Genomic DNA, 57421 nt, shown 5'->3' on the forward strand with positions numbered 1-57421 from the left:
GTCCTCAAACGCCGGACGGGCTAGATGATGTGCGGGTGAAATTCAGCCCGTCCGGCGTTTGAGGACGAGCCGCGAAGCGGCGATTCGGCGGGGGCCCGGGGCAGAGCCCCGGTTTCGGGAAGGGGTGGGACTGGGGCGCCCCCGCGAGGCCTACGCCTCGTTCTCCGGCGGCGGCCCCGTGACCGGGCGCAGCCACAGCCAGGCCAGGAAGAACAGGCCGAGGGCAAGCATGCCGAGGCCGGTCCAGAGGTTGATGTTGATGCCCTCCGCCTTCTTGAGGTCGGCGTCGGACGCGGTGATCCCGGCGATGGTGACAATGACGCCGTAGACGACGAACAGGCCGCCGATGATGCGCCGGATGTCGAAGAGACGCGCGGCCGTCGCGGACTTCCGCTCCAGCTCGGAGACTTCCTTCTGCAGGTCGGACATGATTCCTCGGGATGTGAGTAGGAGGGGCCGGTTCAGAAGGGGCCGGTTCAGAACGAGTAGGGGATGTAGCACGCGGTGGCCAGCGCGAACGCACCCCACCCGAGCAACGCGGGCCGCCGGTACCAGGCGCCGTCACCCGGCTCGGCACCGTCGTCCTCCTTGCCGGGCGACGCCGTCCCGTACACGAGCCCGGCGAGCTCGGCCTCCGGCTTGGGCGCGGTGAAGAGGGTGACGAGGACCATGACGACCGCGCCGGCGACGAAGCCGACGATGGCGGAGACGAAGTTGGCGCCCTGGTCGGTGGGGATGTCGATGACGCCCTGCTTGTAGATCCAGAAGTAGTTGACCATCGCGGCGGTGGTGCCGGCGAGCAGCCCCCAGACGCCGGACTTCATGGAGGCCCGCTTCCAGAACATGCCGATGATGAAGACGACGAACATCGGGACGTTGAAGAAGGAGAAGAGAGTCTGGAGGTAGCCCATGATGTTCGAGAAGGACGAGGCGATGAAGGCGGTGCCGATGGAGGCGAAGACGCCGATCGCGGTGATGAGCCGCCCGAACTTCAGGTAGTAGCCGTCCTCGCGGCCCTTGACGACGTACTTGGCCCAGATGTCGTACGTGAAGACGGTGTTGAAGGACGACACGTTGGCCGCCATGCCCGCCATGAAGGCGGCGAGGAGACCGGTGACGGCGATGCCGAGCACGCCGTTGGGCAGCAACTCCTGCATCAGGTAGGGGATCGCGTCGTTGTAGGTGAGGTCCGATCCCGAGGTGCCGATCTTCGGCATGAGGACGGCGGCGACCAGGCCGGGGATCATCACCAGGAAGACGATGAAGATCTTGGGGAAGGCGGCGATGAGCGGCGTGCGCTGGGCGGCGGAGAGGTTCTTCGCGGAGAGGGCGCGCTGCACCTCGGCGAAGTTCGTCGTCCAGTAGCCGAAGGAGAGCACGAAGCCGAGGCCCAGGATGATGGTGAGCCAGTTGGCGCCGAGCGGGTTGGGGTCGCCGATGCCGGTGCCGCCCCAGGCGGTCATGAAGTTGTCGCCGTGCTGCTTCTCGATGGAGCCGGTGAGGCCGTCCCAGCCGCCGACCTTCTTCATGCCGATGACGCAGATCGGGATGAGCGCGGCGAGGATGACGAAGAACTGGAGCACTTCGTTGTAGATCGCCGAGGAGAGGCCGCCGATGGTGATGTAGGCGAGCACGAAGAACCCGGCGACGACGATGGCGACCCACTGCGGCCAGCCCAGCAGCGCCTCGACGACGATCGCGAGGGCGTAGAGGTTGACGCCCGCGATGAGCACGGCGGCGAAGGCGAAGAGCGCCGAGCTGAGCAGGTGGGCGGACTTGTCGAAGCGCTGGAGCAGGTACTCGGGGACCGAGCGGACCTTCGACCGGTAGTAGAACGGCATCATGACCAGGCCGAGGAAGACCATGGCCGGGATGGCGCCGATCCAGTACCAGTGGACGACCGCGACGCCGTACTGCGCGCCCGTGGCCGCCATGCCGAGGATCTCGGTGGCGCCGAGGTTGGCGGCGACGAAGGCGAGGCCGGTGACCCAGGCGGGCAGGGAGCGCCCGGAGAGGAAGAAGTCGAGGCTGGTCTTCACGGAGCGCCGGGCGGCGAATCCGATGCCGAGGACGACCACGAAGTAGATCGCCAGGATCGCGTAGTCCAGCCCGTTGGTGGGCAGCCGAAGCCCTTCGGCGAGGGTGATGTGCGCAGGGGACTGCATGTGAACTCGCTTCGTCGCGCGAACTGATCAGACCGGAACCTACGCCTCGCCCTTCAGTAAGTGAACAGTTCTGTTGATGTTCTTTGTTTGATTGTGATCGAGTCCATGATCGTTTTTCCTCGTGGATCATCGGGTGAGCTGGGCGAGGCAGGGCCGCCCGCGCAAGCGCCGTGGGCATTGACGAGCTTGTTGGCTTGTGGTTTGTTGTGTTCGGTTCTGTTGGCGGGCGGTGTAAGGAGCCCCGAACGTGAAGAAGACCTCGACTCGTCTCGCCGACGGTCGTGAGCTCATCTACTACGACGTGCGCGACGACGCCGTCCGCACGGCGGTCGACAGCAGGCCCCTGGACCCCGTCGCCACCACCTCCGAGGTCCGCCGCGACCCCCTCCTCGGCGACAGCGTCGCCATCGCCTCGCACCGCCAGGGCCGCACCTACCACCCCCCGGCCGACGAGTGCCCCCTGTGCCCCTCCACCGGCGGCCGCCGCACCGAGGTCCCCGACTCCTCGTACGACGTCGTGGTCTTCGAGAACCGCTTCCCCTCCCTCGCGGGCGACGCCGGCCGCTGCGAGGTGGTCTGCTTCACCCCCGACCACACCGCGTCCTTCGCCGACCTCACCGAGGAGCAGGCCGCCCTTGTCCTGGACGCCTGGACGGACCGCACCGCCGAGCTCTCGCACCTGCCGTCCGTCGCGCAGGTCTTCTGCTTCGAGAACCGGGGCGCGGAGATCGGCGTGACCCTCGGCCACCCGCACGGGCAGATCTACGCCTACCCCTTCGTCACCCCGCGCACGGCCCTGATGCTGCGCTCCCTGGCCGAGCACCACGCGGCCACCGAGGGCCGCAACCTCTTCGACGACGTCCTCGCCGAGGAGCGCGCCGGCGACCGCGTCGTCCTGGACGCCGAGCACTGGGTGGCCTTCGTGCCGCACGCCGCGCACTGGCCCTACGAGGTGCACCTCTACCCCAAGCGCCGCGTGCCCGACCTGCTCGGCCTCGACGACGCGGCTCGCACAGAGTTTCCCCAGGTCTATCTGGAACTGTTGCGGCGCTTCGACCGGATCTTCGGCGAGGGTGAGCGCGAGGGCGGCGCCGAGCCGCCGACGCCGTACATCGCGGCCTGGCACCAGGCCCCGTTCACGGCGCTGCCGGAGTACGAGGGCGTCAACCGCGACGACTTCGCGCTCCACCTCGAGCTTTTCACCATTCGCCGCACTTCGGGCAAGCTGAAGTTCCTCGCGGGTTCCGAATCCGGCATGAGTGTGTTCATCAACGATGTGCCGCCGGAGGCCGCGGCCCAGCGACTGCGAGAGGTAGCGAGTTGATGAGTGGGAAGTACCTGGTCACGGGTGGCGCCGGCTATGTCGGCAGTGTCGTCGCCCAGCATCTGATCGAGGCCGGGCACGAGGTGACGGTCCTCGACAACCTCTCCACCGGCTTCCGCGAGGGCGTGCCCGCGGGCGCGGCGTTCATCGAGGGCGACATCCGCGACGCCGCCAAGTGGCTGCACGTCGAGGGTGAGGCCCCGTACGACGCGGTGCTGCACTTCGCCGCCTTCTCGCAGGTCGGCGAGTCCGTCGTGAAGCCCGAGAAGTACTGGGACAACAACGTCGGCGGCACCATGGCGCTGCTCGCCGCGATGCGCGAGGCGGGCGTGCGCAAGCTGGTGTTCTCCTCGACGGCGGCGACGTACGGCGAGCCGGTGCACACCCCCATCACCGAGACCGACCCGACCGCCCCCACCTCCCCCTACGGCGCCTCCAAGCTGGCCGTCGACCACATGATCACCGGCGAGGCGGCGGCGCACGGACTCGGTGCCGTATCCCTTCGGTACTTCAACGTGGCGGGCGCGTACGGCAGTTGCGGCGAGCGGCACGACCCCGAGTCGCACCTCATCCCGCTCGTCCTCCAGGTCGCCCAGGGCAGGCGCGAGGCCATCTCCGTCTTCGGCGACGACTACCCGACGCCCGACGGCACCTGTGTGCGCGACTACATCCACGTCGCCGACCTCGCCGACGCCCACCTCCTCGCCCTGGACGCCGCGACGCCCGGCGAGCACCTGATCTGCAACCTGGGCAACGGCAACGGCTTCTCCGTGCGCGAGGTCATCGAGACCGTCCGCAAGGTCACCGGGCACCCGATCCCCGAGGTCGTGGCAGCGCGCCGCGGCGGCGACCCGGCGGTCCTCGTGGCCTCCGCCGCCACCGCCCGTGAGCGCCTCGGCTGGAACCCGTCCCGCGCGGACCTCGCGGGCATCGTCGCCGACGCCTGGGCCTTCGCCCAGCAGAGGGGGTAACCAGAAGATGTCCGCCGTCACGGAGCCGACCGCCGAACTCGTCGACACCTTCACCGCGTTGTACGGCCACGAGCCCGCCGGAGTCTGGGCGGCGCCGGGCCGCGTCAACCTCATCGGCGAGTACACGGACTTCAACGAGGGCTTCGTGATGCCCCTCGCGCTGCCCCACACCGCGGTCGCCGCGGTGGCCCGGCGCGACGACGGGATCCTGCGGCTGCACTCCGCGGACATCGAGGGCCCCGTCGTCGAGCTGGCGGTGGACTCCCTGACGCCGCTGTCCGACGGGGGCTGGGCCGCGTATCCGGCGGGCGTCGTCTGGGCGCTGCGGGACGCGGGCCACGCGGTCGGCGGCGCGGACCTGCACCTGGCGTCCACCGTCCCGACCGGCGCGGGCCTGTCCTCCTCCGCCGCCCTGGAGGTCGTCACCGCCCTGGCCCTGAACGACCTCTACGAACTGGGCCTCTCCCGCCGCGAGTTGGCCCTGCTCGCCCAGCGCGCCGAGAACGCCTTCGTCGGCGTGCCGTGCGGCGTCATGGACCAGATGGCGTCCGCGGCCTGCACGCCGGGGCACGTCCTGCACCTGGACTGCCGCGACCTGTCCGTGCGCCAGGTCCCCTTCGACCTGACCGCGGACGGCCTGACGCTCCTGGTCGTCGACACCCGCGTCAAGCACGCCCTCGGCGACGGGGCGTACGCGGAGCGGCGGGAGGGCTGCGAGGCGGGGGCGCGGGCACTGGGCGTCTCCCACCTCCGCGACGTGCCCTTCGTCGAACTCCCCGCCGCCCTCGACCGGTTGTCCGACGAGAAGGTGCGCCGCTACGTCCGGCACGTCGTCTCCGACGACCACCGCGTCGAGCGGGTCATCGCCCTCCTCGACGCCGGTGACGTGCGGGGCATCGGCCCCGTCCTCACCGAGGGCCACGCCTCGCTCCGGGACGACCTGCGCATCTCCTGCCCGGAGCTGGACCTCGTGGTGGAGTCGGCGTGCGCGGCCGGGGCGCTCGGGGCGCGGATGACCGGGGGCGGCTTCGGCGGCTCGGCGATCGTCCTGGCCGAGGCGGCGGACGCGGAGTCCCTCACGAAGTCGGTCGAGGAGGCGTTCGCGGCGGCCGGGTACGCGGCGCCGCGGGTGTTCCCGGCGGTGGCGTCGGCGGGAGCGCGCCGCGTATAGGCCTAGAGGCCTTGCTTGACGGGCTGCGACGCAGGTCACACCCGTCCGTGTCACATCCTCCGCCTTGCCTCCGTCATAGGTGTGTAGCCACGACAACGGCAGAGGAGCACGCCATGGAAGCCCGTCTGAACATGTTCGAGAACCCGACGGCGATGAAGTTCTGGAAGCACGTCATCGCGGCGAACAAGGTCCTCGCCGAGTCGACGGTCCCCGCCGCGACCCTCGAACTGGTGAAGATCCGCGCCAGCCAGATCAACGGCTGCGGCGGCTGCCTCGACATGCACACCAAGGACGCCGCGGCCGCCGGTGAGACCTCGCTGCGCCTCAACCTGATCGCCGCCTGGCGCGAGGCCAAGGTCTTCACCGACGCCGAGCGCGCCGCCCTGGAACTGACGGAACAGGGCACCCGCATCGCGGACGCGGCGGGCGGCGTCACCGACGAGGCCTGGGCGAACGCCGCCAAGCACTACGACGAGGAGCAACTCGCGGCGCTGGTGGGCCAGATCGCCCTCATCAACACCTTCAACCGCGGAAACGTCATCACCCAGCAGCCCGCGGGCGACTACGTACCGGGCCAGTACGCCTAGACCTTCAGTCCCGTCGGGGGCTCTCCGCCCCCGACGTGCTCCCCCTCCGCTCCCCCGCTCCGCTCGGCCCGGTCCAGCAACCCCGTCCGCGCGGCGAGCGCGGCGGCCTCGAGCCGGGACCCGACGCCGAGCTTCATCAGCACCCGCTGCACATGGGTCCGCGCCGTACTGGGCGCGATCCCCATCCCGGCGGCGATGAGCCGGGTGTCCTCCCCGTCGGCGACCCGTACGAGCACCTCCACCTCACGCGGAGTGAGCATCTGCAACAGCCGCTGCCCCTCGTCGTCCGGCTGGGCGGCGGGGTTCAGCAGCTCGCTGAAGGCGCCTTGGAGCAATTGGGGTGCGACGGCGGCTTCCCCGGCGCGCGCCTTCATGATGGCGCGCTCGACTCCTTCGATGCGCTCGTCATGACGTACGTATCCGGACGCGCCGGAGGCGAACGCCGCCGCGATCCCGCGGGGCGACGGCACGGGTCCGAGCACCACCACGGCGACCTGCGGCCGCTCCCGCTTGATCCGCACCACCGGGTCGAACATGCCCGGCTCGGCCGGGGTGGCCGTGCCCAGCAGGCACACCTCCGGCGCCCTGCTGATCACAAGCTCCGCCGCCCCGGCGGCGGGCGCCGCCGCGGCGAGCACCCGGTGCCCACGCAGCTTCAACGCCGAGGCGAGTGCCTCGGCGAGCAATCGGTGATCGTCGACCACCATGAGCCGCACACCCACAGCGCAACCCCCCAAAGTCCCCCACGGATTCCCCTAATGATCCCCCCACGGATCGGGGGCCCCGCCCCTTCATCCCCCGGAAGCTACACGCTTGTTCGACTTCGCGCTCCCCCTATCGTGCAGAAGCGGCCCGGAATGCCTCAATCACGGCCGTTCAGAAGCATGGACACGAGAGGGGCCCGGCATGCGCACCACGTGTCCAGCACGCGAGTACGGAGCGTGAACCGGAACAACGCGAACGGCCCCGCACTCGTTCGGGCGAGCGCGGGGCCGTGCGACCCTTCGGGGGCGGCTACTGGGTGGTGAAGCCCAGCGCGATGAACTCCTTGTCGTCCTTGGAGTACGGCTTGCTGATCAGCTTCTTGCCGAAGAACAGGTTGCCGCCGGTGTAGAGGAGTTCGTTGGACTTCGGGACCATGCCGCTGATGGCGCGGTTGACCGACTCGGTCGCGGGCGTCTGCAGGAGCGTGGTCTCCTTCATCGACTTGCCGTCGAGCGAGACGACCTTGGCGCCCTGCTTGTAGCTGCCGCCCTTGTACGCGAGGAGGTTGCCGCCGTCCATGCGGATCGGGAACATCTCGCCGTCGTCGCCCGCGTCGGCACGGTCACCGGTGGTCTTGCCGGTGGCCAGCGAGAACGCGATGATCTCGTTGGTGAAGCCGTAGTCGGAGCCGCCCGCGTCGTGCTGGCGCGTGGGCACGTACAGCTTGTCGTTGCCGACGACGATGGCGCTGCAGCTCGCCCACTTGTTGACCTCGCAGTCGTGCGAGTACTTGCCGTCCTCCAGCTTGATGCGGGCGCGCAGCTTGCCCGCGTTGCTCAGCGAGAAGACGTCCGTGGCGCCGCTGGCCGTGATCTCCTCGGTGTCCTGGCCGAAGACGATCGGGTTGGTCGAGATGATCTTGGCGTTGTCGACGCCGGCGGTCAGCGGATAGCTCCACTTGTCCTTGCCGGTCTTGGGGTCGAGGAGCTGGATCTTCAGCTTCTCGTCGCCGTAGCCGCCGCACTTGCGGACCGCGACGAGCTGGTCGCCGCCCGCGTAACCGGCGTCCTTGCACTCGTCGCCGATCTTCGGCTTCCACAGCAGCTTGCCGGACATGTCCCAGGCGGCACCGGTGCCGCCGGTGCCCGCGCCCGCGGCGACGGTGTCGCCGGAGATGGCGATCTCCTCGAACTCCACGGGGGAGCCGCTGCCGGTGACGCTCTCCGTCCACAGCTTCTTGCCGGACTTCAGGTCGACCGCGGAGACCTGGCTGCAGTCGGGGTACTTGTTCGCCTTGGTGGACTTGGCGTCCTTGTAGACGACCGCGGCGATGCCCTCGTCGGTGACCTCCTTGGAGACCGCGCAGGTCTCACCGGCCAGCGGGATCGTCCACTTCTGCTTGCCGGAGGCGGGGTCGTAGGCGATGAGGGCGTGGTCCTTGTCCTTGCCCGTGTAGCCGCTCTTGACGTACGTGTCGTCGGTGAGCCAGGAGCCCGCGACGCTCCAGACGGCGTCCTTGGGCACCGCGGGCGCCGGGACCTGGAAGCCGACCTTGGCGCTGGTGTTCGCCGGGACCTTCTCCTTGGCGGGGCCACCGGCGGCGGGCGGTCCGTCGGAGCCGCCCTTCTTGCCCTTGCCGCCCTTGCCGTCGCCGCCGTCGGCGCTGTTCTTCTTGTCGCCGTCCTTCTTCGAACCGGCGTAGATGACACCGCCGCCCACGATCAGGCCGATGGCCGCGACGGCCGCGACGATGATCAGCATCTGCTTGTTGGGCTTCTTGCCGCCACCGCCGCCGCCCGGCTGGGGCTGCATCGGCATGGTCGGCGGCTGCGGGAAGCCGTAGCCCTGCTGGCCGGGCTGCCCCGGGTAGCCGTAGCCGGGCTGCTGGCCCACGGCCGGGAAGGCCGCCTGCGTCGGCTGGGCGTAGGCGGGCGGCGGGGTGCCGGGCGCGGCGGGCGGCGGGGTCCCCGGGGCTCCGGGCGCCTGCGGGTAGCCCTGGTTCGGCTGGCCCTGCGGGGGCGGCGGAGGCGTCTGCGGGGCCGCGGGCGGGGCCGCCGGAGCCGCGGGCGGCGGGGTCTGCGGGGGCTGCGGCGCCTGCGGGTAGCCGTAGCCGGGCTGCGGGGGCGTCTGGGGAGCGCCGAACCCGCCCTGCGGGGGGTCCTGGGGGGCGCCGAACCCACCCTGCGGCGGCTGGTTGGGCGGCTGGGGCGGCTGTGTCATGACGTCTTTCCTTGGGGGGACGGTTGGGGTGACTGAGCGGTGGGGAGGGTCACTTGCCGTAGGCCAGCATCAGCTTCTCGCGGCCCTGGGCGGTGCCGGAGAGCCGGGTGGTGGAGAGGTAGAAGCGCCCGTCCACGTAGTCGACCGCCTTCGAGTAGAAGCCGTTCTCGATCTTCGACGTCCCCGCCGGGTTCTGCAGCAGCGTCTTCGGTGTGTGCGAGCCGCTGGTCCCGATGGACACGACGCGGCCGCCGGAGTCGTACGACGGCTCGACGTACGCCACCAGGTCGCCGCCCTGCGTCTTCATCGGCACCATCGAGGTGTCCAGCGGGGACTTCGCCCGCCAGGCCGCCTTGCCGCTCGCCAGGCTGATCGCGACGATCTGGTTGGCGCCGGAGGTCTTCTTGGTCGGCAGGTACAGGTACTTGTCGTCGGCGACGGCGCCGGAGCAGGCCTGCAGGTCACCGCCGAGGCCGCCCCAGCCGCACTCCGGCGCGAAGTCCTCGTTCACCTGGACCTCGGAGCGGGTCTTGCCGCTGCCGGACTTCAGCGTGGTGATGTTCCACTGCTTCTTGTCCTCGTTGGTGGCGTAGAGGACGGTGGGGCTGGTGGAGTAGACGTGCTCCAGGCGCCAGCCCTTGGGGAACTTCTTCGTCCACTGGATCTTGCCGGTCTTGGGGTCGAGCTCCACGACCTCGTCGTGCTCGGTGGGCGTGCTCGCCCCGCACGAGAACTTCATCAGCATGCGGTCGCCGCCGGTGAACCCGGCCGGGAAGCAGGTGCCCTCGTCCTTCTTCTCCGCGTCGAACAGCTTGTCGCCGTCGCTGAGGCTGTAGGCGGTGCCGGACTGGGAGCGGCCGACCATCAGCGTGTCGCCGGTGATGCTCAGCTCCAGGCCGATGGTGGAGTCGAAGAGACCTTTCTCCGTGGTCTGCTTCTGCCAGCCCTTCTTGCCCGTCTTCAGGTCGATGACCTGGAGCTGGTCGCACTTGGCGTTCTGCTTCAGACCGGCCTTGTACGCGACGACGATCTTGCCGTCGTCGCTGACCTGCGGCGTGGCCGCGCAGATCTCCTGCGGCAGCTCGATCGCGGTCCAGGCGGGCTTGCCGGAATCGACGTGGTAGGCGAGGAGTTCCTTGTACGCGGCCTTGACCGCGATGCCGTCCTCGACCCACATGCCGGGGGCCTCGGCGCCCTTGCCGGGGGCCTTGGGGGCCTCCTTGTACCAGAGGACCTTGGCCTCGCCGGCCTGGCGGCCCTCGTTGAGGTCCTCCTTGCCCGCGTGGCCGTCGCCGCTGCCGTCGCCCGGGTTGGCCGGGGCGGAGGCCTTGGGGTCCTTCTTCTTCGACTCGGACTTCTTCTTGCCGTCGTCACCGCCGGAGAACGCGAAGACGGCGCCGCCCGCGACCAGGAGGGCGGCCACGGCCGCCCCGATGATCACGGCGGTCTTGCCCTTGAAGGGCCCCTTGCCGCCGCTCGGGGGCGGGGTGTTGCCCGGGGCGCCGGTGGGCATCTGCTGCGGATAGCCGTAGCCCGGCTGCGTGGGCTGGCCGTAGGGGCCCGGCTGACCGGGCTGCGTGGGCTGACCGTAGGGTCCGGGCTGCTGGCCGTAGGGACCCGGCTGGCCCGGCTGCGTGGGCTGGCCGTACGGGCCGGGCTGCTGCGGCTGCGTGGGCTGACCGTAGGGTCCGGGCTGCTGCGGATAGCCGTACGGGCCTGACTGGCCGGGCTGCTGCTGCGGGTAGCCGTAGCCGGGCTGCGGGTTGGCGCCCTGCTGTGGATCCTGCGGAGCTCCGAAGCCGCCATGGGGCGGCTGGTTGGGCGGCTGAGTCATCAGCGCTTCCCCCTTCACTGATTTTTCGGCACGCCAAGCGGTGCTCAGGCTGCCCTTTCTATCACTCCGATCCAGCCATCACGGGTGCCGGTCCTGCCCCTGTTCCCAAGGGAGGACCGGCCTGTAATGCGTCCGTTACGGGAAACTCACGCATCCTCCGCGAGTTCCAGCCAACGCATCTCCAACTCCTCGCGCTCGCCGACAAGTTCGCGTAGCTCGGCGTCCCATTTCGCCACCTTTTCAAAGTCTGTGGCGTTATCGGCGATCTGCGCGTGCAGCTTGGTCTCCTTCTCGGAAATCTTGTCCAGCTGCCGTTCGATCTTCTGCAATTCCTTCTTCGCGGCGCGCGCGTCGGCGGCCGACACGCCCTTCGTCCCGTCCGGGACGGCGGCGGGCGCCGGGGCCGCCGGGGCCGCGGCCTCCGCCATCCGGTTCCTGCGCTCCAGGTACTCGTCGATGCCGCGCGGCAGCATCCGCATCGTCGCGTCACCCATGAGAGCGAACACCCGGTCCGTGGTGCGCTCGACGAAGAACCGGTCGTGGGAGATCACCACCATCGAGCCGGGCCACCCGTCGAGCACGTCCTCCAGCTGCGTCAGCGTCTCGATGTCGAGGTCGTTGGTGGGCTCGTCGAGGAAGAGGACGTTCGGCTCGTCCATGAGCAGGCGCAGGAGCTGCAGCCGCCGCCGCTCACCGCCGGACAGGTCCCCGACGGGCGTCCACTGCTTCTCCTTGCCGAACCCGAAGGTCTCGCACAGCTGCCCCGCGGTCATCTCCCGGCCCTTGCCGAGGTCGACCCGCTCCCGCACCTGCTGCACGGCCTCGAGGACCCGCAGCGTCGGCTTCAGCTCGGCGACCTCCTGCGAGAGGTAGGCCAGCTTGACGGTCTTGCCGACCACCACGCGACCCGCGGCGGGCTGCGTGTCACCGGCCGACCGGGCCGCGTCCGCCATGGCGCGCAGGAGCGAGGTCTTGCCCGCGCCGTTCACGCCCACCAGGCCGATGCGGTCGCCGGGGCCGAGCTGCCAGGTCAGATGCTTGAGCAGCAGCTTCGGCCCGGCCTGGACGCTCACGTCCTCCAGGTCGAAGACCGTCTTGCCGAGCCGGGTGGTGGCGAACTTCATCAGCTCGCTGGTGTCCCGGGGCGGCGGCACGTCCTTGATCAGCTCGTTGGCCGCCTCCACCCGGAACCGGGGCTTGGACGTCCGCGCCGGGGCGCCGCGCCGCAGCCACGCCAGCTCCTTGCGGACCAGGTTCTGCCGCTTGGCCTCCTCGGTGGCGGCGATGCGCTCGCGCTCGGCACGCGCGAACACGTAGTCGGAGTACCCGCCCTCGTACTCGTAGACCGTGCCCTTCTGCACGTCCCACATGCGGGTGCAGACCTGGTCCAGGAACCAGCGGTCGTGCGTCACGCACACGAGGGCCGAGCGGCGCTCGCGCAGGTGCCGCGCGAGCCACGCGATGCCCTCCACGTCGAGGTGGTTGGTCGGCTCGTCGAGGACGATCAGGTCCTGCTCGGCGATCAGGAGCTGCGCGAGCGCGATGCGCCGCCGCTCACCGCCGGAGAGCGGGCCGATGACGGTGTCGAGGCCCTGCGGGAACCCCGGCAGGTCGAGCCCGCCGAAAAGACCCGTGAGCACGTCCCTGATCTTGGCGTTGCCCGCCCACTCGTGGTCGGCGAGGTCACCGATGACCTCGTGCCGCACGGTGGCCTTCGGGTCGAGGGAGTCGTGCTGCGTGAGCACCCCGATCCGCAGCCCGCCGCTGTGCGTGACGCGCCCGGTGTCGGCCTCCTCCAGCTTGGCCAGCATCCGGATGAGGGTGGTCTTGCCGTCGCCGTTCCGCCCGACGACGCCGATCCGGTCCCCCTCGGAGACGCCGAGCGAGACGCCGTCGAGCAGGGCGCGGGTGCCGTACACCTTGCTGACGTTTTCGACATTGACCAGGTTGACGGCCATTTCACTCCTGACGAGGGGGTGGATCAGCCTTCAAGGGTAGGGCGTGGCCCCGGGAAGGCGGCGCGGGGTCGAACGGTCACTCGATGTGATGACGTGATCGGAAGCGGGTCGCTACCGTGGAAGGGCAGGCCGCAGAATCCCGCGCATGGGAGGAACCACCGTGACCGCCGAGCCGATCTCCGAGGCCGCCGAGCCCGCGTCCGAGCCGAAGCACCAGTGGGTGATGCCACCGGTCGACGGCTGGACCGTGGACGACCTGCGCACCTTGCCCGGCCTCCCGCCGCACACCGAGATGATCGACGGGAGCTTGGTCTTCGTGACCCCGCAGCGCGCCTTCCACAACCTCATGATCCGTCGGCTCACCGACGGCCTGCTCGCCAGCGTGCCCCCGGAGTACGACGTCTTCAACGAGATGACCGTCGTCATCGATCGCAAGAACGGGCCCGAACCGGACGTGCTCGTCGTCCGCGGGGAGGCGTTCCAGGGCCTCAGGCAGACCTCCTTCGACGTCGCCGACGTGCTGCTCGCTGTCGAAGTCGTCTCGCCCGACTCCGAGTCCCGGGACCGCGACACCAAGCCGCACAAGTACGCGGCGGCCGGGATCAAGCACTACTGGCTTGCCGAGATGGAAGGCGAAGACGATCACTCGGTCGTCCGTGTCTACGAACTCGACCCGGTCACCCGCAAGTACGTCGGAGGCGACAGCTACCGCGACCGGCTCAAGCTCGTCGCCCCGTTCAGCATCGACATCGACCTGACCGCCCTCCACAAGCGGTAGAGGACGGATCAGACGACGGTCGCCCCCACCGCCGGCCCCACGGCCACCCGCGCCCCCCGGCACGTCCCCGACCCCCGCAGCGCCGCCGCCACCCGCTCCGCCGACTCCGCGTCCTTCACCAGGAACGCCGTCGTCGGCCCCGAGCCGGACACGATGCCCGCGAGGGCGCCCGCCTCCGTGCCCGCCTTCAGGGTGTCGGTGAGGGCGGGGAAGAGGGAGAGCGCGGCGGGCTGGAGGTCGTTGGTCAGGGCCTCGGCGAGGGCGGTCGCGTCACCCGTGCGCAAGGCGTCGAGCAGCGCGGGGGACGCCGCGGGCGCCGGGGCGTCCGGCGTGAGGCGGTCGAACTCGCGGTAGACGGCGGGCGTGGAGAGGCCGCCGTCGGCGGCGGCGAACACCCAGTGGAAGGTGCCGCCGACGGCCAGCTCGGCCAGCTTCTCGCCGCGCCCGGTGCCGAGGGCCGCGCCGCCGACCAGGCTGAACGGCACGTCGCTGCCCAACTCGGCGCAGATGTCGAGAAGTTCGTCCCGCGAGGCTCCCGTCCCCCACAGCGCGTCGCACGCCACCAGGGCACCCGCCGCGTCGGCGCTGCCGCCCGCCATGCCGCCCGCGACGGGGATGTCCTTGGCGATGTGGATGTGCACGTCGGCCCGGCGGCCGTACCGCGCGGCCAGCGCCTCGGCCGCGCGCGCCGCCAGGTTCGTCCGGTCCAGGGGCACCTGGTCCGCGCCCGGCCCCTCGCAGGTCACCCGCAGCTCGTCCGCCGGGGTCACCGTGACCTCGTCGTACAGGCCGACGGCGAGGAAGACGTTGGCGAGGTCGTGGAAGCCGTCGGGGCGGGCCGGGCCCACCGCCAGTTGCACGTTGACCTTCGCGGGCACCCGTACGGTGACGCTCACTGCGCCGCCCCCTCCTTGTGTGCGTCGCCCTTGTCCGCGTCGCTCTCGTCCGTGTCCTTGTACGCGTCCTTGTGCTCGGCGATCCGCGCGAACTCCTCGACCGTCAGGGACTCGCCCCGCGCCTGCGGCGAGACGCCCGCCGCGACCAGCGCCGCCTCGGCCGCCGCGGCGGAGCCCGCCCAGCCCGCGAGGGCCGCGCGCAGCGTCTTCCTGCGCTGGGCGAAGGCCGCGTCGACGACGGCGAACACCTCCCGCTTGGACGCGGTGGTCTTCAGCGGCTCGGCGCGGCGCACCAGCGACACCAGGCCCGAGTCGACGTTCGGGGCGGGCCAGAACACATTGCGGCCGATGGCGCCCGCGCGCTTGACCTCGGCGTACCAGTTGGCCTTCACCGACGGGACGCCGTAGACCTTCGAGCCGGGGTCGGCGGCGAGGCGGTCGGCGACCTCCGCCTGCACCATCACCAGCGTGCGCTCGATGGTGGGGAAGGTGTCCAGCATGTGCAGCAGGACCGGTACGGCGACGTTGTACGGGAGGTTCGCGACCAGGGCCGTCGGGGCCGGGCCCGGGAGTTCCCGGACGAGCATGGCGTCGCTGTGGACCAGGTCGAAGGAGGGCGCCTTCCGCGGGATGCGGGCCTGAACCGTCGCCGGGAGGGCCGCGGCGAGCACGTCGTCGATCTCCACAGCGGTCACGTGGGACGCGGTCTCCAGGAGGGCCAGGGTCAGCGAGCCGAGGCCCGGGCCGACCTCGACGACGACGTCGTCCGGGCCGACGTCCGCGGTGCGGACGATGCGGCGGACCGTGTTCGCGTCGATGACGAAGTTCTGGCCGCGCTGCTTGGTCGGGCGTACGCCGAGGGTCGCGGCGAGGTCGCGGATGTCGGCGGGGCCGAGGAGGGGGCCTTGGTCGGTGGTGCTCACCGCCCCAGGGTAGCCCTGGGTCCGCCGCTCACCTGTCCGTGCGGTTGCCCCGGGGGCTCGCTGCCCCCGCCCCCGCCGGGCCGGTCGGCCTGCGCCCGCCCCCGCTCATGGGGCTCCGCCCCTGTCCCCCGCCATCGGCGCTCCGCGCCTCGTCCTCAAACTCCCCCAAGCTCTTAAGGAGCAGGGGGGGACCCCCACGACGGGCTGACATGCCCACCGTCGGCCTCGGCTCGCCCCGAGCAGCTGAAGTGCCCAGCGTCAACCTTGGCCCACCCCGACCAGCCGAAATACCCACCGTCGACCTTGACCCACCCCAAGCAGCCGAAATGCCCACCGGCGGCCTTGGCTCGCCCCGAGCGCCGGGCGGGACCCGCTCTCCCCGGGTGTCGGGCGGGCCGCGATCCCGCCCGCCGGCCTCGCCCGCAGCCCCCGCTCTCATCCCCCACCCACTCACCCCAGCGACGCCGAACAACCGGACGCGGCACCGGAAGCCCGGACCGGCCGCAGGGGCGGTGCGGGATGGCCCTGGTTCCGGCCCGAAGCCTGCCGGTTCCAGTAAACGGGCGGGCGGGTGGGAGAGATCCGCCGCGGAGCGGCGGGGCAGGGTGCTGGTTGCTCCAGTAGCACGTCAGAGGCGGCGGCCGCAGTGGGGCCAGGGGCTGGCGCCGCGTTGGACGTAGAGCTTCTTCGCGCGGTGGGTCTGTTCGGCGGCGGGGGCGTCCTGGGGACGGCCCGCGCCGCCGAGGGACTGCCAGGTCTGGGTGTCGAACTGGTAGAGCCCGCCGTACGTGCCGGAGGGGTCGACGGCCCCGGGCCGCCCGCCGGACTCACAGGCGGCGAGGGCCCCCCAGTCGAGGCCCTCGGCCCCGGCGACGGCGGTCGGCACGACCTTCGTGCCGACCTTCACGATCCGCGTCTGCGGCTCCCGCACCACCTCGCTCCGCAACCGCTTCGGCTTCTGCTTCACGCCGTTGACGGTGCGTACCGAGTAGGTGATCCGCCGCGCGCCCTCCCGCCCGGCCTGCGCCACGACCTCCGTGCCGCGCGGCAGCGACGCGTCCTCGGTCTTGCGGACGTCGAACGGGATCGGCTCCTCGCGGACCTCCTTGCGGCCGGAGATCCGCATGACGGTGACGGTCTGCCCGTCGCGCGGGAAGCTGCCGGGCGGCACGGAGGTGGTGTCGGAGCCGCGCAGGGTCACCCCGGACTCCTCGACGGCCTCGCCGACGGTCGCGGCGTTCGTACGGATGGTCCTGGACCGCCCGTCGGCCATGATCGTCACGGTGCGTTCGGTACGGACGTCCAGGTCGAGCCCTTCGCGGGCGATGCGCTTGCTGCGCGAGGCCGACAGATAGGCCCCCTCGGCGCGCACCCCGAGCTGTTGGAGCGCCCCGTCGACGGTGCGGGCGGTCGTCCAGACCTCCCGGCGGTGGCCGTCGAGGGTGAGCTGGACGGGCCGGCCGTAGCGGACGGCGATCTCGTCGCCGCTGGCGAGGGCGGTGGCGGTGGTGGGGGCGACGATGTCGTGCGCGCCGACGTCCACGCCCTCGTCGGCGAGGAGTTCGCCCACGTCGTCGGCGAAGGTGTGCAGGGTGCGCGCCTTGCCGTCGACGGTGAGCTGGACGGCCTTGTCGTTGGCGACGAAGGCGGAGGTGCCGCCCGCGAGGAACGCGACGACCAGCGCCTGCGGCACGAGCCTGCGCAGGCCGTCGGGCCGCTCGGCGGTCCGCTTGCGCCGGGCCCCGCGCCGCGCCCCGGCCCGCCCGTCACCGGCCGCCTCACCGTCGGCGATCTCGCCGTCGAGCACCTCGCCGCCGCCCGCCTCGCCGCCGACGGCCTGGCCCCCCTCGCCCCCGGCCGCCCCGTCGGCAAACACCTCGTCGTCGAACGCCACGTCCCCGGCCACCCCTTCGCCGGCCCCCCGGCTCTCCCACCCGTCCGCCACCCCCGCGTACCCCCGCGCACCCGAGTGCGGATACCCGTACGCGCCCCCGTCCGGGGCCACCGGCGGATCGACCGCGAAGCCGCCCCCGGCGAACGCGTCCGGCGTGAACGCCCGCGTCGGCAGCTCGTCCACGACGGTGCCGCCCGCCCCGAAGACCTGCGTGGGCACCCCGTTCCCCGCGAACCCCTCGGCCCGGTCGAACGCGTCCGCCGCGCTGAACTCCGCGGCGGTGAACACCTGCGTCGCGGGCCGGAACGGGTCGTACACGTCGTAGGCGTCGTACGAACCGTGCGGCCCGTGCGGCGCGTACTGCTGCGGCTGCTCATACGTCTCGTACTGCGGTTTGCTCACGACGACGCTCCAGCTGACAAGTGACGACTGACAAGCCAAGTGCAGATCGGCTTGCAGAACCTAGCGGAGGCGCCGTCACTCTCCAAAGCAGGGTGACTACTCTGTGTCGCTGTGTTGACCCGAGCTGTCAGGCCCGGGAAACCTTCGGTCGTTATCGATCAGTAATCAAAGGCGCGGGCCGTGTTCGAGGAGATCGCCGCGGCCATGGCGTCCTCGTCGATGCCCCGGACCTCCGCCATGGCGCGGAGCGTGACCGGAATGAGATAGGGGGCGTTGGGCCGTCCGCGGTACGGGGCGGGGGTCAGGAAGGGAGCGTCGGTCTCGACGAGGACGAGCTCCAGCGGGGCGACGGCGAGCGCGTCGCGCAAGGGCTGGGCGTTCTTGAAGGTGACGTTGCCCGCGAAGGACATGAAGTAGCCGTGTTCCGCGCAGACCCGGGCCATGGCGGCGTCGCCGGAGTAGCAGTGGAAGACGGTGCGCTCGGGGGCGCCCTCCTCCTTCAGGACCCGCAACACGTCCTCGTGGGCCTCGCGGTCGTGGATGACCAGGGCCTTGCCGTGCCGCTTGGCGATCTCGATGTGGGCGCGGAAGGAGCGCTCCTGGGCGGCCTTGCCCTCGGGGCCCGTGCGGAAGTAGTCGAGGCCGGTCTCGCCGACGCCCTTCACGTGCGCGAGGGCGGCGAGCCGGTCGATCTCGGCGAGGGCCTCGTCGAGGGCGCCCTCGCCCCCGGCGGGGCGGGCGCCCTGGCGCGACCAGCCGTCGGGGTCGCCGTGCACGATCCGCGGCGCCTCGTTCGGGTGCAGGGCCACGGCCGCGTGCACCGCCGGGTGCGCGGCCGCGGTGTCGGCGGCCCAGCGCGAGCCCGCCACGTCGCAGCCGACCTGCACGACCGTCGTCACGCCCACCTCGGCCGCCTTGGCGAGGGCGCCCTCGACGGTGCCGTCCTGCATGTCGAGGTGGGTGTGGGAGTCGGCGACCGGCACTCGCAGCGGCTCGGGCTGCGGCGGTGCGGCGTTCTTGTCGGCAGGCATGCGCCGATCGTACGAAGCCCTGCGGGGCTTCCCCAATCCCGCCCCTTCCCGAACCGGGGGCTGCGCCCCCGGACCCCCGCTATCGGCGCTTCGCGCCTCGTCCTCAAACGCCGGACGGGCTGAATCTCTCAGCCCCGGGGCGCCCCGCGAAGGTCAGCCCGCCTTGCGGTGGTGGAAGGGGTGCAGCAGGTCCGACAGGTGCCAGTGGTGATGCTTGGGCTCGGCGGCCGACTCGTCGGCGGACGCGGCACCCTCGGCGGCGGCAGCCTTCCCGCCCCGGGCCACGCCCTGGGCGGCCTGCCGGTGATGCAGGGACTCGAGTGCCGACCGCACCGAGGACACCTGACCCGCCCGCATGATGCGCACCACGTGCCCGCCGCAGTTCAGGCAGGTCGGCCGGGTCAGCGGCGACGGCACCCGCTGGCCGTCGGCCACGTACATCACGAATTCCTGGCCCTTGCCGTCGACGTGGTGCTCTATCTCGTACGACTGCTCCCAGCCGTGCCCGCAGCGCATGCAGGCGAAGGCGTAGGACTCATGGACGACATTGACAGCCGCGGTGGTGCGGTGACCGGTGTCTGCGATCTCACTCATGCCAGCTCCTCTTGTCCGCTGGACAAGCACCGCCGACCGGGATCTTTCCGGACCCGGTCCGACAGTGTGGGACGGGTGCGCCCCTGGAACCAGTGGACGCCTTTCCCGAAGCGAGCGCATCAGACCTGTCGACTGTTGGGCGCGATTTGGCCTTTCCATAGAAAACCGGCCTGGTGCGCGGCCCGCGCTTTAACATTCACGATAGTCCTTTGCCCGCCGATGGGCTCTTCCGAGCGCCCCCCGCGCCGGAACTGTGACCCGCGCGCCGGGCCCGTGCGCCGGTTCCCCCAGCCGGGACTCAGCCCCCGAGCCCCGCGTTCTTCGCCGCCACCACCGCGTCGAACACCTCCCGCTTGGGCAGCCCCGCCTCGGCCGCGACCGCCGCGATGGCCTCCTTGCGCCGCTCCCCCGCCTCCTCGCGCACCCGGACCCTGCGCACCAGCTCGTCCGGGCCCAGCTCGGCGGGGCCCTTCTCGGGGGCGCCCTCGACGACGACGGTGATCTCGCCGCGCACGTCGCCGGGCGCGGCCCACTCGGCGAGTTCCTTCAGGGAACCGCGGCGGACCTCCTCGTACGTCTTGGTCAGCTCCCGGCACACCGCGGCCCTGCGCTCGTCGCCGAAGGCCTCCGCCATCGCGGCGAGGGTGTCGTCCAGGCGGCGCGGAGACTCGAAGTACACGAGCGTGCGCCGCTCCTCGGCCGCCTCGCGAAGGCGCGAGAGCCGCTCGCCCGCCTTGCGCGGCAGGAAGCCCTCGAAGCAGAAGCGGTCGACGGGCAGCCCGGACAGGGCGAGGGCGGTGAGGACGGCGGAGGGTCCGGGGACGGCCGTGACCCGGATGCCGCGCTCGACGGCGGCGGCCACGAGGCGGTACCCGGGGTCGGACACCGACGGCATGCCCGCGTCCGTCACCAGGAGCACCCGCGCCCCGTCGGCGAGCGCCTCGACCAGCTCGGGCGTGCGCGCCGCCTCGTTGCCCTCGAAGTACGACACGACCCGGCCGCCCACCTGCACGCCGAGCGCCTGCGTGAGCCGGCGCAGCCTGCGGGTGTCCTCGGCGGCCACGACATCGGCCCCGGCCAGCTCGGCGGCGAGCCGCGGCGGCGCGTCCGCGACGTCGCCGATGGGGGTGCCCGCGAGGACGAGGGTGCCGACGGAAGCCGGGGTCTCGGCGCTTCCGGACGGACTGACGACTGAATCTGCGCTTCCTGTCACGGATCCATCCTCGCAGGGGCCGGGCGCGGGACTGTCACAGTCGGGTTCCCTACGATGGCGCGGTGACCAGTACCGCGTCTTCCCCGGACACCCGCCAGGGCCAGGCAGCCGAGGAGCGGCAGCCGTCGTCGTGGCAGCACCGGCTGCGCCGCTTCGGCTACGCGGCCCGGCCCAGAGGAGATGTGCGGGAACGGCTCGTCCCGCCGTACGCGCGGCCGGGCGACCGGCTGTGGGTGGCGCTCGGGGTGCCCCGGCAGTTGTCGGAGCCGCTGGTGCGCTGGTCGGGCTGGCTGGGTCCGCTGGCGGTCGCGCTGGTGGCGGGGTTGCTGCGGTTCTGGAACCTCGGCAGCCCCAAGGACGTGATATTCGACGAGACGTACTACGCGAAGGACGCCTGGGCCCTCATCCACAAGGGCTACGAACTGAGCTGGCCGGACAAGATCAACGAGTCGGTCATCAAGCAGGGCAGTGACATCGCGCTGCCCACGGACCCGGCGTACGTGGTGCATCCGCCGGTCGGCAAGTACGTGATCGGCGTCGGGGAGTGGCTGTTCGGCTTCGACCCGTTCGGCTGGCGGTTCATGACGGCGGTGCTCGGCACGCTGTCGGTCCTGATGCTGTGCCGGATCGGGCGGCGCCTGTTCCGCTCGACGTTCCTCGGGTGTCTCGCGGGCGCGCTCCTGACCGTGGACGGCCTGCACTTCGTGATGAGCCGCACGGCGCTGCTCGACCAGGTCCTGATGTTCTTCGTGCTCGCGGCGTTCGGCTGTCTGCTCGTCGACCGGGACAAGGCGCGGGCGAGACTCGCGGCGGCGCTGCCGGTGGGCGCCGACGGGATCGCGCGCCCGGACGCGTACGTGGCGCACACCCTGCGCCTGGGGTGGCGGCCGTGGCGCTGGGCGGCCGGGCTCTGCCTCGGCCTGGCCTTCGCCACGAAGTGGAACGGCCTCTACATCATGGTCTTCTTCTGCCTGATGACCGTGTTGTGGGACGCGGGCGCGCGGCGCGTCGCCGGGGCGGACCGGCCCTATCTGGCGGCGGTGCGGCGGGACGTGCTGCCCGCGTTCGTGGCCACGGTGCCGGTCGCGGTGTTCACCTATCTGGTGTCCTGGCTGGGCTGGATCCTCTCGCCGAGCGACGGCAGCGGCGGCTACTACCGCAACTGGGCGGCGACCGACGGCAAGGACAGCGACTGGTCCTGGCTGCCGGACTGGCTGCGCAGCCTGTGGCACTACGAGAACAAGGTCTACGACTTCCACGTCGGCCTGTCTTCTCCGCACACCTACCAGTCCAACCCCTGGAGCTGGATCGTCGACGGCCGCCCCGTCTCGTACTTCTACGAGTCGCCGTCACCCGGCGTCGACGGCTGCCCCGCCGACACCAAGGAGAAGTGCGCCCGCGAGGTCCTCGCCCTCGGCACGCCCCTGCTGTGGTGGGCGGCCGCCTTCGCGCTCCTGTACGTGCTGTGGCGGTGGTTCTTCCGCAGGGACTGGCGCGCGGGCGCGATCGTGTGCGGGATCGCGGCGGGTTATCTGCCCTGGTTCATGTACCAGGAACGGACCATCTTCTACTTCTACGCCGTGGTCTTCGTGCCGTTCCTGTGCCTGGCCCTCGCCATGATGATCGGCGCGATCCTGGGACCACCGGGTTCCTCGGAGCGACGCAGGGTGGTGGGCGCGGCGGCGTCCGGCGTACTGGTCCTGCTGATCTTCTGGAATTTCATTTACTTCTGGCCCATCTACACCGGCCAGGCGATCCCCATCGACTCGTGGCGGTCGCGGATGTGGCTGGACACCTGGGTCTAGCTGGGCGAACAAGGCTGAGGGGCGCGACCACGGTCGCGCCCCTTTTGTCGTTGTTGGTCATTGTCGGTCGTCCTGGGCCGTGGTCGGACGGCCCAGCGACGGCCCGGGATCGGTGTCTTCACAGCGGGCTCCGCTAACCGCCTGCAACCTGTGGCGTTCCGTGTGCTGCCCTCCGACAGGGGACATGTGAGCCGCACGGCCCTCACGACTAGCAATCACGAATACCAACCACTCGCTCTAATGTGGCAGTTTTATCCCCACCAACTCCTGAAGGCGGCGGTCAGAAGGGCACCGAAAGCCACACCGAGGAGCGAGAAGGTGATGGTCGCGAAGCGCTGCAATTCTTGACTGTGGCGACCATCCAGTACATCCAGAATCTTTTCCGCGCTTTCGATTTCCTCTATGTAGTCCTCCTTCATGCTTTTTTCTAGATAGCCTCTCAGGTGTGCAGCCTCCTCGCCGGGATACAGACCCTCGAGATCCTCTGCACTACCCCGCTTATGGCGTGTCGTCGTCAGCCTGGCAGACACCGCATCTAGCTGTGCCGATTGCAGCTTTTGACGCACGGCAAGGGTTCTGGATATGTAGGCCCTGAAGCCGCGCCCCTTAAAGGATTCAGCGATTTCCTCTGACTGATCCGAGAGGTCGACGGCAGCCCTGAGTCGCATATTCCTAAGTATCGTGAAGCGATAGAAATACGAAAACTGCAGTTGCAGCGACGAGTAGAGCGCTCGAAGAGAATCTGCGGATTCATGAAAGTACGTAATTCGGTCGTATGCGAGGCTCTTCTCAACTTCAACACTGAAGCCGTCACCCGCAGGTTGAGGTCCAGTCCCATTCCTTAGAGAGAAGTCTGCATGGAATGGGCTGGGGCCGATCACTAACAGACCAACGGACAAGTCGCGCTTTTTGAGCTCTTCGCGCAAAAATTCCCGCACTACTACTAGAGCCCAGGACGGATGCGTGACTTCACCCGGAGCACCTAAGCACTCAATATAGGTAACCGGATGAACATAGTGGAACAGGATAGTAACCCTGAAAATCTCCACTTCATCGTTTGCCAGCAGCATGTACTTCTGTAGGCGAGTCGGGATGTTCACTTCGAAAGTAAGCATGCCGGAGCTCGGAATCTGAGTTTCCTGACCCTCGGGTTCGACATATCCGTCTCCCGCCCAGTGAAAGTTTAGGTCGTCTACGTTGACAGCCTTAAATTTCTGGACCGAGGGCACGGCGTCAAATGCAGCTTTGACCTTTTCGATCCAATCCGCAGGATCTTTGAACTCCTCAACTTTAGGAACTATGCAGCCGACACCGAAAAACCGACTACTCACCAGGCCCGCCTTCCTTTGAGGGGTAGCAAGCGTAGCGTGGCAGTAACGGGCGAGGAGGTGCTTATAGGGAAAGATGAGGGCGGTGGAACGGCTTTGGGATGGAGCGGCTTTGGGGCTAGCGATCATGGCCCCGTGAGCTCGTCACGAGTCGGGCAGTCTGTGGACCTGCCCGTAAAGCACGACGTTGGGGCCATGACCTTAGAGGCTCGCCAGCCGTGGGGCCGACCGCCCCAGCCAGGACGTATCTCACCCTCACTCGTCTTCGCCTCCGGCAGGCTCGGGGTGGACCGGTGCCCGTGGCTATCGTCACTCGCTCGAAAGCGCTACGGCTGCTCCGTGGACCGCTGAGTGTGGGCCGTCACTTCGGCCAGAGGACGGCCGCAGGCCCCCCTCAGGCCCTACCCAGCGTCGATCGCTGCGACCACGGTCCCAGGATCACCCTCGTACGTGAGGTGCGGTTCGTCAGCCGTGGGTGGCACGAAGCGAGTGCGGTACCGCTGAAGATCACTCTCGGAGAAGTAGATCGCGTTGGGGTCGTCCGCGTAAAACTCGTTGCGTTGGCTGATTCGGGCCCAGAGTTCGTCATGGCTTGCTGCGAGATAGATCAGCACCGGGGAAGCGCCTGCATCGGTCGCGATGGTTCGCCACCGTGTGCGGTCTTCCGGGGTCCAAAAGCCATGGTCCACCACGACATCGCGCCCCGCGAGAAGCTGCTTCCGCAGTTCAGCCGCGACATCCTCAAGGACCGGCTTCTCAAGGGTGGGGAACGTACCCCGGGGGAAGTCCACCCCATACACGCCATGGCGGCGATACATCTCCTCGTCCGGACACAGGCGCATGAACCCACGAGCGGTAAGGGCGCGGGCGAGCGTGGTCTTGCCGGAGCCGGGGAGTCCCGCCATCAGGACGCAGAGCGGCGGACGTGAGGGCAGCCGCCTCGTCAGAGTCTGGGAGATCGCGGTCATCTCGGCTTCAGCTTCCGGTGTGACCGGACCGCTGCGGCGAGCCGCAAGCAGCGCGTCTAGGCGACCTTCAAGCACGCTCATGAGCGTGTCGTCCACGACCGTCACTCGGAGACCTCCGACTCCGTTCGCCAGGTGCGGCCAGGGCCGCCAAGGTCGACGCCGTACTCCACCACGCTGCCCTCGCTGTCGACGAACTTCGCTGTCATCACGACTGAGGGTTCTACAGGCGGGTTGCTGGGGTCCAGTTCCAGAAGCTGTGCGTCCTCGGCTGTCAGCAGGCGGGCAGAGGCAGTGTCGATCCGATGGCTGATCGGGCGGCCGGTCGCCATGGCGATGAGCTGGAGCGACGTTCCCCCGGTCAAGCGCTCACTCTTTGCCAACTGGGGGATCAACTTCCCGTACTGGATGGGGATCCACGACGTGCTGTGCGCCACGATGCCGTGTCGGTCCCTGTACACGCGGCGTCGGCGGATGACTTCGGAGCCAGGCTCAATGTCCAGGGCTTGAGCTACTTCCGCAGGTGCCGGGACTACCGCCGCTTGATGCGAGTCAGACCTTTCGCCTGATCCCCAACTCGATCCAGTGCGGTGCCCCCGGTCCTGGCGCTGAGATCCCGAAGACATCGGGGCTGGCCGGTCCAGAACCTCCGTGCCGATGCCGTGAATGCCCCTGACTAGGCCCTCGTTGCGGAGCTTGCGCAGGGCCTTCTCAGCCGTCGCGGTGCTCACGCTCCACTCTTCGGAGAGGTTCTTGATGCTCGGCAGAAGCGACCCTGGCGGCAGCTCACCGGACGCGATCAGCTCCGCGTAGTGGGCGGCAATCCGCGCATACGGCGCCCGATTGTCGACCTGACCTGCCATCTCGCCAGCTCCTTCGTCGCAGTGCCCTTAGGTTCCCTACCTTACCGCTTGACACCGCAGGGAACCCTAGGGAACCTTAGGGATGTGACCACCGGTCGAAACGCCGGATCGGCGGTCGCTCAGTTCTCGGTGTGTCCCGTGAAGACGGGAGCCCTACACAAGGGCTACCGCGCCCACCGAGGAGCTGCCGCTCTTTGACAACTGAATGGGGATCACGCCGCCTCTCCTCGGGCAAGTAGGCGGCCACGCGGGGTCCCTCGCGTGATGCACAGCGCGATTCGACTGCTCCGCAGATTCCTCGCTGCGGCCGGTTGCCTCCGCTGCTCGTCTCGTACGAGCAGTGCTGAGGGGAGCCGGAACGTGCTCCTTCGACCCTTTGGGAGTCCTCATGACTGCAACGCTGATCGCGGTTCTCGGCACCCTGGCCGGGGCCGTTGTCGCCGGGTTCATGCAGCACCTGAGCACCACCCGAACCACCCGCACGGCGACGGCCGAGCAGCGCCGGAAGGCGCTGGCCGACGCTATCCCGGCGCTGCTGGCCGCGCTGGTTCGTCACCGGGAACAGCAGTACTTGAAGGTCGTGGCCCGTCGGGAAGGTGTGGCCGACACGGCCGAGACGCGCCAGGCCCGGTACGCGGCCCGTTCGGCTGTCACCAGCGCGATGGACACGCTGTTCATGACCACGCGCAACAGCGACCTTCTGGCGGTCGCGCAGGAAGCGGTCGACGCCGCGATGGCCGTCGGCGACGTCCCGGCCGACGAGCTGGACGCGGCGGGTCTGCGGGCCCGCAAGGCGCACACCGCGCTGCGCGTGGCCGGTGCCCAGCACATCTACGCCTGACCCCGTCCGCCTCTGGCCGGTTGCCTGCGCTGCTCGTCTCGCACGAGCAGCGCTGAGGGGAGCCGGGACAGTCCCGAGCTTCGCCGTTTCCCTGAGGAGAAGCACATGAGCGACAAGAGCCGTGCCGTCTTCAACTTCGGCGACGACAGCGAGATCACGTTCGGCGGGGACCTGGTCCTGGGTGACCAGGTCGCCGTGTCCGGCGGTGTGGTCCACGGCGACGTGGTCATGGGCGGGAGCCCCGCCACCCGTGCCGACGAGGACAGCAACTAGCACCCCGCACCGCCCACACCTGGGCTGAGGTCACCACTTCAACGGCGTGAGCCCCCGGAGGTGCAACTCCGGGGGCTCTGTTCGGGCCGTTGCCACCTGTGAGAGGAACACGACCCAATGAGCCACATCGTCACTGTTCAGGACGCTGTTACGGCGTTCGCCGACTGGATCGAGCCGACGGCTACGGAACTGGACGCGATCGAGCGGGAGATGCCCGTGATCCTCGCGGACGTCGACCTGCTCGATGCGCACATCGTCACCCTCGACCGCACCCCCACCGAGCTGGACGAGCGGCGTATCCGCCGGGCCCGGCGCCGGGCGCTCGCCGCCCGGGCCGCGCTGATCAACCGTGCGGCCGGTACGAGCCTGCCGGGCGGTGCCGCGTGAGCGCCCCGGACCGGAGCCTGATGGCCGCGCACGCTGAGGTGAAGGCGGAGATCACGCGCACGGACGCCAAGACGGGCCTGTTGCTGGCGTTCGTCGGCGCGGTGTTCGCGGGCGCCTGGACGGTCGCCCGCGCGCTGCCCCTGAACCTCCCCGCCTGCCTGACGGGAGCACTCGGCATGGGGCTGCTGGTCTCGGCGGCCGGTCTGCTGCTGCGCTCCACCCGGCCGAACCTGCGCGGCAGGCACGGCTTCCCGCTGTGGGCCACCCTCACGCCGCAGGAGATCCCCGGCGCACTGTCGAGCGATCTCGCCGCCGACATCGCCGGACTATCCCGCCTGGCCGTCGCGAAGTTCACGTGCCTGCGTCGCGCGGTCGACCTGACCTGCGCCGGTGGCGCGCTGCTGATCCTGGCCGTGCTGTGCGCGCTGGGTGGTGCGGCATGAGCGCCGTCGGTCGCAAGGGGTGGCGGCTGGTCGCCACCGTCGTGTGCGTGCTGGGGGCCCTCGCGGCGAGTGTGGCGGCGTTCGTCTACGCCCTTCCCTTGCCCGCGCTCGCGGTGTCGGTGGGGTGCCTGCTCATCGCCCGCTACCTGCCTGCCCCGCCCGCGAACGAGGCCCACAGCGACGCTGGGGAGGCGGGCCGGTGAGGTACGTCAACGGCAAGAGCCTGCTCGTGCTCGCCCTGGTCGCCGTGGTCGGCATGGCGTTTCGGGTCTCGTGGAACGCGCTGCGGGATGTGGCCCGGGCGATCGGCGCGGATGACACGGGCGCGATGCTGTACCCGTTCGTCATCGACGGCCTGATGGCGCTGGCGCTGGTCGCCACGCTCGTGCTCACCGGGCGGGACCGCGTGTTCGCGCTGCGGGTGCTGGGCACCTACACGCTCGCCTCGCTGGTCCTGAACTACGTGCACGGCCTGGTCCCGGAGCTGCACAGCCGGACGGTCGACTGGGGTCGACTCGCGCAGGGGGATTACCAGAACGGCGCGCTCGTTCTGCTCGCCACGTCGCTGCCGGTCGGGGCGATCTACTTCGGATCGGACCTGGTCGCCAAGGTCCTGCACCACCAGCCCGCCCCGATCGAACCCCCGACCGTGAATGCGGATGAATCGACTGAGACCGAGAGGATTCGGTCTACGGCTGACCTGCCGGAATCGACCCTCGCGCCGATCCCCCCGAACGTCACGGCGCTGCCGCGACCGGTGGCTGTCGGGTTCCTGAAGTCGGCCGTGGCGAGCAAGCCCGTTCGGGCGATCGAGTCGGCACCTGCCCGCCCGATCGTGGCGCGCACGGTGCTCGCTCAGTCCAAGCAGCCGCGCCGGGCGACCGGTCGGGTCCCGGCCGTCGCGAAGTCGACCCGCCCCAAGCGCACCCAGGCTGAGTTGCTGCACGAGGCGCGCACGGTGACGGCTGATTGGCCGCTGTCCAAGCTGACGGCGGAAGGCATCCGACTAGCCGTCCGCACTTCGCCGAAGAACGCCCGGACGCTGCGGGACACGCTGCGCACTGAGCGCGCTGACGCTGCGGTGGCGTGATGGCGGCGCTGCCGGTCTTCCGGTGGCGGAGCGCCCCGGACGGCTACGCCACGGTGCGGCAGCTTCGTGCCCTGGGCCTGCGGCCCGGGGGACAGGACGTGGCCGCGCAGTTGGAGCGGCCCCGCCGACGGCGGGGCCCGCTGGTCGCCTACCTCTACCGCATCGACCGCGCCAAGCCGGTACGTCCGATGACGCCCGCGCGGTGGGCGGCCCTGGCCAAGGCCAACCGCGCCCGCCGCATCTGCCCCGCCTGCGGATGCGATGCCGGATACGTCATCCCCGCCGCGCTCGGCATGTGCGGCCGGTGCCACCTCAATCTCCCCGAACACGCTGCCGCCTGAAGCGCGGCCACAGCAGACGGAGACTCTTTGTGAATCTCACCGTGAGCACGCACAAGATTCCCGAATACGGGCCCACCCTGCGCACCGCCAAGCAGCTCGCGCAGCAGGCCGTGCGCCTGGTCGACCGGGCGGTGCCGGGCCGGATGCCCGACGTCGAGGTCATCCTGACCGACCCGCGAGGCATGGCCGAACTCGGCACGGCCGCCGACGCCGAGTTGGCCGGGGTCCTGGACAAGCGGACCCGCAACCGCGCCGAACGCGCCGCCCGACGCCTCGCCCGCGACTCCTCCGGCCGCGCGATCCCGCGCGCCAACGGGAGCGTGCTGGTGCTGGTGAACGTCGACCAGCACGCCACCCCGGGGCAGTTCGCCGTGACGCTCGTACACGAACTCGTCCACGCCATGCAGTTCAGCCGCAAGCACGTCGTCGAACACATCACGCAGGACACGCGTGCCCAGTTCGGCGTGGAACGCCAGTCGCGCCGTCAGGCCCGCGCGCACGCCCGCCTCGTCGAGCAGCACGAGCAGGAGGCCTACGGCTGCGAGTACCTGGCCGACCAGCTCATCCCCGGCGCCACCTCCACCGCCGCCGCCTGAGCGGCCCCTCCCCCTGTCTGGAGTTCTTCCGCATGAGCGAGAACATCGTGCGCCTCGACAAAGACCCCCACACCTACGGTTCGGAGCAGGGCCCGACGGTCCTGACGGTTGTGCCGGCACCCGGCGTCCAGGCGGCGCCGGTGGTGCCGCTGTGGGTGCGCTCCGGGCGCGCCATCAAGAGCGCCATCACCCACGAACACACCAAGACCGCCGCCCGCGCAATCGCCCGCCACGGTCTCTACGTCGCCGGTGGGACGCGGATCGTGGCGCGCCGCACCTGGGACGGCCGCACCGCCTCCCGCTACGAGCGGATGCTGCGTGCGGCGGAAGCGGCGGGGAACTACGAGGTGGCCGCTGAGTGGGAGGAGCGCGGGCAGCGCTTCCGCGCGGAACGTCACCGGCGCCGCATGGACCTGCTCGCCTCCCCCGTCGACGCGGCCAAGACCGCCCTGATCGGCACCGGCATGAGCATCGGCGCACTCATCGGACTCGGCATCGCACTGGCCCTGGCCACGAAGGACCCCGCCGACGTCATCACGCCCCTCGCTGCCGTGGTCGGGCTGGTGAGCCTGCTCGTCACCATCGTCATGGTGGTGTGGGGCCCGCTCCTCACGATCGGCCCGTTCCTGGCCCTGCTCAGCCTCTGGGCCGTCGGCCACCACCAGAAAGCCGCACCCGCATGGGCCCTGCCCGCCCACGTCCGTGACAGCGAGGGCGAGCCCATCACCCCCTCGATCGTCGTCAAGGCCCTGCACGACCTCGGCGTGCCCGCACTGCGCAACGCCATCAAGGAGATGGGCGACGCAGGTGCGGCCATGCTCGGGCCGATCCGCATCGCCGGATGCGGCGTGGAAGTCGACGTCACCCTGCCTTCCGGGGTGTCCACGGTGGAAGTGCAGCAACGCCGCCGGAAACTGGCGGAGAACCTCACCCGGCACGAACACGAAGTGTTCATCACCATCCCCCAAGCCGCGCGCACGGTGCGGCTGTGGGTGGCCGACTCCGGAGCGCTCGATGAGCCCATCGGCCCCTCGCCGCTGGTCACCGACGACACCCTGACCGCCGACTACGCCAAGGGCCGCGCCCCCTGGGGGCAGGACCTGCGCGGCGACGCCGCCGCGCTGAGCCTGTTCCAACGCCACCTGCTCATCACGGGCCTGTCGAACCAGGGCAAGACGGCGGCGCTCAGGGCGTTGGCCCTGTGGCTGGCGCTAGATCGCTCCGTGCGGTTCCTCATGGGCGACCTCAAGGGAGCCGGGGACTGGGCCATGTTCGACGGCCTGGCCGACACCCTGATCCAGGGCCCCACCGACGAGCACGTGATCCAGGTCGTCGAGATGACGGAAGGCGCGGTGGAGGAGATGAACCGCCGCCTCCAAGCACCGCCCGGCACCGTCTTCCCGCCGCTGATCGTGCTGGTCGACGAGGCGCAGGTGGCATTCATGTGCCCGCTCAAGGACGAGGACAAGCGCCCCTACGGCGGCGCCAAGGCCAACTCCCGCTACTTCATGGCCGTCCGGAAGATCCACAACCAGGGGCGTGCGGTCAACGTCCTGATGTGGCAGGGCACCCAGGACCCCACCGACCAGAACCTTCCCAAGCTGGTCCGCGAAGGTGCCCACACCCGTGCCTCGCTCGCGCTGGGCACGGAGTCGCAGGCCCGCATGGCGCTGGGGGACAAGGCCGTGGACGGCGGCGCGGCCCCGAACCAGCTGCGTCCGGGGCTGGACAAGGGCACGGTCGTGGTCGCCTCCGACGGCATCGCGATCCCCGCCGGGCAGGCCTCCATCACGGTGCGCACGCACTACATCGACACCGCCGAAGCGGACGTCATCGCTGAGCGGGCGCGGGCGCTGCGGGACGGCGTGACCACCCTGCACGCCATCGAGCGGGACCAGGAGCGTGACCCGCTCGCCGACATCGCCACCGTGATGGGGGACGCGTCCCGGGTGCTGACCGCCGACATCCTCAAGCGCCTCGCGAGCCTGAACGCGGACGCCTACGGCGACTGGACGCCCGGAGACCTCAAGCGCGTGCTGGAAGCCGACGGGGTCGAGCCCTACAAGTCCCACGGGCGCATGGTCGTCGGCCGCGACGACGTCACCCGCGCCCTGGCCAACCGCGACACCGACGGTTCCGCTTCCCACGCCGCCTGACGGGGAAGCGCCGCCGTGCTGAGCGGGGAGGCGGGGAGAACTCCCCAACCGCCTCCCCGTCCCGCCTCCCCCGCGCTGATCAGCGAGAACCTCACTTCGGGGAGGCGGGGAGGCACACAGGCCACACGCCCCAACACCCCCTCTGCAGAGCCTCCCGCAGGGGGTGTCTCTGCCTCCCCGCCTACGGATCGGAAGGGATTCCGGATGAACCACCGCGACCCGCCGGGGATCATCGCCCCGCACATCCCCGCCGACGACTACCGCCGCGCCGAAGCCACCGGGCAGCCCGTCGTCATCGTCGTCCACACCACCGACCAGACCGGGCGCCCCCTGCGCCACTACCTCTTCCCCATCGCCGTCGCGGGCGCGGGCGCCATGGGCGTCTTCGGCCTCGTGGCCGCCTTCCTCGCCCTGCTCGACGTCGCCGCCCACACCGCCATGGCCGTTGGCGGCGCCGCCGGGCCCATCGGCATCGGCGGCATCACCCTGCGCCTGGCCCGCACCAAGACCTAGCTACGCCAAGGGCGGCCCCCCCTCTCGCCAAAGACGCGGGGCCGCCCTTGTCCACCTGCCCACATCAGAGCTGTGGAGGTTTCCCAGCATGACGCAACCCACCGACACTCGGCGAGAGCGCCTGTCGACCGCTCTCGCCCTGGCCGCCTCCGGCCTGCCCGTGCTGCCCTTACGGACCGGGAAGGTGCCGTTCGCCAACTGCCGCACGTGTGCCGACAACACGTGCGGCGGGCGCCCCAACATGAAGACCGCCGGGCCCTGCGCCTGCCCCGACGTCTGCCACGGCTGGGCTGCCGCGACCGCCGACCCGGACATCATCAACTCCGGGCTCTGGCGGCGGGCGTGGATGCGCGCGAGCGCGGTCGCCTACCACCCGGGCGGGGCGGGACTGACGGTCGTCGACCTAGATAACGCCGACGCGATCACGTGGGCGCGCGAGCACCTGCCCGCCACGCAGATCGTGCCCACCACCCGGGGCGCGCACTGGATCTACCTCGGGACGATGAGCTCCGCCAACGCGGTCCGGCCGGGCGTGGACATCAAGTCCACGATGGCCTACGCCCGGTGGCTGGGGCCCGGCATCGGCACCCTGACCGCCCTGCCGCAGGCTGTGCGCGCCCTGGCCGTGAAGAAGCCCGCTCCGGTCCGATCTGCGCTGCACACTGCCACCGTGCCCGCCGGGAGCGGGGCGTGCCCTCACCGCACGCCCGCCTACCTGGAGCGGGGCATCGTGATGGCGGAGCAGAGGATCACCGAAGCCACCTGCACGATTCACACCACCGTCTTCCGTACCTTCCTGGCCGTGCTCTCCACGCACGGCCGGTGCGGCTGCCTCACCGACACCCACATCACGCGCCTGTTCACCGCTGCCCAGGCCAAGGGCGAGTCGCCCCGGCACTGCACCGACGCATGGACCAACGCCCGCACCCGGCTGGGACTGTGACCATGGCCGACGACGAGACGAACCCCGCACGCAAGGTCATCACCGACTACGCCCAATCGCACTTTCGGTACTTCCGCACCGCCGACGGCACCGTGTACGCGCAGCGCAACGGCCACCCTGTCGCCCGCCCGATCCGCTCCCAAGGCACGACTGGCAGCCACCGACAGGAACTCATGGTCGGCCTCTTTAGGGACGGCGTCGGCGTGTTCAACGGCACCGCCCTCAAGGAGGCGTTGGACTTGATCGAAGCCCTCGCGTTGACCGAGGACGTCCAGCCCACCCACATCCGCGTCGCGCCCGGCTACGACGGCGCGACCTGGCTGGACCTGGGCCGCACCGACGGACGCTCCGTGCGCATCCACCCCACCGGATGGGACATCCGCACCCCCGACCCGGAGGAAGTCTGCTGGCGGCGCACCCAGCTCACCGGCGAACTCCCCCTGCCCGCCCGCGACACCAACGGCAAGGGCATCGACCTCCTGCTCCGCCTGTGCAACTTCGCGAGCGCCGAGACCGAATGCCTGGCCCTTGTCTGGCTGATCGGCTGCCTGGAACCGTCCGTCCCGGTCCCCGCCCCCTTCCTCACCGGCCCCCAGGGCGCTGGGAAATCGACCGGCGGCCGGATGCTCGTACGGATCATCGAGGGCATGAACGGCGACCTGCGCCGGGCACCGAAGGACGAAGAGAACATGATCACGGCCGTGGCCGCCGGATGGGTCACCGCCCTGGACAACCTCTCCCACCTGCCCCCCGACCTGTCCGACCTGATGTGCTGCATCGTCACCGGAGCCGAAAGCATCAAACGCGCCCTGTTCACCGACGGCGACGTCGTCCGCTCCCGCTACCGCCGCCCCATACTGCTCACCGGCATCGACGTCGGCGTCATCCGCCCCGACCTCGCCGAACGCCTCCTCCCCCTGCGCCTGGTACGCCCCCGGGTAAGGCGCAGGGAAGCGGAACTGTGGGCCGAGTACGCGGAAGTCCTGCCCGTGGTTCTCGGCTCGCTTCTGGACCTCACGGTCAAGGTCCGCGCAGCCGAGGCAGAGACCCCGACCGATCTGCGGATGGCGGACTTCGCGCACCTGTGCGCGCAGTTCGACGCGGCCACCGGCCTGGGGGCACTCAGCGCGTACCGAGCCAGCCTGGACGACCTCAACGACGACGTCATCGAGGGCGACCTCCTCGCGCAGACCGTCCTGCAGCACGCCGCAGGCCTTGATGCGGGCGTCCAGGAGCGGATGACTTCCGCCGAGTGGCTGCACTGCCTCACCAGCCTCTACAGCGGAGAGGAATGCCGCCCCCTACCGAAGGGCTGGCCGACCACAGGCAAGGTCATCTCCGACCGCCTCAAGCGCCTCCAGCCGACCCTCGCCGCGCGCGGCGTCCTCATCGACTGGGGCCGCACCAAAACCGCCCGCTACATCGAAATGACCCGCCCCCCGGCCGCGCCCCCGGACCAGCAGGAGACGGTGTTCTGACCCACCCATCGGGCGACCGCCCGGACGAGCAAGAAGAGCACCCCGCGCGGCGTGCTCCTCTTGCTGTTCGGCGCCACGCGCCGCCCAAGGGTCGCGCCGCGAAGCGGCTCCTTCTCCACGCCCTGAGCCGCACCGCACCACAACAGACACCCCCTCTCTTTTCCTAAGAGAGGAAATCCTGCGTCACCTGCGTCACCCACCGACAGAAAACAGCCCCTGGCCTGCCACTACAGCGATGACGCAGACGCCCGATTTCTGCGTCATCCTGCGTCATCCGCGTCACCCCATGACGCAGCCGATGACGCACCGGTGACGCACACCCCCACCTCTGCGTCACCCAAAGCCGCAGGTCAAACACCCGGATGACGCAGATGACGCGGTGACGCAGAAATCCGAACCTCGGACAAACCCGCGCCCTGAGAAGCCTCCGAACGCCACACGACCCGACTTCCGAGGACCCCATGAGCCGAACCCGTTCCGCTCAACCCGACCCCCGCGCCACCCTCCGCAGCGGCTTACCCGACCGGTACCTCACCCCCGACGACATCGCCGAGATGTTCGAGGTGCCCAAGGAGACCGTCTACCAGTGGCGCAAGAAGCGCACCGGCCCGCCCGGCTTCCGCGTCGGCAAGCACATCCGCTACGACCCCGCCGACGTCCAGCGCTGGAAACAGGAACGCATGGCGGCCGAAGCCGCCGCATAACCGAAGAGACAGACCCCCAGCACGGCAGGGAAAGCCGCCCCGCGCGGCTCTCCCTGCCGTGTCTCATGAAGGGAACGCCCCCTCGTGGCAGGCCACATCCAAGACCGCTGGTACAAGACCGAGACCGACGCCAACGGCAAGCCCAACAAGGTCAAGTCCGACCGCCACGGCAGCGGCCTGCGCTACCGCGCCCGGTACGTCGGTCCCGATGGCTCCGAGAAGTCCAAGAGCTTCCGCGACGGTCAGAAGCGGCTCGCAGAGAAGTGGTTGAGCAACATCGAGGCCGACATGTCGCGCGGCCAGTACATCGACCCCAGGACAGCGCGCACCACCTTCCAGCAGTACGCCGAGAAGTGGGTCAACGCCCACACCGGCGAGATCAACAGCCGTGAGGCTGCCGAGCGTCGGCTGAGGCTGCACGCGTACCCGCACATCGGTACGCGCCCCATCGGGTCGTTCAAGCCCGAGCACATCCGGGACTGGATCAGTGCGCTCGAAGGCACCGTGCCTGCCGAGTCGAGCCGCCGCGTCATCGTCGGCACGGTGTCGGCCGCGCTGCACGCAGCCGTGGAGGACGGGCTCCTCCCGAAGAACCCGTGCCGCGCCCGTACCGTCCGCCTGCCGAAGCCTGCCAAGCCGCGCGTCGTCCCGTGGACAGCCGCTCGGGTCTACGACGTGCGGTCGGCGCTGCCCAAGAGGTTCCAGGCCACCGTGGACCCGGGCGCGGGATGCGGCCTGCGCCAGGGCGAGATCTTCGGGCTCTCCGAGGACGAACTCGACTACGACGGTGGGTGGGTGCACGTCACGCACCAGCTCAAGCGCATCCGAGGGAAGTACGTGTTCGCACCGCCCAAGGGCGGCAAGGAGCGCAGTGCGCCTCTCCCGCTGACGGTGGGCCGCGCCCTGCGCGCCCACACAGAGGAGTTCCCGCCCATCACGGTCACGCTGCCGTGGCGCACGCCTGACGGGCCCCTCGTGACCAAGCGGCTGCTGTACAGCGGCAAGGAGGGGCTGCACGTCCGCGTGAGCTACTTCAACGACTTCATGTGGAAACCCGCTCTCGCCGTCGCTGGCGTCATCCCGGAGCCGGAGGAGGGCGAGCGGTACGCGGCGGCGCGCGAGGATGGCATGCACGCTCTCAGGCACTTCTACGCGTCCGTCCTCCTGGACGCTGGCGAGAACATCCGCGCGCTGAGTCAGTACCTCGGACACTCCGACCCTGGATTCACGCTCAGGACGTACACGCACCTGATGCCGAGCAGCGAGGGGAGGACCCGGAAAGCGGTCGACAACGCGCTGCTTGTTCCCAAGATCACGGCCCAGCGACGGCCCAGATAGGGGGCAGCGGCCCGCGTCGCAGGGTTCCCGGGCAGGTCGGGGCCGCAAGGGCCCCGACCGCTCGGAATTTCATTTACTTCTGGCCCATCTATACCGGCCAGGCGATCCCGATCGATTCCTGGCGATCCAGAATGTGGCTCGATACCTGGGTCTGACAGCGATAAACGGACACCTTCGGATCACACCCGTCGCTTTTCGCACCTCCTGTCCCGGGGCCCTCTTAGGCTGACGGTATTCCTGGGGAGGGAGCGCTTGATGCGCAAAGGAGCTAAGGCCGCTCTGGTCAGTGGGGTGTTCGCCGTCCTGGTGGGGGGTTCCGGGTACGGCGCGTACAACGTGGTGACGGCGGTGAACGCCGACGGGGGTTCGTCGTCCTCGGCGAAGGACGGTGCGCGCAGGAGCGGACCGCCGACGCGCGAGGAGGTGCGGGAGACGGCTGCCGCGTTCCTCGCCGCCTGGGCGAAGGGCGACGCGGACGGCGCGGCGGCGTACACCGACAACGCGGAGGTGGCCGCCGAGGCCCTGACCGGTTACCGCGAGGACGCGCACATCGAGAAGGTGCGGCTGACGGCGGGCCGGATCAGCGGGACGCGGGTGCCGTTCACGGTGCGGGCCACGGTGGCGTACGAAGGGAAGAGGAAGCCGCTGCGGTACGCCTCCGCCTTCGAGGTCGTCCGCGGTGTCCACAGCGGGCGGGCCCTGGTGGACTGGCGGGCCGACGTCGTGCACCCGGACCTCGGCAGGGGCGACACCCTGGAGACCGGGGAGGCCGCCGCGCCGCCGATCAGGGCCGTCGACCGCGACGGACGGGCGCTGACGGCGAAGGCGTACCCGTCGCTCGCGCCCGTCCTGGACCAGCTCCGCTCGAAGTACGGCGACCGGGCGGGCGGCAGGCCCGGCATCGAGTTGTACATCGATCGCGCGGACGCGGACGCCGGTACGAAGACGCTGCTCACGCTCGCCGAGGGCCGGGCCGGAACGCTGCGGACGACGCTGAGCGCCACGGCGCAGCGGGCCGCGGAGGGCGCCGTCGCGCGGTACGCCGAGTCGTCGGTGGTCGCGGTCAAGCCGAGCACCGGCGAGGTGCTCGCCGTCGCCAACCACCGCGAGGACGAGTTCAACGCGGCCTTCGAGGGCAAGCTGGCGCCCGGCTCCACCATGAAGATCGTGACGGCGGCCATGCTCATCGAGCGGGGCGTCACGAAGGCGTCCGGGCCCGCGCCCTGCACCCCGGAGGCGACCTGGCAGAGCCAGACCTTCCACAACCTCAAGGGCATGGCGCCGGACGGCAAGGCGACGCTCGCGGACAGCTTCGCGCGGTCCTGCAACACCGCGTTCGTGAAGCTGGTCGACGAGAAGCCGCTGACGGACGCCTCGTTGACCGAGGAGGCGCAGGACGGCTTCGGTCTCGGACGGGACGACTGGCACACCGGCATCACGTCGTCGGACGGCGCGGTGCCCGCGTCCACCGGACCCGACCGCGCCGCCAACGCCATCGGCCAGGGCCAGGTGCAGCTGAACCCGCTGAACCTGGCGTCGGTGACGGCGACGGCCATGACGGGCTCGTTCCGCCAGCCCGTCCTCGTACCGAAGTCCCTGATCGGCGACGAACTGGCCACCGCGCGCGGCCTGTCCGAGGGCACGGTCGGCCAACTGCGGCAGATGATGCGGCGGACGGCGGTCTCGGGCACGGGCGCGCGGGCCCTGGCGGGGCTCGGCGGGGACGTCGGCGCGAAGACGGGGTCGGCGGAGGTCGACGGCCAGCGGCGGCCCAACAGCTGGTTCACGGGCTACCGCGGGGACCTGGCGGTGGCCGCGATGGCGCAGGAGGGCGGGCACGGCGGGGACACCGCGGGGCCGATCGTGGCGGCGGTGCTGCGGACGGGCGCTTAGTACGGGCGCTAAGTACGGACGGGCGCTTAGTGCGGGCGCGTAGCGGGTGCGGCCGGGTGACGAAGGCACGATGGGGCAACGTCCGCTGCCCTGGATGGCGCTGCCGTGGTCAATGGCGCGGGCGGGTGCCGCTAGGTTGGGAAACCGGTGAGTCGGGTGCGGCGGGGGCCGAAGGGGATTGGCGGAGGGTCTGTGGGCAAGAGAAGACGTTCGACCGAGCGCAAGAAGGCGCATCCGGCCGTGCTCGGCGGCGCGGCGGTGGCGATCGTGTGCGGCGTGGGGGTCACCGCGTACGCGCTGTCCGGCGGGGACGACGGCAAGTCCGACGGGAAGACGGTGGCGACGGGACCGCCCACGGCCGCCGAAGTGCGCACCACCACGCGGGCGTTCCTCACCGCGTGGGAGAAGGGCGACGTGGCCGGGGCCGCGGCGCTGACGGACGACCGGAAGGCGGCCCGCGCGGCGCTCACCGCCTACCGCGAGGAGGCCAAGGTCTCCGCGGTGCGCCTGAAGCCGGGCAAGCCCGCCACCCGCAAGAGCGCGAAGGTCCCGTTCAAGGCGGCGGCCACGATCTCGTACGGGGGAAAGGACAAGCGGTACGCGTACGACTCCACGCTGAGCGTCGCCCGCCGCGCGGCCGACGGCCGGGTCCTCGTGTCCTGGCAGCCGTCGGTCGTCCACCCCGAACTGCGGGACGGCGACCGGCTCGTCACGGGTCCGGCGGGCGTGCCGCCGATCAAGGCCGTGGACCGGGACGGCGGGCCGTTGACGGCCGCCAAGTACCCCTCCCTCGGCACGGTCCTCGACGGGCTGCGCGAGAAGTTCGGCAAGGAGGCGGGCGGCAAGGCGGGCGTCGAGCTGCGGGTGGTGCGCGCCGACGCGAAGCCGGACGACGACGCCAAGGGAGCCAAGGACTCCAAAGGCACCGCGAAGAAGAGCGACGCGAAGGACACCCCCGACAAGACGCTCCTCGCCCTCTCCCCCGGCACCCCGGGCACGCTGAAGACGACGATCAGCGCGCGCACGCAGGCCGCGGCGGAGAAGCAGACGGCGAAGCGCAAGCAGGCCTCGGTCGTCGTGGTCAAGCCGTCCACCGGCGAGGTCCTGGCCGTCGCCAACTCCAACCCCGGCGGCTTCAACACGGCCTTCCAGGGCTCCCTCGCGCCCGGCTCCACGATGAAGGTCATCACCTCGTCGATGCTCCTGGAGAAGCGTCTCGCGGGCGTCGACAAGAAGCACCCGTGCCCGAAGTACAAGGCGTACGGCGGCTGGAAGTTCCAGAACGACAACAAGTTCCAGATCAAGGGCGGCACGTTCCGGGCCAGCTTCGCGCGGTCCTGCAACACGGCCTTCATCACCCAGGCCGAGAAGCTGTCGAACGACGACCTGACGAAGCAGGCCCAGGACGTGTTCGGCCTCGGCCGTGACAACTGGTCCGTCGGCGTCTCCTCGTTCGACGGCGCCGTGCCGGTGCAGTCGCACGCGCAGATGGCGGCCTCCCTCATCGGCCAGGGCGGCGTCCGGATGAACCCGCTCAACATGGCGTCGGTCGCCGCCACCGTGAAGTCCGGCACGTTCCGCCAGCCCTACCTGGTCTCGCCCGACGTCGACGACCGCCAACTGGCCACGGCGCCGCGCAAGATGTCCGGCAGGACGGCGTCCGCGCTGCGCGACCTCATGCACTACACCGGCGTCTCCGGCACCGCCGCCAAGCCCATGGCGGGCCTCGGCGCCGACTCCGGCGCGAAGACCGGCTCCGCGGAGGTCGACGGCCAGAAGAAGCCCAACGGCTGGTTCACCGCGTACCGCGGGGACGTGGCCGCGGCGGCGGTCGTGCAGGCCGCCGGGCACGGCGGGGAGACGGCGGGGCCGGTGGTGCGGGAGATGTTGTTGGTGGGGAAGTAGGACCAGGGCGGGGGCCGGGCGCGGGGTGCGTGCGGGTCCGGAGCGGGGCCTCGGGTGAGGTGCGTGCGGACCCCGAGCGGGGCCTCGGGCGGGGCTTGTGAGGGCCCGGGCGCGGGCCTCGGGTGACGTGCGTGAACGTGTGCGGGGTCGCCTGTCCGGTATCCGGGATACCGCGATACACGGTCGCGTGGCCCACACACGTACCGCTAGCGTGCGGCGCATGAGCACTACGGACAACGCCACGGGCGCATCCGGCGCCCACCCCCGCTTCGTCGAGGCCCGGCGCGCGCTCGGCCTCGACGACCTTCCCGACCGCATCCGCCGCTTCCCGGACCAGACCCGTACCGCGGCCGAGGCGGCCGCCGCGATCGGCTGCGAGCTCAGCCAGATCTGCAAGTCCCTGATCTTCGCCGCCGACGGGGTGCCCGTACTCGTTCTCATGGACGGGGCCTCGCGCGTCGACGTGGAGCTGGTGCGGCAGGCGCTGGGCGCGGAGAAGGTCACGCGGGCCAAGGCGGATGTCGTGCGCGAGACGACCGGGTACGCGATCGGGGGCGTCCCGCCCTTCGGGCACGCCCACCGGACGCGGGTGCTCGCCGACCGGTCGCTCCTCGACCACTCCGTGGTGTGGGCCGCCGCCGGTACGCCGTACACGGTCTTCCCGATGGACCCCGAGACGCTCGTCGCGCACGCGGGCGGCACGCTGGTCGACGTACGCGAGGCGGCGTCTGGCTCGTCCGGTGCGTCTGGCCCGTCCGGCTCGTCCGGCCCGTCCGGCCCGTCCGGTGCGCCCGGCCCGTCCGGTGCGTCCGGCTCCGCTCAGTGACCCCCCTGGTCGCCGGGGCCGTCCTGCTGGCCGCCGTCACCCACGCCAGCTGGAACGCCATCGCCCACCACATCACCGACAAGCTCCTCGGCTTCACCCTCATATCCGGCGGCGGCGCCCTCATCGGCCTCCTCCTCGCCCCCTTCGCCCCGCTCCCCGCCGCCGGCGCCTGGCCCTACCTCCTCCTCTCCGCCGCCCTCCACGTCGCCTACATGGTCCTGCTCATGCGGTCCTTCCGGCTCGGGGACTTCGGGCAGGCCTACCCCATCGCCCGCGGCAGCGCGCCGCTCGTCGTGACCGTGCTCGCCGCCGTCTTCGCCGGTGAGGTACCCGGCGGGTGGCAGGCCGCCGGGGTCGTCGTCTGCTCCGCCGGGCTCACCGGGCTCGCCGTGTGGGGGATCCGGGGGTCCGGGCGGCGGCCCGACTGGGCGGCCATCGGCGCCGCGCTGGCCACCGGGGTCTCCATCGCGGCGTACACCGTCGTGGACGGGCTCGGGGTGCGGGCCTCCGGGACGTCCATCGGGTACATCGCCTGGCTGATGATCCTCGAAGGGGTCGCCGTGCCCGCGTACGCCTGGTACCGGTGGCGTGGGGAACTCGGGGCCCGGCTGCGGCCGTTTGCCGCCGTCGGGCTGTTCGGGGCCGCGCTCTCCGTCGCCGCGTACGGCCTCGTCCTCTGGGCCCAGACCCGGGCCGACCTCGCCCCCATCTCCGCCCTCCGCGAGTCCTCCATCATCGTCGGGGCGGCGATCGGGGCGCTCTTCTTCAAGGAGAGGTTCGGGTGGTCGCGGATCGTCGCGGCGGGGGTGATGGTGGCGGGGATCGGCTTGATGCTCCACGCGGGCTGACCTTCGCGGGGGCGCCCCAGTCCCACCCCTTCTCCGATCCCGGGGCTCCGCCCCTGGACCCCGGGGGTGGGTGTCCCCTTCGGGCGGGACGATCCTCCCCCGATCGGCCTGCGGCCTCGTCCTCAAACGCCGGACGGGCTGAAAACAACTTCACCGAGGCGGGCTGAAGGTGCCGGGCTGTTGGGCAGGCCGGTGCAAGTTCGGGCGGGTGGGTGGGAGAAAGCCTGTCCGGCGCTTGAGGACGAGCGCGCAGCGCGATCGGGGGCGCCCCTTTCGGGGCCGAGGGTGCCGGGCTGTTGGGCAGGCCGGTGCAAGTTCGGGCGGGTGGGTGGGAAAGAGCCCGTCCGGCGTTTGAGGACGAGGCGCGGAGCGCCGATACGGGGGTGCGCTACGCGGCAGCGGTGCGTACCGCTCGTACCAGGGCCTGGGCCCGCGCGTCCGCGGTGACCCCCTTGCTCATCCCGTTCGTGACGTAGCCGAAGGCGATCCCGGACTCGGGGTCGCCGAAGGCGAGGGCACCGCCCCGGCCGGGGTGGCCGAAGGACGTGGGGGCGAGGAGGGGTGACGCGGCGCCGTGGAGCATGTAGCCGAGGCCGAGGCGGGTGTGGACGACGAGGACGCGGTCGGCCCCGGCGGACGCCTCACCGCGGGCGAGGGCGAGCGTGGAGGGCGTGAACAGGCGCGCGCCGCCGTCGACTTCACCGATGAGGGAGGCGTAGAAGCGGGCGAGCGCACCGGCGGTGGCGATGCCGTTGGAGGCGGGAAGGACGGCCGAGTGGTACGCGGCGGAGTTCTCGTCGGGGAACGGGTCGACCACCCCGAAGGCCCGCCGGGTGAGGGAGTCCGGGTCCCGGTAGGCGTCGGACACCTGCGGCTTGGGCCGGGTACGGAGCCCCGGGGCGGCGGCGGGCGCATCGAGCTGCCCGAGCCGCCCCACACGCCCGGCCGGAGAAAGGGCCGAAGCAACCTGCCGCGACCCCGCCGCCCCACCACCCACCGCAGGCAACCCCACCCACAAGTCGAGCCCCAGCGGCCCCGCGACCTCCGTCGCGATCACGTCCCGTATCGAGCGCCCGGTGACCCTCCGCACCAGCTCCCCGGTCAGCCAGCTGTACGTGTGCGCGTGGTAGCCGTGATCCGTCCCCGGCTCCCAGAAGGGGCGCTGTGCGGCGACCGCGGCGGCGGCCACGTCGGGGTCGAGGGCCTCGGCCGGGGTCAGGGGGCGGTCGAGGGCGGGCACCCCGGCGCGGTGGGCGAGGACGTGGCGTACGAGGGTCCGGTCCTTGCCGTGGGCCTTGAACTCGGGCCAGTACGCGCCGACGGGGGCGTCCAGGTCCAGCTCGCCGCGCTGGTGGAGGAGGAGCAGGACGGCCGCGGCGACCCCCTTGGTGGCGGAGCGGACGACCTGCGCGGTGTCCCGCTCCCAGGGCACGGCGCTCCCGGCCCCGGTCCCGACTCCGGCTCCGGCCGCCGCGGGCCCGACCCCGGCCACCGCGACCCCGACCCCGGTCCCGACCCCGGCCCCGGCCTCCGCCCCGTCGAAGTCCCTGATGCCGCCCCACAGATCCACCACCGGCCGCCCGTCCCGGTACACCACGACCCCGGCCCCACGCTCCCCGAGCGCGGTGAAGTTGCGTACGAAGGCGTCCCGTACGGGCTCGAAGCCCTCGGACACCGTGCCGTGTACCGCGGCGTTCCCGACCCCGACCTCAACAGCGCTCATGTCACGCACAACAGCCGCCCGCCGCCGAAGATTCCACTAGCTCTTCTCCCGTACCGACTTCGGATCGAAGCCGAAGGGGAGTTCCAGGCGGTGGCCGCTCATGAGGTCGGCGTCGGAGAGGAGTTCGCCGGTGGGGCCGTCGGCCGCGATGACGCCCTCGCTGAGGATCAGGGCGCGGGGGCAGAGTTCGAGGGCGTAGGGCAGGTCGTGGGTGACCATGAGGACGGTGACGTCCAGGGAGCGGAGGATGTCGGCGAGTTCGCGACGGGACGCGGGGTCGAGGTTGGAGGACGGCTCGTCGAGGACGAGGATCTCGGGCTCCATGGCGAGGACGGTGGCGACGGCGACGCGGCGGCGCTGGCCGAAGGAGAGGTGGTGCGGCGGCCGGTCGACGTACTCGGCCATGCCGACCTGCCCGAGGGCCTTGTGGACGCGCGCTTCGAGCTCGGGCCCGCGCATCCCGGCCGCCGCGGGCCCGAAGGCCACGTCCTCGCGGACCGTCGGCATGAACAGCTGGTCGTCGGGGTCCTGGAAGACGATGCCGACCTTGCGGCGGATCTCCGCCAGGTGCCGTTTGCCGACGGGCAGTCCGGCCACGGTGACGGTCCCGGCGCCCGCGGTGAGGATGCCGTTCAGGTGCAGGACCAGGGTGGTCTTGCCGGCGCCGTTGGGTCCGAGCAGCGCGACGCGTTCGCCGCGCGCGATGCGCAGGTCGACGCCGAACAGGGCCTGATGGCCGTCGGGGTAGGCGTAGGCGAGGCCGGTGACCTCCAGGGAGGCGGGCGGGGAGGTGGTCACAACAGGGTCCATCCCAACAGGCAGACGGCGAGGGCGGTCAGGGGCAGGGTCAGGGCGTACGTCCACTGGGCGCGGGTCGCCGCCACTTCGTCGATGACCGGCATCGACCCCGCGTAGCCCCGGCTGACCATGGCGAGGTGCACGCGCTCGCCGCGTTCGTAGGAGCGGATGAACAGCGCGCCCGCGGACTTGGCGAGGACGCCCCAGTGGCGCACGCCGCGCGCCTCGAAGCCGCGGGACTCGCGCGCGATCCGCATGCGCCGCATCTCGTCGGTGATGACGTCGCCGTAGCGGATCATGAAGGAGGCGATCTGGACGAGGAGCGGCGGGAGCTTCAGGCGCTGCAGGCCGAGGAGCAGTTCGCGCAGCTCGGTCGTGGCGGCGAGCAGGACGGACGCGGCGACGCCGAGGGTGCCCTTGGCTAGGACGTTCCAGGCGCCCCACAGGCCGTGGACGCTCAGGGACATGCCGAGGACCTCGGTGCGCTCGCCCTGCGCCACGAAGGGCAGGAGCAGGGCGAACGCCACGAAGGGGATCTCGATGAGCAGCCGCTTCAGCCAGAAGAGGAGGGGGACCCTGGCCGCGTACGCCACCGACGCGAGCAGCAGCGCGTACGCGGCGAACGCCCACATCGCCTCGCGGGGCGTGGAGACCACGACGACCACGAAGCAGAAGACGGCCGTGAGCTTCGTGTGCGGGGGCAGGGCGTGCACGGGCGAGTGGCCGTGCCGGTAGAGGCGGTGGGCGTGGCCCGCACCCATGTCAGGCGTTCTCCGCGGGCTTGGTCGCGGGGGCGGCCGGTGCCACGGCGACGTCGTCCGTGGCCGTCGACGCCGGGCCGCTGTCCTCCCCGCGCCGCCGCCGTACCGCCCAGAAGACCGCGCTGCCCGCGACCACCGTCACGCCGACGCCGATGACGCCCGCGAGGCCGCCGGACAGGCGGGTGTTGGTGATGTCCTTCACGCCGTAGTCCGCGAGGGGCGAGTCGGCGGCGGCGTGCTCCTTCTCGCCCTTGTCGAAGCCCTTGTCGTGGGCGACCTTCTCCAGGCCGTCGGGGTTCGTGGAGGCGTAGAAGGACACGAAGCCCGCGAGGACGACGGAGGCGGCGAGGCCCACGGCCCACAGCTTGCGGTGCGAGCGGGCGGTGGCGGCCGCGGGGGCCGGGGCGGCCGCGGGTGTCGCGTCGGCGTCGATCAGCTCGCCGCCCACGCGCAGCTTCAGCGGCGCGGTGAGGCCGCGCGCCCCGTGCACGAGGTCCGGCCGGACCGCGATGACCGCGCCGACGGTGAGCGCCGTGATGGCGGCCTCGCCGATGCCGATCAGGACGTGGACGCCGATCATGGCCGTGGCGACCTTGCCGAGGGGCACGTCCGTGGTGCCGCCGACGGCGTAGATGAGGGTGAAGGCGGCGGCCGCGGCCGGTACGGAGACGAGCGCGGCCGTGAACGCGGCGGCGGTCACCGAGCGGCGGCCGCGCGGCAGGACCTTCGCCAGGCCGCGGAAGATCGCGTACGCCACGACGGTCGTCACGACGGCCATGACGGAGATGTTCACGCCGAGCGCGGTCAGGCCGCCGTCGGCGAAGAGCAGGCCCTGCATGAGCAGGACGACGGAGACGCACAGGACCCCGGTGTAGGGCCCGACGAGTATCGCCGCGAGCGCGCCCCCGAGGAGATGGCCGCTGGTCCCGGCGGCGACCGGGAAGTTCAGCATCTGCACGGCGAAGATGAACGCCGCGACGAGCCCGGCGAGCGGCGCCGTCCTCTCGTCGAGTTCTCTGCGCGCGCCCCGGAGGCTGACGGCCACCGCGCCCGCGGCGGCGACTCCGGCGACGGCGGAGACGGGAGCATTGATGAAGCCATCGGGGACATGCATGCGCGTGCTCCTGGAAAGGCGCATGTCATGAGCGTGGGGAGGCACTCATGACGAGAGCGGATCGCTCCGAGCGGGTCGCTCGTGAACCTTTCAATGATGGGCGTTGTTGCGAATTGCTTGCAAGAGCGGTCCGGCAACGATTGGGGCGGGCCGGGAGCACCCCGGACGGCCCGCGCCCCCTCCTTTCGCCCCATGTGACATATACGTACATATGGGACATTAGGGAGAGAGCCGCTTTCCGTGGGCCGGAACGACTACGAGGAGTCAGCATGTCGGCAGTCGAGCAGTACACCCGGGCCCACCTGGTCACCGACTCCCCCGACGAGCACGTCGTCGTCCCCGTCGCGCTGCGCTACGACCCGGAGGCCGACCCGCGCTCGGTGCGGGTCGACCTCCCCGGGTCGCACGACTGGACCTTCAGCCGCGAGCTGCTCGAACAGGGCCTGCGGGCTCCGACGGAGAGCGGCGACGTGAGCATCTGGCCGTGCGGGCGGGTCCAGACGATCCTGGAGTTCCACTCGGCGCAGGGGGTGGCGGTCGTGCAGTTCGACGCCTCGGCGCTGATCCGCTTCCTGCGCCGCACGTACGCGGCCGCCCCCGTGCCCCACTGACTCAGACGCGTACGAGCTCTCGCTCCTCCTCGGGGTCGCCCTGGTCGGCCGGGGTGCGCAGCCCCTCGCCCTCGACGTCCACGTTCGGCAGCGAGCGGTCCAGCCACTTCGGCAGCCACCAGGCCTTGCGGCCGAGCAGCGCGAGGACGGCGGGGACGAGCGCCATACGCACGATGAAGGCGTCGAAGAAGACGGCGATGGCGAGCCCGAAGCCGATCATCTTGACCATCTGCTCGCTGGAGCCGATGAACCCGGCGAACACCGCGATCATGATGACCGCCGCCGCCGAGACGACCCGCGCCCCGTGCTTGAAGCCGGTGACGATCGCCTCGTTCGGGCTCTCGCCGTGGACGTACGCCTCCCGCATCCGGGTCACGAGGAACACCTCGTAGTCCATCGCGAGGCCGAAGACCACGCCCACCATGAAGATCGGCATCATGCTCATGATCGGGCCGGTCTGCTCGACGCCGAACAGCGAGCCGAGCCAGCCCCACTGGAAGACCGCGACCACGGCGCCGAGCGCGGCGAGCACCGAGAGCAGGAAGCCGAGGGCCGCCTTGAGCGGGACGAGGACCGAGCGGAAGACCACGATCAGGAGGAGGAACGCGAGGCCCACCACCAGCGCGAGGTACGGCAGCAGGGCGTCGTTGAGCTTCTCGGAGACGTCGATGTTCATGGCCGTGGTGCCGGTGACCATGACCTCGGCGCCACTGTCGGCCTTGACGTCCTTCGCCTCGCCGCGGATCGCGTGCACCAGGCCCTCGGTCTCGGTGCCGCTGGGCTTGGACGACGGCACGACGCTGACGATCGCGGTGTCGCCGGCCTTGTTGAACCGGGGCGGGCTGACCGTGAGCACGTCGTCGAGGCCCGAGATCTTCTTCTGTACGGCGGCGGCCTCACCCTTGGCGTCGTCGACGCCCTTGAGGTCGGTGACCACCATCAGCGGACCGTTGTAACCAGGACCGAAACCGTCCGCGATGAGGTCGTAGGCCTTGCGCTGGGTCGTGGACGTGGGCTGCGCGCCGTCGTCGGGCAGGCCGAGTTCGAGCTGCGAGACGGGCAGGGCGGCGGCGCCGAGGCCGAGCACGCCGAGCAGCAGGACGGCGACGGGGCGCCGGACGACGAAGCGGGCCCAGCGGGTGCCGAGGTTCTCCTTGACCGGGGCGTTCCCCTCGGCCGGACCAGCCTCGGCGGCCTTCTTGCGGCCGCCGAACAGCCTGCCCTTCTCCCCCGTCGGCTTGACCTTCTTGCCCGCGTACCCGAGCAGCGCCGGGATCATCGTGAGCGCGATCAGGACGGCGATGGCGACGGTTCCGGCCGCCGCGAAGCCCATCTTGGTGAGCATCGGGATGTTGACCACCGCGAGCCCGACGAGCGCGATGACGACGGTCAGACCGGCGAAGACGACGGCCGACCCGGCCGTGCCGACGGCGCGGCCCGCGGCGTCCTCGCGCTCGCGGCCCTCGGCGAGTTCGGCGCGGTAGCGCGAGACGATGAACAGCGCGTAGTCGATGCCGACGGCGAGGCCGATCATCATCGCGAGCGTCGAGGTGGTCGTGCCGAGGTCGAGCGCGTTCGCGAGCGCGGCGATCGAGGAGACGCCGATGCCGACGCCGATCAGCGCGGTGAGCAGCGGCAGACCCGCCGAGACTAGCGAGCCGAAGGTGATGACGAGGACCACGGCCGCGACCGCGATGCCGATGATCTCGGTGGCGCCGGTGTGCGGCATGGCCTGCAGCGCGTCACCGCCGACCTCGACGGTCATGCCGCCGTCGCGCGCCTCGTCGGTGGTCTTCTCCAGGGCGTCCCGGCTGTCGTCGGTCAGCTCCATGGAGGTGACCTTGTACGTCACGGAGGCGTAGGCCGTCGTGCCGTCCTTGGAGACCGCCTTGGCGGCGAACGGGTCCGCGGCCGAGGCGACCTGGTCCGAGCCGGACTTGAGCGAGGAGACCGTCTTCTGGATCTCGGCCTTGTTGGCCGGGTCGGTGACCTTCTCCCCGTCCGGCGCCTTGAACACGACGCGGGCGTTCGCGCCGTCGGCGCTGGCCTCGGGCGCGCGCTCGTCGAGCAGGTCGAAGGCCTTCTGCGCCTCCGTGCCCGGGATCGAGAACGAACTGGAGGCCGCGGTGGGCGCGGACGCCGCGCCGACACCGGCGAGGGTCAGCAGCGCGACCCAGATCAGGGCGACGAAGTGCCGTCGCCGGAAGGAGAGCCGTCCTAGTTTGTACAGGAATGTGGCCACGGGGAGTACTCCCGGTCAGGTCGTGGTGGCTGATGGCTTCTGGGCAGGGGTGATCAGCCCGAGGGGCAGGGGCGATCGGCCCGACGACATGAGCGGACGTCAGGTGGTGTGGCCGCGGGGGGGTGCGACTGCGGGGAGACTCCGCCCGGCCGGGCGTCAGACGCCGAGGGCGGGGAGGATCACTGCGTTGATGTAACTGCGGAGGAACTCCTGGTCGGCGGGGCGTTCCTCGACCAGGTCCCGGGCGACGAAGCCGCCGACCAGCATGTGGATGACGTACTCGAGCGCCGGGTTGTCGGGGTCGAGCTCGCCCCGGGCGACGGCGCGGCGCAGCAGCTCGTTGAGACCGGTGATCTCCGGCTCGATCAGCAACTGCCTGAGCGCCTGGTGCAGTTCGGGGTTGTTGTGGATGGCGTGGAACAGGCCTCGCATCAGCGCCTGGTCCTGCTCCATCTGACAGTCGTCCTGGAGCGTGACCATCTTCATGAAGTCCCCGCGCAGGGACCCCGTGTCGATGTCCGCCATGGACGCGGGCTTGTTGTGCCTCAGCGCCCGCGCGACCAGCTCCGCCTTGCCGCCCCACTGGCGGTAGAGCGTGGCCTTGCTGGACCGGGTGCGGGTGGCGATCGCGTCCATCGTCAGCCCGTCGTACCCGACCTCGCGCAACAGATCGAGGACGGCCTCGTACAGCTCCGCCTCCCGCTCGGGCGTGATCCGGCTCCGCCGCGGCGACGCTGCCACTTCGGTCATGGGCCGACTCCTTCCCGATTCCATCGCTACGCCGAGTACTCTACGGGACCAACTAACGAAACGAAACGGTTTCGTACGTGTCCTGGGCCACACATTCTCAGCCCGTCCGGCGCTTGAGGACGAGGCGCGAAGCGCCAATAGGGGGGAAAGGGGCGAAGCCCCATAAGTTGCCGCACCATGGGGAGGTGACTCAGGCGTACCTCCGCTTCCCCCACGTCAGCGGCGACCGACTCTGCTTCGTCGCCGAGGACGACCTCTGGGTGGCCCCCCTCACCACGGAGGGCGCCCCGCCGACCCGCGCCTGGCGGATCACGGCGGACCGCACCAAGGTGGGGCACCCCCGCTTCAGCCCCGACGGCAGTCACATCGCGTACACGAGCTGGCGCAGCCTGGACCCCGAGATCCATCTGGCGCCGGTGGCGGGCGGCCCGGCGCGGCGGCTGACCTACTGGGGCTCCACCGACACCCGCGTCTGCGGCTGGACGCCCGACGGCGACATCCTCGCCGTCTCCTCGCACGGCCAGCCCTTCTCCTACTTCTGCTGGGCCTACAGCGTGCCCACGGACGGCTCCCCCGGCGGCAAGCTGCCCTGGGGCCCGGTCCACGACATCGCCGTGCTCGACGGCGAAGGCGACGGCGAGCGCCGCACCCTGCTCCTGACCGGCAAGCCGCCGCACGAGCCCGCCGCCTGGAAGCGCTACCGGGGCGGCGCCACGGGACGCCTGTGGCTGCACGGCGAGCGGCTGCTCGACGGCCTCGGGGGGCATCTGGACGCGCCGATGTTCGTGTCCGGGCGCGTCGCGTTCCTCTCCGACCACGAGGGCGTCGGGAACCTGTACTCCTGCCGCCCCGACGGCACCGACCTGCGCCGCCACACCGACCACGACGCCTTCTACGCCCGGCACGCCGCCAGCGACGGCACCCGCGTCGTCTACCAGTGCGCGGGCGAGATCTGGCTGGTGGACGACCTGGCCGCCGACTCCGTGCCGCGCCGCGTCGAGGTCGAGATCGGCGGCCCGCGCGCGGGGCGGCGGACGTACCAGGTGCCCGCCGCGCAGCACGTCGACGCGCTCTCGGTGGACACCACGGGCCGCGCCAGCGCCGTCGTCGTACGCGGCAGCCTGTACTGGCTGACCCACCGCGACGGCCCCGCCCGCACCATCGCCGACACCCCGGGCGTCCGGGTGCGGCTCCCGGAGATGCTGGGCACGGGCGGGCAGGTCGCGTACGTCACCGACGCCGAGGGCGAGGACGCGATCGAGATCGCCTACCTGCCCCGGGCCAGCGGCGCCCGGGAGCCGCGCAGGCTGGCGGGCGGCAAGCTCGGGCGGGTGCAGGAGCTGGTGTCCGACCCGGACGGGGAACGGCTCGCCATCGCCTCCCACGACGGGCGGCTGCTCCTGGTCACCGTGCCCGACGACACGGCCACCGAGGGCCCCGACAGCTCCGGCGGCGCGGAGGGCTCCGACGGTTCCGACAGCCCCGACAGCTCCGCCGGTGAGGTGACCGAGCTGATCCGGTCCCTCAACGGCCCCGTCCGCGACCTCGCCTTCTCCCCGGACGGGGCCTGGCTCACCTGGTCCCACCCCGGCATCGGCCGGTCCCTGCGGAAGATCAAGCTGGCCCGGATCGCCGGGCCCGGCGCGCGTACGGTCATCGACGTCACCAACGGCCGCTTCGAGGACGAGAACCCGGTGTTCACCCGGGACGGCCGCTATCTCGCCTTCCTCTCCTGGCGCGGCTTCGACCCCGTCTACGACGTGCACACCGGCGACCTGTCCTTCCCGCTCGGCTGCCGCCCCTACCTCGTCCCCCTGTCGTCCGCGACCCCCTCGCCGTTCGCGCTGCTGCCCGACGGGCGGCCCGCGGCGGGCGGGCTCGACCCGTACGCGGACGGCTCGGACGGCGCGGGCGACGACGGCTCCGGCGACGGGACGGTGACCGTGGAGGCGGAGGGCCTGGCGAGCAGGGTGACGCCGTTCCCGGTGGCGGCGTCGAAGTACTCCGCGCTGTGCCCGGTGAGCGGCGGCGGCCTGGTGTGGCTGCGCTGGCCGATCTCCGGCGCGCTCGGCGAGACCTTCGTCAACCCCGCCGACACCTCGGGCCGTCCGACCCTGGAGTACTTCAACATCACCAAGGCCAAGAAGTCCGAACTCGTCGACCACCTCGACTGGTTCGCGACCAGCGGGGACGGCTCGCGGCTCGTCGTGGTGGACGAGGGCGACCTGCGGGCCGTGCCGTCCACCGAGTCCGGCGACAGCGACAGCACCGTCTGGCTCGACCTGCGCCGCATCCTGCACGACGTCGATCCGGCCGCCGAGTGGCGGCAGTCCTTCGACGAGGCGGGCCGCCTCATCCGCGCCCTGTTCTGGGAGCCGGACATGTGCGGCATCGACTGGGACGGCGTCCTCGACCAGTACCGCCCCCTCGTGGAGCGCGTCGCCTCCCCCGACGAGTTCGCCGACCTGCTCCGCGAGGTCCTCGGCGAACTCGGCACCTCGCACGCGTACGTCACCGCCGCCCGGCGCAACGAGGGACCGCCGCACTACCAGCGGGCGATGGGGCTGCTCGGCGCCAACCTGGTGCGAAGGGACGAGGGCTGGGTGGTCAAGCGGATCCTGCCGGGCGAGTCCTCCGACTCCAAGGCGCGCTCGCCGCTGGCCGGCGCGGGCATCCGGGAGGGCGCCGTCCTCACCCATGTCGACGGGCGGCCCGTCGACCCGGTGACCGGCCCCTACCCGCTGCTCGCGGCGGCGGGCGGCACGACGGTGGAGCTGACCTTCCTGCCCGCGGCGGGCGAGGGCCGCTCACGCCGGGTCGCGATCGTGCCGCTCGTCAACGAACGGCCGCTGCGCTACCAGGACTGGGTGGCCAAACGACGTGACGTCGTACGGGAGTTGAGCGACGGCCGGTGCGGCTATCTGCACATCCCCGACATGGGCGGCTCCGGCTGGGCCCAGTTCAACCGCGACCTGCGCCTGGAGGTGTCGCTGCCCGCGCTGCTCGTGGACGTGCGCGGCAACGCGGGCGGCCACATCAGCGAGCTGGTCGTGGAGAAGCTGACCCGCAAGATCCTCGGCTGGGACCTCACCCGGGACGCCCAGCCGGTGTCGTATGCCTCCAACGCGCCCCGCGGCCCGGTCGTCGCCCTCGCCGACGAGGCGACCTCCTCCGACGGCGACATGATCACGGCCGTGTTCAAGCTCCTCGGGCTCGGGCCCGTGGTGGGGCAGCGGACCTGGGGCGGGGTGGTCGGGATGACCGGACGGCACACGCTCGGCGACGGCACGGTCATCACGGTGCCGATGAACGCGGCGTGGTTCGACGGGTACGGGTGGTCCGTGGAGAACCACGGCGTGGAGCCCGATCTCGCCGTCCTGCGCACGCCGTTGGACTGGGCGGAGGGGCGGCACGCCCAGCTCGACGACGCGGTGCGGGTGGCCCTCGACCTGCTCGCGCTGCGGCCGGCGGCGGTGCCCCCGGGCTACTCGGACGTGCCGGACCGGCGGCGCCCGAAGCTGCCGCCACGGGACGCCTAGCGCGCCGCTGAACGGGGCGGATCACGGAGGGTGAGTGATCGAAATGCGCGGCCCGTGCCGCCGTGTGAGTCTGGTCGAGGCCCAATCCCCTCACCCACAACGGGAGTGACCAGCATGGGCATCAAGGACCAGTTCCAGGACAAGGCCCAGGATCTCGCCGACAAGGCGAAGAGCGCGATGGGCGGCGCCAAGGACGAGGCGAGCGAACGCGCCTCGCAGGCCCAGGACCAGGCTCCGGACGAGGCCCAGCGCGCCGCGCAGGAGGCTCAGGACAGGTTCGACCGGGACTACGACGCCTAGTCGGCGCCCCCTGCGCCTGAGCGGAACGCGAACGGGGCTCACCCGGACTTCCGGGCGAGCCCCGTTTCCCGTACCGGCGGGCCCGTTTCGCGCCCTACCGCCCCGCGTGTGCCGCCGTGTCCGCGGAACCGCCCTCCCCGAGAAGCCCCGTCGAGACCTCCCCGAGCCGCGGCTCGAACCGCCGCATCTCCCGCTGCCCGACGGACGCGATGAGCCCCGGCAGGTACGGCCGCACCCCCTGCATGCCCCGCAGCCACCACTGCGCGTACACGTGCGCCGAGCGCCGCTCGATCCCGGCGACGATCCGGTCGACGGCGGGCCCGAGCGGATACGTCTTGTTGGACGGCCACGGCAGCCGCGACCGCAACTCCCGCATCACGTCGTCCTGGTCGGCGCCGCGCACCATGTCGGTGTCCGTCCAGGACAGATAGCCGACGCCCACCTTCACGCCCTTGTAGCCGACCTCGGCGCGCAGGGCGTGCGCGTACGCCTCGACCCCCGACTTGGACGCGCAGTACGCGGTCATCATCGGCGCGGGCGTCAGCGCGGCCAGCGAGGCGATCTGGAGGAGATACCCGCGGCTCTCCATGAGCACGGGCAGGAACGCCCGGGCCGTCACCGCGCTGCCGATCAGGTTGACCTCGATGACCCGCCGCCAGGCCACGGGGTCGGAGCCGAGGAAGGGACCCGCGCTCGCCACCCCGGCGTTGGCGACGACGATGTCGACCTTCCCGAACCGCTCCTTGACCTCCTGGGCCACCCGCGCCATCGCCTCGTGGTCGGTGACGTCGGCGTGCCAGTACGCGGCCTCCCCGTGCAGGCGGGACGCGACCTGCTTCAGCTCGTCGGGTTCGAGCCCGACGAGCGCCACGTGCGCGCCGCGCGCCGACAGCTTGCGGGCGAGGAGTTCACCGACTCCGCGCGCGGCCCCCGTGACGACCGCGACCTGTCCTTCCAGGCTCACCTTGCTCACGCGCCCTCCCTCTCGTGCTGCCGCGCGGACTCCCGCACCGGCTGTCGTACGGCGTAGGCCTCGGCCAGTTCCGTGATCCTGCGGGTCACCGCTTCCGGCGCCTCCACCGGCGTCATGTGCCCGACGCCGGTCAGCTCGGTCAGGCCGAGGCAGTGCGGCAGCGCGGCCGCGAGCCGCCGGGCCTGCACGACGGGGGTGAGCCGGTCGGCGGTTCCCGCGATCACCGCTGTGGGCGCCGTCAGCGCGGCCACCCCGGCATCCAGGTGCAGCTCGTCCAGGACGTGCGCCCAGCGGTAGCGCACCACGCGCGGGCAGGCGTGCACGATCCGCGCGCAGGCCTCGACCCGCTCGGGCGCCGAACCGGGGCCCATCGTGGCGTACTTGAGGACCCGCCGGGCGATCGGCGTGACGGGCCCGAGCGGCGCCCGCGAGCCGAGCAGCCGGCGGGTGAGCCGGGTCCGCAGGCCCCCGGCGCGCAGCGGAAGCACCGTCGACTCGGCGACGAGCCGCGAACTGCCCGTGCTGCACAGCAGCACCGCGGCCGCGTGGTCGCGCACCCCGGGCCGCCGGGCCGCCGCCATCAGCGTCATACCGCCCATGGAGTGGCCGACCAGGACGGCCCCTTCACCGGGCGCGAGGGTCGCGGTGAGCACGGCCTCCAGGTCGTCGGCGAGGGCCCGGGTGCCGTACCCGGCGGCCTCCAGGGGCGGCTCGCTGCGCCCGTGTCCGCGCTGGTCGTAGGCGATCACGCGGTACGTGCCCGACAGGGCCCGGATCTGCGCGGCCCAGAAGGCGGTCGAGCAGGTCCAGCCGTGCGCGAGGACGATCGCGGGCGCGTGCTCGGGCCCGTGCACCTCGACGTGGACGCGCGCCCCGTCGGCGGAGACGGCGGTCAGCTCGTGCGCGGGGACGGGCGGCGCGTAGGGCCCGCTGCGGACGTGGGTGAGCCGGGTCATGCGGTGGCCCTCGCCTTCGTGGCCGTCCTGCCGGACTTGCGGCGCCGGGGCCCGGCGTCGGCCTCGGGGGCGCGCACGACCTCGTACTCGGACAGGTCGACGCGGCGGGTTGCGGTGCGGAACTCCGTCGTCGTACCGGGCCAGACGGTGGTGTTGACGCCGTTGTCGTCCAAGTACCAGCTGGTGCAGCCGCCGGTGTTCCAGACGGTGCGCTTCATGCGCTCCTGGACGCGGTGGTTCCAGGCGTCGACGGCGGTCGTGCGCGGGGACAGGGCGGTGCGGCCGCCGATGGTGTTCAACTGCCGCATGTAGTCGGCGAGGTAGTTCAGCTGGGACTCGATCATGAGGATCATCGAGGAGTTGCCGAGGCCGGTGTTCGGGCCGATGACGGTGAAGAAGTTCGGGAAGCCCGCGGCGGTGGCGCCGCGCAGCGACTTCATGCCGTCCTTCCAGGACTCCATCAGCGTCTGTCCTTCCGCGCCGACGACGCGCTCGGCGATCGGCATGTCCGTGACGTGGAAGCCGGTGCCGAAGACGATCGCGTCGACCTCGGCCTCGGTGCCGTCGGCGGCCACGACGGTGGACCCGCGCACCTCGCTGAGGCCGCTGGCGACGACGTCGACGTTGGGCTTGGCGAGCGCCGGGTAGTAGGCGTTGGAGAGCAGGATCCGCTTGCAGCCGATGCGGTACGTCGGCGTCAGCTTGGCCCGCAGCGCCGGGTCCTTGACGGACCGTTCCATGTTCCGCCTGGCGATGCGCTCGATCAGGCCCAGTTCGTCGGGCCGCTTGGTGAACGCCTGCACCTGGAGCTCCCTGATGCCCCACAGGATGCCCCGGCGCGCCTGCGTGGTGAACGGCAGCTGCCGGTGCAGCCAGCGCTCGACGCCGGTGATGGCCCGGTCGGCGCGCGGCAGGACCCACGGCGGGGTGCGCTGGAACAGCGTGAGCTCGCGGACCTCGCGCTGGATCTCCGGCACGATCTGGATCGCGGAGGCCCCGGTGCCGACCATGGCGACGCGCTTGCCGCGCAGGTCGTAGTCGTGGTCCCAGCGCGCGGAGTGGAAGACCTTGCCGGGGAAGGTGTCCAGGCCCGGGATGTCGGGCGTCTTGGGGTCGGAGAGCGGTCCGGTGGCGGAGACCACGACGTCGGCGGTGAGCTTTCCGGCGCTGGTCTCGATCAGCCAGCGCAGCTCGTCGGCGTCCCAGGTGAGCTTCAGGACCTCGGTGTCGAGGCGGATGTGCGGGCGCAGCCGGAAGGTGTCCGCGACCCGCTCCAGGTAGTCCCAGATGTGCTCCTGGCCGGAGAAGGTGCGCGGCCAGTCCGGGTTCGGCGCGAACGAGAACGAGTACAGGTGGGACGGCACGTCGCAGGCGCAGCCCGGGTAGCTGTTGTCCCGCCAGGTGCCGCCGACCGCGCCGGCCCGCTCCAGGACGACGAAGTCGGTGACGCCC

General features: G+C 71.1%; 50 protein-coding genes and 1 pseudogene (1 of these 51 cut by a window edge). 27 read left to right on the forward strand and 24 right to left on the reverse strand.

What is annotated here, in order from left to right; translation table 11 throughout:
- Positions 1-150: 150 nt before the first annotated feature.
- Together ACFVHO_RS18260 and ACFVHO_RS18265 are read right to left on the reverse strand one after the other, a co-directional pair.
- Positions 151-429: a hypothetical protein gene (locus ACFVHO_RS18260; RefSeq protein ID WP_385715170.1), complete on the reverse strand. Its 279-nt coding sequence runs from the start codon at positions 427-429 to the stop codon at positions 151-153.
- A gap of 47 nt (positions 430-476) precedes the next feature.
- Complete coding sequence (locus ACFVHO_RS18265) at positions 477-2165, reverse strand: sodium:solute symporter family protein (protein WP_385715173.1); 1689 nt, start codon at positions 2163-2165, stop codon at positions 477-479.
- 247 nt (positions 2166-2412) lie between these two features.
- Here ACFVHO_RS18265 and galT point away from each other — a divergent pair, with 247 nt between their 5' ends.
- The 4 genes from galT to ACFVHO_RS18285 all read left to right on the forward strand — a co-directional run bounded on the left by galT (position 2413) and on the right by ACFVHO_RS18285 (position 6218).
- Positions 2413-3489, forward strand: a complete 1077-nt coding sequence (gene galT, locus ACFVHO_RS18270) for a galactose-1-phosphate uridylyltransferase (RefSeq protein WP_385715176.1) — start codon at positions 2413-2415, stop codon at positions 3487-3489.
- Positions 3489-4460, forward strand: a complete 972-nt coding sequence (gene galE, locus ACFVHO_RS18275; protein ID WP_385715179.1) for a UDP-glucose 4-epimerase GalE — start codon at positions 3489-3491, stop codon at positions 4458-4460. The genes galT and galE overlap by 1 nt, the downstream gene beginning before the upstream one ends.
- A gap of 7 nt (positions 4461-4467) precedes the next feature.
- Positions 4468-5631, forward strand: coding sequence for a galactokinase (gene galK, locus ACFVHO_RS18280; RefSeq protein WP_385715182.1), 1164 nt, complete (start codon positions 4468-4470; stop codon positions 5629-5631).
- A 113-nt stretch (positions 5632-5744) separates the two neighbouring features.
- Positions 5745-6218, forward strand: a complete 474-nt coding sequence (locus ACFVHO_RS18285; RefSeq protein WP_385715185.1) for a carboxymuconolactone decarboxylase family protein — start codon at positions 5745-5747, stop codon at positions 6216-6218.
- Here the strand turns inward: ACFVHO_RS18285 and ACFVHO_RS18290 are convergent.
- The 4 genes from ACFVHO_RS18290 to ACFVHO_RS18305 all read right to left on the reverse strand — a co-directional run bounded on the left by ACFVHO_RS18290 (position 6215) and on the right by ACFVHO_RS18305 (position 12935).
- Positions 6215-6925, reverse strand: coding sequence for a LuxR C-terminal-related transcriptional regulator (locus tag ACFVHO_RS18290; protein ID WP_385715188.1), 711 nt, complete (start codon positions 6923-6925; stop codon positions 6215-6217). The two genes, ACFVHO_RS18285 and ACFVHO_RS18290, sit on opposite strands and share 4 nt — an antisense overlap.
- 307 nt (positions 6926-7232) lie before the next feature.
- Entirely contained in the window at positions 7233-9143 is a 1911-nt protein-coding gene (locus ACFVHO_RS18295; RefSeq protein WP_385715191.1) for a PQQ-binding-like beta-propeller repeat protein, read from the reverse strand.
- Positions 9144-9192: 49 nt separating this feature from the next.
- Positions 9193-10977: a PQQ-binding-like beta-propeller repeat protein gene (locus tag ACFVHO_RS18300; RefSeq protein ID WP_385715194.1), complete on the reverse strand. Its 1785-nt coding sequence runs from the start codon at positions 10975-10977 to the stop codon at positions 9193-9195.
- A gap of 146 nt (positions 10978-11123) precedes the next feature.
- Positions 11124-12935, reverse strand: coding sequence for an ABC-F family ATP-binding cassette domain-containing protein (locus tag ACFVHO_RS18305; protein WP_385715197.1), 1812 nt, complete (start codon positions 12933-12935; stop codon positions 11124-11126).
- 145 nt (positions 12936-13080) lie between these two features.
- Here ACFVHO_RS18305 and ACFVHO_RS18310 point away from each other — a divergent pair, with 145 nt between their 5' ends.
- Positions 13081-13713 (forward strand): Uma2 family endonuclease, encoded by a 633-nt coding sequence (locus tag ACFVHO_RS18310; protein ID WP_385715200.1) that lies wholly within the window; start codon positions 13081-13083, stop codon positions 13711-13713.
- A gap of 8 nt (positions 13714-13721) precedes the next feature.
- Here ACFVHO_RS18310 and ACFVHO_RS18315 read toward each other — a convergent pair whose 3' ends face one another.
- From ACFVHO_RS18315 to rsmI, 6 genes are all read right to left on the reverse strand, one after another.
- Positions 13722-14609 carry a 4-(cytidine 5'-diphospho)-2-C-methyl-D-erythritol kinase gene (locus tag ACFVHO_RS18315; protein ID WP_385715203.1) on the reverse strand — a complete coding sequence of 296 codons (888 nt, stop codon included), beginning with the start codon at positions 14607-14609 and terminating at the stop codon, positions 13722-13724.
- Entirely contained in the window at positions 14606-15532 is a 927-nt protein-coding gene (gene rsmA / locus ACFVHO_RS18320; protein WP_385715205.1) for a 16S rRNA (adenine(1518)-N(6)/adenine(1519)-N(6))-dimethyltransferase RsmA, read from the reverse strand. Before rsmA ends, ACFVHO_RS18315 begins: the two co-directional genes overlap by 4 nt.
- 628 nt (positions 15533-16160) lie before the next feature.
- Complete coding sequence (locus ACFVHO_RS18325; RefSeq protein ID WP_385715208.1) at positions 16161-17828, reverse strand: ubiquitin-like domain-containing protein; 1668 nt, start codon at positions 17826-17828, stop codon at positions 16161-16163.
- Positions 17829-17986: 158 nt separating this feature from the next.
- Positions 17987-18859, reverse strand: coding sequence for a TatD family hydrolase (locus ACFVHO_RS18330; RefSeq protein WP_385715211.1), 873 nt, complete (start codon positions 18857-18859; stop codon positions 17987-17989).
- Between the two features lie 153 nt (positions 18860-19012).
- A complete protein-coding gene (locus ACFVHO_RS18335) occupies positions 19013-19453 on the reverse strand; it encodes a hypothetical protein (RefSeq protein WP_385715214.1) in 441 nt (146 codons plus the stop codon).
- Positions 19454-19751: 298 nt separating this feature from the next.
- A complete protein-coding gene (rsmI, locus tag ACFVHO_RS18340; protein ID WP_385715217.1) occupies positions 19752-20666 on the reverse strand; it encodes a 16S rRNA (cytidine(1402)-2'-O)-methyltransferase in 915 nt (304 codons plus the stop codon).
- A 62-nt stretch (positions 20667-20728) separates the two neighbouring features.
- Here rsmI and ACFVHO_RS18345 point away from each other — a divergent pair, with 62 nt between their 5' ends.
- Positions 20729-22471 carry a dolichyl-phosphate-mannose--protein mannosyltransferase gene (locus tag ACFVHO_RS18345; protein WP_385715220.1) on the forward strand — a complete coding sequence of 581 codons (1743 nt, stop codon included), beginning with the start codon at positions 20729-20731 and terminating at the stop codon, positions 22469-22471.
- Between the two features lie 251 nt (positions 22472-22722).
- Here ACFVHO_RS18345 and ACFVHO_RS18350 read toward each other — a convergent pair whose 3' ends face one another.
- From ACFVHO_RS18350 to ACFVHO_RS18360, 3 genes are all read right to left on the reverse strand, one after another.
- Positions 22723-23928 carry a hypothetical protein gene (locus tag ACFVHO_RS18350; RefSeq protein WP_385715222.1) on the reverse strand — a complete coding sequence of 402 codons (1206 nt, stop codon included), beginning with the start codon at positions 23926-23928 and terminating at the stop codon, positions 22723-22725.
- Positions 23929-24200: 272 nt separating this feature from the next.
- Positions 24201-24872: an AAA family ATPase gene (locus ACFVHO_RS18355; RefSeq protein WP_385715225.1), complete on the reverse strand. Its 672-nt coding sequence runs from the start codon at positions 24870-24872 to the stop codon at positions 24201-24203.
- Positions 24869-25627 (reverse strand): GntR family transcriptional regulator, encoded by a 759-nt coding sequence (locus ACFVHO_RS18360; protein ID WP_385715228.1) that lies wholly within the window; start codon positions 25625-25627, stop codon positions 24869-24871. Before ACFVHO_RS18360 ends, ACFVHO_RS18355 begins: the two co-directional genes overlap by 4 nt.
- Before the next feature lie 388 nt (positions 25628-26015).
- On the opposite strand from ACFVHO_RS18360, the gene ACFVHO_RS18365 reads away from it, so the two are divergent.
- The 18 genes and pseudogenes from ACFVHO_RS18365 to ACFVHO_RS18450 all read left to right on the forward strand — a co-directional run bounded on the left by ACFVHO_RS18365 (position 26016) and on the right by ACFVHO_RS18450 (position 42202).
- Entirely contained in the window at positions 26016-26468 is a 453-nt protein-coding gene (locus ACFVHO_RS18365; protein ID WP_385715230.1) for a hypothetical protein, read from the forward strand.
- A gap of 105 nt (positions 26469-26573) precedes the next feature.
- A complete protein-coding gene (locus ACFVHO_RS18370) occupies positions 26574-26741 on the forward strand; it encodes a hypothetical protein (RefSeq protein ID WP_385715233.1) in 168 nt (55 codons plus the stop codon).
- 117 nt (positions 26742-26858) lie between these two features.
- Positions 26859-27128, forward strand: a complete 270-nt coding sequence (locus ACFVHO_RS18375) for a DUF6284 family protein (protein WP_385715235.1) — start codon at positions 26859-26861, stop codon at positions 27126-27128.
- Positions 27129-27148: 20 nt separating this feature from the next.
- The gene (locus tag ACFVHO_RS18380; RefSeq protein ID WP_385715237.1) at positions 27149-27571 is read left to right on the forward strand and encodes a Pycsar system effector family protein; all 423 of its coding nucleotides are present in this window, start codon (positions 27149-27151) and stop codon (positions 27569-27571) included.
- Positions 27568-27774, forward strand: a complete 207-nt coding sequence (locus ACFVHO_RS18385) for a hypothetical protein (protein WP_385715240.1) — start codon at positions 27568-27570, stop codon at positions 27772-27774. Before ACFVHO_RS18380 ends, ACFVHO_RS18385 begins: the two co-directional genes overlap by 4 nt.
- Positions 27775-27827: 53 nt before the next feature.
- Positions 27828-28661 (forward strand): DUF2637 domain-containing protein, encoded by an 834-nt coding sequence (locus tag ACFVHO_RS18390; RefSeq protein WP_385715557.1) that lies wholly within the window; start codon positions 27828-27830, stop codon positions 28659-28661.
- On the forward strand, positions 28661-29002 hold the full coding sequence (locus ACFVHO_RS18395; protein ID WP_385715243.1) for an RRQRL motif-containing zinc-binding protein: 342 nt from the start codon (positions 28661-28663) through the stop codon (positions 29000-29002). Before ACFVHO_RS18390 ends, ACFVHO_RS18395 begins: the two co-directional genes overlap by 1 nt.
- Before the next feature lie 41 nt (positions 29003-29043).
- Complete coding sequence (locus ACFVHO_RS18400) at positions 29044-29598, forward strand: hypothetical protein (protein ID WP_385715246.1); 555 nt, start codon at positions 29044-29046, stop codon at positions 29596-29598.
- Between the two features lie 32 nt (positions 29599-29630).
- On the forward strand, positions 29631-31754 hold the full coding sequence (locus ACFVHO_RS18405; protein WP_385715249.1) for an ATP-binding protein: 2124 nt from the start codon (positions 29631-29633) through the stop codon (positions 31752-31754).
- 204 nt (positions 31755-31958) lie between these two features.
- Positions 31959-32267 (forward strand): hypothetical protein, encoded by a 309-nt coding sequence (locus ACFVHO_RS18410; protein ID WP_385715252.1) that lies wholly within the window; start codon positions 31959-31961, stop codon positions 32265-32267.
- A gap of 88 nt (positions 32268-32355) precedes the next feature.
- Positions 32356-33210 carry a bifunctional DNA primase/polymerase gene (locus ACFVHO_RS18415; protein ID WP_385715255.1) on the forward strand — a complete coding sequence of 285 codons (855 nt, stop codon included), beginning with the start codon at positions 32356-32358 and terminating at the stop codon, positions 33208-33210.
- 2 nt (positions 33211-33212) lie between these two features.
- Positions 33213-34688: an ATP-binding protein gene (locus tag ACFVHO_RS18420; protein WP_385715258.1), complete on the forward strand. Its 1476-nt coding sequence runs from the start codon at positions 33213-33215 to the stop codon at positions 34686-34688.
- Positions 34689-35149: 461 nt separating this feature from the next.
- Complete coding sequence (locus ACFVHO_RS18425; protein WP_380859152.1) at positions 35150-35392, forward strand: helix-turn-helix domain-containing protein; 243 nt, start codon at positions 35150-35152, stop codon at positions 35390-35392.
- Between the two features lie 84 nt (positions 35393-35476).
- Positions 35477-36730, forward strand: coding sequence for a tyrosine-type recombinase/integrase (locus tag ACFVHO_RS18430; protein WP_385715262.1), 1254 nt, complete (start codon positions 35477-35479; stop codon positions 36728-36730).
- A 255-nt stretch (positions 36731-36985) separates the two neighbouring features.
- Complete coding sequence (locus tag ACFVHO_RS18435) at positions 36986-38623, forward strand: penicillin-binding transpeptidase domain-containing protein (RefSeq protein WP_385715265.1); 1638 nt, start codon at positions 36986-36988, stop codon at positions 38621-38623.
- Between the two features lie 192 nt (positions 38624-38815).
- The gene (locus ACFVHO_RS18440) at positions 38816-40528 is read left to right on the forward strand and encodes a penicillin-binding transpeptidase domain-containing protein (RefSeq protein WP_385715268.1); all 1713 of its coding nucleotides are present in this window, start codon (positions 38816-38818) and stop codon (positions 40526-40528) included.
- A 220-nt stretch (positions 40529-40748) separates the two neighbouring features.
- A pseudogene (locus ACFVHO_RS18445) lies at positions 40749-41258 on the forward strand (YbaK/EbsC family protein); the annotation flags it as partial.
- Between the two features lie 92 nt (positions 41259-41350).
- Positions 41351-42202 carry an EamA family transporter gene (locus ACFVHO_RS18450; protein ID WP_385715271.1) on the forward strand — a complete coding sequence of 284 codons (852 nt, stop codon included), beginning with the start codon at positions 41351-41353 and terminating at the stop codon, positions 42200-42202.
- 388 nt (positions 42203-42590) lie between these two features.
- Here the strand turns inward: ACFVHO_RS18450 and ACFVHO_RS18455 are convergent, their stop codons facing one another.
- Genes ACFVHO_RS18455 through ACFVHO_RS18470 form a run of 4 tightly spaced genes read right to left on the reverse strand, consistent with a single transcriptional unit; the run spans position 42591 to position 46598 of the window.
- Positions 42591-43925 (reverse strand): serine hydrolase domain-containing protein, encoded by a 1335-nt coding sequence (locus tag ACFVHO_RS18455; RefSeq protein WP_385715274.1) that lies wholly within the window; start codon positions 43923-43925, stop codon positions 42591-42593.
- A gap of 36 nt (positions 43926-43961) precedes the next feature.
- Positions 43962-44735 (reverse strand): energy-coupling factor ABC transporter ATP-binding protein, encoded by a 774-nt coding sequence (locus ACFVHO_RS18460; RefSeq protein ID WP_385715277.1) that lies wholly within the window; start codon positions 44733-44735, stop codon positions 43962-43964.
- Entirely contained in the window at positions 44720-45484 is a 765-nt protein-coding gene (gene cbiQ, locus ACFVHO_RS18465) for a cobalt ECF transporter T component CbiQ (RefSeq protein ID WP_385715280.1), read from the reverse strand. The genes ACFVHO_RS18460 and cbiQ overlap by 16 nt, the downstream gene beginning before the upstream one ends.
- Position 45485: 1 nt before the next feature.
- Positions 45486-46598 carry an energy-coupling factor ABC transporter permease gene (locus ACFVHO_RS18470; RefSeq protein WP_385715283.1) on the reverse strand — a complete coding sequence of 371 codons (1113 nt, stop codon included), beginning with the start codon at positions 46596-46598 and terminating at the stop codon, positions 45486-45488.
- A gap of 269 nt (positions 46599-46867) precedes the next feature.
- On the opposite strand from ACFVHO_RS18470, the gene ACFVHO_RS18475 reads away from it, so the two are divergent.
- Positions 46868-47209 (forward strand): SsgA family sporulation/cell division regulator, encoded by a 342-nt coding sequence (locus tag ACFVHO_RS18475; protein WP_030359442.1) that lies wholly within the window; start codon positions 46868-46870, stop codon positions 47207-47209.
- A 1-nt stretch (position 47210) separates the two neighbouring features.
- On the opposite strand, the gene ACFVHO_RS18480 is transcribed toward ACFVHO_RS18475, so the two are convergent.
- Both ACFVHO_RS18480 and ACFVHO_RS18485 read right to left on the reverse strand, forming a co-directional pair.
- The gene (locus tag ACFVHO_RS18480; RefSeq protein WP_385715288.1) at positions 47211-49451 is read right to left on the reverse strand and encodes an MMPL family transporter; all 2241 of its coding nucleotides are present in this window, start codon (positions 49449-49451) and stop codon (positions 47211-47213) included.
- Between the two features lie 156 nt (positions 49452-49607).
- Entirely contained in the window at positions 49608-50201 is a 594-nt protein-coding gene (locus ACFVHO_RS18485) for a TetR/AcrR family transcriptional regulator (RefSeq protein WP_385715291.1), read from the reverse strand.
- Positions 50202-50386: 185 nt separating this feature from the next.
- On the opposite strand from ACFVHO_RS18485, the gene ACFVHO_RS18490 reads away from it, so the two are divergent.
- Entirely contained in the window at positions 50387-53740 is a 3354-nt protein-coding gene (locus tag ACFVHO_RS18490; RefSeq protein WP_385715294.1) for a S41 family peptidase, read from the forward strand.
- 114 nt (positions 53741-53854) lie between these two features.
- Positions 53855-54040, forward strand: coding sequence for a hypothetical protein (locus ACFVHO_RS18495; RefSeq protein ID WP_385715297.1), 186 nt, complete (start codon positions 53855-53857; stop codon positions 54038-54040).
- 94 nt (positions 54041-54134) lie between these two features.
- On the opposite strand, the gene ACFVHO_RS18500 is transcribed toward ACFVHO_RS18495, so the two are convergent.
- The 3 genes in view from ACFVHO_RS18500 to ACFVHO_RS18510 are tightly spaced (each overlapping or abutting the next) and all read right to left on the reverse strand, a layout consistent with a single transcriptional unit that may run on beyond the window.
- A complete protein-coding gene (locus tag ACFVHO_RS18500) occupies positions 54135-55013 on the reverse strand; it encodes an SDR family oxidoreductase (RefSeq protein ID WP_385715299.1) in 879 nt (292 codons plus the stop codon).
- Positions 55010-55969 (reverse strand): alpha/beta fold hydrolase, encoded by a 960-nt coding sequence (locus ACFVHO_RS18505; protein WP_385715301.1) that lies wholly within the window; start codon positions 55967-55969, stop codon positions 55010-55012. The genes ACFVHO_RS18500 and ACFVHO_RS18505 overlap by 4 nt, the downstream gene beginning before the upstream one ends.
- On the reverse strand, positions 55966-57421 hold the 3' portion of the coding sequence (locus ACFVHO_RS18510) for a flavin-containing monooxygenase (RefSeq protein WP_385715304.1). Its footprint extends 92 nt past the window's final position; the window shows 1456 of its 1548 coding nt (coding positions 93-1548); its start codon lies off the right edge, out of view — the gene reads right to left on this strand; it ends in the stop codon at positions 55966-55968. The genes ACFVHO_RS18505 and ACFVHO_RS18510 overlap by 4 nt, the downstream gene beginning before the upstream one ends.

This window comes from Streptomyces sp. NPDC127108, from assembly GCF_042677545.1.
Taxonomy (GTDB): Bacteria; Actinomycetota; Actinomycetes; order Streptomycetales; family Streptomycetaceae; genus Streptomyces.

Coding starts and splice junctions, on each gene's coding strand:
- ACFVHO_RS18260 (WP_385715170.1), bottom strand. CDS start 429: ATGTCCGACCTGCAGAAGGAAGTCTCCGAGCTGGAGCGGAAGTCCGCG.
- ACFVHO_RS18265 (WP_385715173.1), bottom strand. CDS start 2,165: ATGCAGTCCCCTGCGCACATCACCCTCGCCGAAGGGCTTCGGCTGCCC.
- galE (WP_385715179.1), top strand. CDS start 3,489: ATGAGTGGGAAGTACCTGGTCACGGGTGGCGCCGGCTATGTCGGCAGT.
- galK (WP_385715182.1), top strand. CDS start 4,468: ATGTCCGCCGTCACGGAGCCGACCGCCGAACTCGTCGACACCTTCACC.
- ACFVHO_RS18285 (WP_385715185.1), top strand. CDS start 5,745: ATGGAAGCCCGTCTGAACATGTTCGAGAACCCGACGGCGATGAAGTTC.
- ACFVHO_RS18290 (WP_385715188.1), bottom strand. CDS start 6,925: ATGGTGGTCGACGATCACCGATTGCTCGCCGAGGCACTCGCCTCGGCG.
- ACFVHO_RS18295 (WP_385715191.1), bottom strand. CDS start 9,143: ATGACACAGCCGCCCCAGCCGCCCAACCAGCCGCCGCAGGGTGGGTTC.
- ACFVHO_RS18300 (WP_385715194.1), bottom strand. CDS start 10,977: ATGACTCAGCCGCCCAACCAGCCGCCCCATGGCGGCTTCGGAGCTCCG.
- ACFVHO_RS18305 (WP_385715197.1), bottom strand. CDS start 12,935: ATGGCCGTCAACCTGGTCAATGTCGAAAACGTCAGCAAGGTGTACGGC.
- ACFVHO_RS18310 (WP_385715200.1), top strand. CDS start 13,081: ATGGGAGGAACCACCGTGACCGCCGAGCCGATCTCCGAGGCCGCCGAG.
- ACFVHO_RS18330 (WP_385715211.1), bottom strand. CDS start 18,859: ATGCCTGCCGACAAGAACGCCGCACCGCCGCAGCCCGAGCCGCTGCGA.
- ACFVHO_RS18335 (WP_385715214.1), bottom strand. CDS start 19,453: ATGAGTGAGATCGCAGACACCGGTCACCGCACCACCGCGGCTGTCAAT.
- ACFVHO_RS18350 (WP_385715222.1), bottom strand. CDS start 23,928: ATGATCGCTAGCCCCAAAGCCGCTCCATCCCAAAGCCGTTCCACCGCC.
- ACFVHO_RS18360 (WP_385715228.1), bottom strand. CDS start 25,627: ATGGCAGGTCAGGTCGACAATCGGGCGCCGTATGCGCGGATTGCCGCC.
- ACFVHO_RS18365 (WP_385715230.1), top strand. CDS start 26,016: ATGACTGCAACGCTGATCGCGGTTCTCGGCACCCTGGCCGGGGCCGTT.
- ACFVHO_RS18370 (WP_385715233.1), top strand. CDS start 26,574: ATGAGCGACAAGAGCCGTGCCGTCTTCAACTTCGGCGACGACAGCGAG.
- ACFVHO_RS18375 (WP_385715235.1), top strand. CDS start 26,859: ATGAGCCACATCGTCACTGTTCAGGACGCTGTTACGGCGTTCGCCGAC.
- ACFVHO_RS18380 (WP_385715237.1), top strand. CDS start 27,149: ATGGCCGCGCACGCTGAGGTGAAGGCGGAGATCACGCGCACGGACGCC.
- ACFVHO_RS18385 (WP_385715240.1), top strand. CDS start 27,568: ATGAGCGCCGTCGGTCGCAAGGGGTGGCGGCTGGTCGCCACCGTCGTG.
- ACFVHO_RS18390 (WP_385715557.1), top strand. CDS start 27,828: ATGGCGTTTCGGGTCTCGTGGAACGCGCTGCGGGATGTGGCCCGGGCG.
- ACFVHO_RS18395 (WP_385715243.1), top strand. CDS start 28,661: ATGGCGGCGCTGCCGGTCTTCCGGTGGCGGAGCGCCCCGGACGGCTAC.
- ACFVHO_RS18405 (WP_385715249.1), top strand. CDS start 29,631: ATGAGCGAGAACATCGTGCGCCTCGACAAAGACCCCCACACCTACGGT.
- ACFVHO_RS18410 (WP_385715252.1), top strand. CDS start 31,959: ATGAACCACCGCGACCCGCCGGGGATCATCGCCCCGCACATCCCCGCC.
- ACFVHO_RS18415 (WP_385715255.1), top strand. CDS start 32,356: ATGACGCAACCCACCGACACTCGGCGAGAGCGCCTGTCGACCGCTCTC.
- ACFVHO_RS18420 (WP_385715258.1), top strand. CDS start 33,213: ATGGCCGACGACGAGACGAACCCCGCACGCAAGGTCATCACCGACTAC.
- ACFVHO_RS18425 (WP_380859152.1), top strand. CDS start 35,150: ATGAGCCGAACCCGTTCCGCTCAACCCGACCCCCGCGCCACCCTCCGC.
- ACFVHO_RS18435 (WP_385715265.1), top strand. CDS start 36,986: ATGCGCAAAGGAGCTAAGGCCGCTCTGGTCAGTGGGGTGTTCGCCGTC.
- ACFVHO_RS18455 (WP_385715274.1), bottom strand. CDS start 43,925: ATGAGCGCTGTTGAGGTCGGGGTCGGGAACGCCGCGGTACACGGCACG.
- ACFVHO_RS18460 (WP_385715277.1), bottom strand. CDS start 44,735: ATGGACCCTGTTGTGACCACCTCCCCGCCCGCCTCCCTGGAGGTCACC.
- cbiQ (WP_385715280.1), bottom strand. CDS start 45,484: ATGGGTGCGGGCCACGCCCACCGCCTCTACCGGCACGGCCACTCGCCC.
- ACFVHO_RS18470 (WP_385715283.1), bottom strand. CDS start 46,598: ATGCATGTCCCCGATGGCTTCATCAATGCTCCCGTCTCCGCCGTCGCC.
- ACFVHO_RS18475 (WP_030359442.1), top strand. CDS start 46,868: ATGTCGGCAGTCGAGCAGTACACCCGGGCCCACCTGGTCACCGACTCC.
- ACFVHO_RS18485 (WP_385715291.1), bottom strand. CDS start 50,201: ATGACCGAAGTGGCAGCGTCGCCGCGGCGGAGCCGGATCACGCCCGAG.
- ACFVHO_RS18495 (WP_385715297.1), top strand. CDS start 53,855: ATGGGCATCAAGGACCAGTTCCAGGACAAGGCCCAGGATCTCGCCGAC.
- ACFVHO_RS18505 (WP_385715301.1), bottom strand. CDS start 55,969: ATGACCCGGCTCACCCACGTCCGCAGCGGGCCCTACGCGCCGCCCGTC.